Here is a 54,854-nt window from a genome sequence, read left to right as displayed (position 1 = left end):
GGAGTCGGCCTGAACTGGCGATGAAGGCGCCTCGGTCTAAAGCCCTGCAATCAACTCCCGATAATCCCCCACCGCCGCAAACTCCGCCGTGTCCTTCGGCCCTTTGCGACTGTCCGGCTCACTCACCGCCANCAGNTGCCCCACGCCAAAATCCCGGGCACTGCGCAGGATCGGCAAGGTGTCATCGATAAACAGGCTGCGGGCCGGGTCAAAGTGGATNTCGGCCTGCAACGCCTCCCAGAACTGCGGATTCTCCTTGGGAAAACCGTAGTCATGNGAGCTGATCAACCGCTCGAAATACGGCGCCAGCTCAATGCGTTCCAGTTTCAATGACAGCGAGTCACGATGCGCATTGGTGATCAGGATGACGCGTTTGCCGGCCCGTTTGACCGCTGCCAGAAACGTATCCGCATCCGCGCGCAGGGCGATCAGGTGGGCGGTTTCGAGCTTGAGCTCGCGCACCGGGATCTTCAGCTCCGTGCTCCAGAAATCCAGGCAATACCATTGCAACTGTCCGGCGTTACGCTCGAACAGTGGCTGCAACTCCATCTCGGCCATGGCCCGGGTCACGCCGTGCAGCTCGGCATAGCGCTGGGGCAGGTGCTCCATCCAGAAATGGTTGTCGTAGTGCAGGTCCAGCAGCGTGCCGTCCATATCCAGCAGAACGGTGTCGATGTCGCGCCAGGGCAGCAGGGACATAAAAAACTTCTCCAACGGTAAAAAAGATATCCGAGGTCAACAATCAGGATAGGCCGGGTATAGTAACCCGCTTACGCCAAGGAGCCTTTTATGCGCCAGAAACCCACCGTACTCGCCCGCGAAATAGTCGCCAGTAGCCGTTTGTTCCGCGTGGAGGAAGTGCAACTGCGCTTTTCCAATGGCGTTGAACGAACCTACGAGCGCCTGGTCGGCAAAGGTGCCGGGTANGGCGCGGTGATGATCGTGGCGATGATCGACGNGGATCATGCCGTGCTGGTCGAAGAGTATTGCGGCGGCACCGATGCCTATGAACTTTCGTTGCCCAAAGGCTTGATCGAGCCGGGCGAGGACGTGCTGGCGGCGGCCGAGCGCGAGCTCAAGGAAGAGGCCGGGTATGGCGCGCGGCAGCTGGAGCATCTGACCGAGTTGTCGTTGTCGCCCGGTTACATGAGCCAGAAGATCCAGGTGGTGCTGGCCACTGAACTGTACGAAGAGCGCCTGGAAGGCGATGAGCCTGAGCCGATGCGNGTCGACAAGATCAACCTGCGCGAGCTGTCGGCCCTGGCGCAGAACCCGCGATTCACGGAGGGCCGTGCCTTGGCGGCGCTGTATCTGGCCCGTGATCTGTTGACTCAGCGTGGGGTGTTTGTGCCATGAATTTCCCGCATCCGTTGATGGCGCCGGTGGTGGAACTGGCGTTGAAGGCTGGCGAAGCGATTTTGCCGTTCTGGCGCACGGGGACTGCGGTGACGGCGAAGGCTGACGACTCGCCGGTCACCGCCGCTGACCTGGCGGCTCATCACCTGATTCTGGCGGGCCTTACCGCGCTCGACCCGAGCATTCCGGTGCTGTCCGAAGAAGATGCTGATATCGATCAGAGCGTGCGTGCCGGCTGGCAGCGCTGGTGGTTGGTGGACCCGTTGGATGGCACCAAGGAATTTATTTCCGGCAGCGAAGAGTTCACCGTCAATATTGCGTTGATCGAGCAAGGCCGAGTGGTATTCGGTGTGGTGTCGATGCCGACCAACGGGCGGTTTTATGTCGGCGGTGCCTGTCTGGGCGCGTGGCGCGGTGATAAAGGTGCCGAGGCGTTGCCGATTCAGGTTCGCGAGGTTCCTGCTGCGGGTGAGGCGTTTACCGTCGTCGCCAGCCGCCGGCATTCAAGCCCCGAGCAAGAGCGTTTGCTGGCCGGGTTGAGCGCCAGTCTGGGTGAGTTGCAACTGGCGAACATCGGCAGTTCGTTGAAGTTTTGCCTGCTGGCGGAAGGTGCGGCGGATTGTTATCCACGGTTGGCGCCGACTTCGCAGTGGGACACGGCGGCAGCGCAAGGTGTACTGGAAGGCGCTGGCGGTGAAGTGCTGGATTTGAGCGGTGCGCCGTTTTGTTATCCGGCGCGGGAATCGCTGTTGAATGAGTTTTTCCTGGCGTTGCCGGCGAAGGCCGCGTGGCGAGAGAAGTTACTGGAACTGGCCCGATCCTGAGTTCACCCAAACCTGTGGCGAGGGAGCTTGCTTCGGCTGGGTTGCGAAGCGGCCCCAAAACCTGCAACTCAATTACACCAGGCAAACAGTGGTGACAGGAATGGGAGTGCTGCGCACTCCAACGGGAGCAAGCTCCCTCGCCACAGGTTTTGTGTCTTTACCGGTGGAGGACGTACTGCCCGGTAAACCTCACCGCATCGTCATCGCTATCGGCATTGACGATCCTTGAATGCAACGTCAACCGCGCCCGCCCGTATCGCTCATACGTCGCCAGAAACTTCTTCCACACCACCGCACTCGGTGCCTGGCAAATCGCGATCGCGTCCATGGTCACCGGCAGTGGATAAGTGATGTGCCCTTCGTGAATCACGATGTGCCCGCCTTCAATCCCTTCTTCATGCAAGCGCAAATGCAGCCAGCCCCAGCCTGCCAGCACCGCGCCGCAGTACAGGCTGCCGCCGAACATGGTGCTTTTGTGATTGACGTTGGCCTCTAGCGGCATATGCAGGCGCAGTTGCTGGTCGTGCCAGTCGAGCACTTTGAGGCCCATGTCCCGGGTCAACGGAATATCGCGGTGGAGGACTGATTCCAGGTGACGACTGTCGCGGCTCATTCACGGGTCTCTTTTTTAAAGATGATGATGGGACGGTAGCTCAATCGAGTTCGTCGGTGTGGCTGCTGGCGCCACCGTCGGCGAAGTTCAGGCCGTGCTTGCGCAGTTTGTCGTGCAGAGTCTTGCGCGGAATGCCGAGGGCTTCGGCAAGGCTCCGCACCGAGCTGTGAGGGCGCGCCAGTTCGGCGGCAATCAACGATTTCTCGAAGTTTTCCACTTGCTCGCTCAGGCCGCCGCTGACCACTTCGACCGTCATGCCGGCAGCGCCCTCCGGTGCGTTGTTGTCCAGGGCCAGTTCCAGACCCAGGGCGAAACGTTCGGCTGCGTTTTGCAGTTCCCGCACGTTGCCCGGCCAGGTGTGGCGCAGCAGCAGGGCGCGTTGCCCCGGTTGCAGTTCATGGNGCGGCAGGCCGTGGCGGCTGCTGGCTTCGTCGGCAAAGTGCTGGAACAACATCAGTGCATCTTCACCGCGCTCGCGCAGCGGCGGAATGCGCAGCGGCGCGACGTTGAGGCGGTAATACAAGTCGGCCCGGAAGCGGCCCTGGTCGGCGGCCTGNCGCAGGTCTTCCTTGGTCGCGGCGATGATGCGGATGTCCAGCGGGATCAGTTGATTACCGCCCAAACGCTCGACCACGCGCTCCTGAAGCAAGCGCAGCAATTTGACCTGTACATCCAGGCTCATGCTTTCGATTTCATCGAGGAACAGTGTGCCGCCGTTGGCGAATTCGAACTTGCCGATACGGCGTTTCTGCGCGCCCGTAAAAGCGCCGGGCTCATGGCCGAACAGCTCGCTTTCGACCACTGACTCGGCCAGGGCCCCGGCGTTGATCGCCACAAACGGTCCGCTACGCCGGCTCGACAGGTCGTGCAGCGCGCGGGCCACTACTTCTTTGCCGGCACCGGTTTCGCCAAGAATCAGCACGTCAGCCTTGGTCGCCGCCAATGCACCAATCTGCTCACGCAAGCGCAGCATCGGCGCCGATTGCCCGACCAGTCGGGTGCTCAGTTCATTGCGATCGCTCAGGGCCAGACGCAGGCTGCGGTTATCCAGCACCAGTCGGCGCAGAGCCAATGCGCGGCGCACGCTGTCGAGCAGCGCGTCGCTGGCGAAGGGTTTTTCGAGGAAGTCATATGCCCCGGCGCGCATCGCTTGCACGGCCAGCGGCACATCGCCGTGGCCGGTGATCAGCAATACGGGCAACTCCGGGTCCTGGGCATGCAGTTCGGTCAGCAGTTCAAGGCCGTCCATGCCCGGCATGCGGATATCGCTGACCACCACGCCCGGCCAGTCGCGGGACAGGCGCGCGGNNAGGCCTTTGGCTTCGGCCAGGGGCAGGANCTTCAGGCCCGCCAGGTCCAGNGTCTGGCACAGGGCCTGACGCAGGTGGGGATCGTCGTCGATCAGCACCACCTGAATCTGGTTATCGATACTCATACACTGCGGTCCTCGGACGGTTGCAGACTGACGCCCGGCGAGCCGGCACGCAATTTCAAGGTTAACAGTGCGCCGCCTTCCTTGTGGTTGGCGAACAGCAGTTCACCGCCAAAGGCACGCATCAAGGTGTCACAGATCGCCAGGCCCAACCCCAGGCCCTGGGTGCGGGTCTTGGTGGTGTAGAACGGTTCACTGGCCCGGCCCAGGGCTTCCATGCAAAAGCCCGGGCCATTGTCGCGAATGTACAGGTTGACGCCCTGTTCGGTGGTTTGGGCACTCAACCAGAGTTTGCGCGGCGGGCCTTTTTCGGTCAGGGCGTCAAGGGCGTTGGCCANCAGGTTGCCGAGCACCTGGCGCAGACGGGTTTCCCCGGCCTCGACCCACAACGTGGCCGCCGGCAAATCGCGGATCAGTTCGACTTCCATGCTGCGCCGACGCTTGGCCAGCAACGCCAGGGCGTCATCCAGCGCTGGTTGCAGAGCGACACTTTCCGGCGCATGGCGATCGCGCCGGGCGAAGGCACGCAAATGAGCAATGATCGACGCCATGCGTCCGGTCAGTTCGCTGATCAGTTTGAGGTTGCCCCGTGCGTCGTTGGTGCGTTCATGGTCGAGCAGGATCTCGGCGTTTTCCGCGTAGCTGCGAATCGCCGCGAGGGGCTGATTGANTTCGTGGCTGATGCTCGCCGACATCGTCCCCAGTGCCGACAACTTGCCGGCCTGCACCAGGTCGTCCTGGGCGCGCACCAGTTCCTGCTGGGCATGTTCGCGTTCCAGCACTTCCTGTTTTAGTCGACGGTTGAGGCCTTCGAGGTCGCTGGTCCGTTCGGCGACCCGGCCTTCCAGTTCGCGCCGCGCCTTGGCTTCGAAGGCGATGCGTTCCAGGTAATGCCGACGGCGCTGCATCATCAAGCCCAGCAACAGCATTAGCACCAGTAACGTCGCGCCGCCAATGGCGACGACGGTTCGCACCGGGCGGTCGATCAGGGTGCGTGGGGCGAGGATGCTGACGTTCCAGCCGGTTTCGGCGATCTGCTGGGTTTGGGTCAGCCAGGCGTTGGGGTTGAGCTCCAACGGTTTTGGATCGCGGGTCGGGTACGGCTGGATCGCGGTGATCGCTTTGCTTTCTTCTTCGTTCAACGGCCGGGTTGAGCGGAATCGCCACTCAGGCCGCGACGTGAGGATGACCACGCCGTTATGGTCGGTCANCAGCAGTTGTTCTGGCGTGTTGCCCCACAGGCTTTCGGTGTGGTCCAGGTCAACCTTGACCACCAGCACGCCGATGATTTTNTCGCCGTCGTGNACGGCGGCAGCGAAGAAGTAGCCGCGCTTGGCCGAGGTGGTGCCCAGGCCGAAAAACCGCCCCAGGTGCCCGGCCATGGCTTCGCTGAAATAGGGACGAAACGAGAAGTTGCGGCCGACAAAGCTGTCCTGTTTATCCCAGTTNGAGGCGGCCAGGGTNTTGCCCGTGGTGTCCATCAGGTACATGACTTCGGCGCCGGTCTGGGCGCTGATGTTTTTCAACAGGCGATTGGCATTGCCTTGGGTGACGCTGTCGTCAGGCGCACCGAGCACTGCGCGCAGGGCCGGCAGGTCGCCGAGGATCTGCGGCAACACTTCATAACGGTGCAGCGTACCCAGCAGGTTGGCGACGTAAAGGTCGAGGGTCTGACGGTTCTGCCCGGCCAGCTCGCTACGGTAGTAACGCTCGGCCAGATGCTCCAGCGGCCACAGCAACGGCGCCAGGCACAACGCCAACAACGCGAGGCTGCGCCAGCGGGGTCTTCGNGGAAGGGTCGGAGTCATGAGCATCGGGCGCCTGTGGGTACAGGCGCATTATGCCTAGGCTTGCTCGGCAAGACACTCGCGCAGCGCGGTTTGCCAATCAGGCTGGCTGACGCCCCATTCGCGTTGCAGGCGGCTGCAATCCAGGCGCGAGTTCAGCGGCCGGGCGGCCGGCGTCGGATAGTCGCTGGAGGGGATCGGCAGCAGGTTTGCGCAAGGCTTGCCCTGATCCCGCAGCGCTTCGCCGATGGCTTGGGCGAAACCGAACCAGGAAGTCTCCCCCTGAGCGGTCAGGTGATAAGTGCCCCAGACACCGGCCTGTCCCGCTTGCCAATGTTCGATCAGCGCGAGGGTGCTGGCAGCGATAGTGCCGGCCCAGGTGGGTGCACCGATCTGGTCAGCGACAATGCGCATCTCCGGTTTTTCTTGCAGCAGGCGTTGCATGGTCAGCAGGAAATTACGACCGTGGCTCGAGTAGACCCAACTGGTCCGCAGGATCAGGTGCTGGCCTTGAACTGCGTTGATCGCTTGCTCACCGGCCAGTTTGCTCTTGCCGTAAACGCCGAGCGGGTTAGGCACGTCGGTTTCGTCGTAAGGCTCGGTTTTACTGCCATCGAACACGTAATCGGTGGAGTAGTGAATCAGCGGGATGCCCAGTGCCAATGCTTCTTCGGCCAAAACGCCCGGGCCGGTCGCGTTAATGGCAAACGCCAGTTCCGGCTCGTTTTCAGCTTGATCAACCGCTGTATGAGCGGCTGCGTTGATGATCAGGTCGGGACGAACTCGTTGCACTTGCTGACGAATCTGCAGCGGTTGAGCCAGATCGAGTTGATCACGCCCCAAAACCACCAACTCGCCGACAGCGCCCAAGCGGCGTTGCAATTCACGCGAAACCTGACCGTGCTGACCGCTGATTAGAATCCTCATGGAAACAGATCAGCCTCTTTCAACCTTTTGCCGTTCTGATCCTTGGCCGAAAGCTTGGGCGCTTCATCCAGTTGCCAGTCGATGGCCAGCGTCGGATCGTCCCAGCGAATGCAGCGCTCAGCGGACGGCGCGTAATAGTCCGTAGTCTTGTAGAGAAACTCGGCGAAATCGCTGAGCACCACAAACCCATGGGCAAAACCTTCCGGGACCCATAGTTGGCGACGGTTTTCTGCGGACAGGCGTAAGGCTTCCCACTGACCGAAATTCGGCGAACTGCGACGGATATCCACCGCCACGTCGAGCACTTCACCGACGGTCACCCGCACCAGTTTCCCCTGGGTATTTTCCAGCTGATAGTGCAGGCCGCGCAGCACCCCTTTCTGCGAGCGGGAGTGGTTGTCCTGAACGAATGGTGTGTTCAGGCCTGTCGCTTCTTCAAACAATTTGGCATTGAAGCTTTCGTAGAAAAAGCCGCGCTCGTCACCGAAGACCGTGGGCTCGATGATCAATACGCCGGGAAGAGAGGTTTCAATTACATTCATTGTTCTTCCCCGGCCAGTTTGAAGAGGTACTGGCCATAGCCGGTCTTGCCGAAATAGCTGGCGCGCTCCAACAGTTGTTCGCGGTTGATCCAGCCATTTTCGTAGGCGATTTCTTCGAGGCAGGCGACTTTCAGGCCCTGGCGGTGCTCGATGGTCTGCACGTATTGCGAGGCTTCGAGCAGGCTGTCGTGAGTGCCGGTGTCGAGCCAGGCGAAACCGCGACCGAAGCGCTCGACCTGCAGATCGCCGCGTTGCAGATAGGCATTGTTGACGTCAGTGATCTCCAGCTCGCCGCGTAGTGACGGCTTCACCGCTTTGGCGATCTCGATCACATCGTTGTCGTAGAAATACAGGCCGGTCACGGCATAGCTGGATTTCGGTTTTTTCGGCTTCTCTTCGATCGACAGGGCACGGCCTTCGCTGTCGAAATCAATCACGCCGAAGCGCTCCGGATCCTTGACCCAATAGCCAAACACGGTGGCGCCGGAAGGGCGTATGGCGGCGTTCTTCAACTGGTCACCAAAGTGCTGACCGTGGAAGATGTTATCGCCCAGGATGAGGCATACCGAATCGTCACCGATGAATTCTTCACCAATCAGAAAGGCCTGCGCCAAGCCATCTGGCGAAGGCTGTTCGGCGTAGTTGAAATTGACCCCGAACTGACTGCCGTCACCCAGCAGGTTGCGGTACTGCGGCAGATCCTGAGGCGTGGAGATCAGCAAAATATCTTTGATGCCGGCCAGCATCAGCACCGAGATCGGGTAGTAGATCATCGGTTTGTCGTACACCGGCAACAGCTGTTTGGAGACGCCGAGTGTGATCGGGTGCAGACGCGTTCCCGAGCCTCCGGCCAAAACGATGCCTTTCATCATGCGAGCAGCTCCTTGGTATTGAGGGCGCCCAGGCGTTCGCCCTGATAGCTGCCGTCCTGAACACGACGGCACCACTCCAGGTTATCGAGGTACCACTGAACGGTTTTGCGCAGTCCGGTTTCGAAGGTTTCTTCGGGCACCCAACCCAGTTCGCGCTCGATCTTGCTCGCGTCGATGGCGTAGCGCACGTCGTGGCCCGGACGGTCCTGGACAAAGGTAATGAGGTCGGCGAAGTGCGCCACGCCTTCAGGCTTGTTCGGCGCCAGCTCTTCGAGCAACGCGCAGATGCCACGCACCACGTCGATGTTCTTCTGCTCGTTGTGACCGCCGATGTTGTAGGTTTCGCCGACCACGCCTTCAGTGACCACTTTGAGCAGCGCCCGGGCGTGATCCTCGACAAACAGCCAGTCGCGCACTTGCAGGCCGTTACCGTAAACGGGCAGCGGCTTGCCTGCCAGGGCGTTGAGGATNACCAGCGGAATCAACTTCTCGGGGAAGTGGAACGGGCCGTAGTTGTTCGAGCAATTGGTCAGCAGCACCGGCAGGCCATAGGTNCGCTGCCAGGCGCGGACCAGGTGGTCGGAGGCCGCTTTGCTGGCCGAATACGGCGAGCTTGGCGCGTAAGGAGTGGTTTCGGTGAACAGATCATCGACGCCGTGCAGGTCGCCGTAGACCTCATCCGTGGAGATGTGATGGAAGCGCAAGGCGCTTTTTTCCGGCTCGGCCAGCGCCTGCCAATAGGCGCGCGTGGCTTCCAGCAGGCTGTAGGTGCCGACGATGTTGGTCTGGATAAAGTCCGACGGGCCGTCAATGGAACGGTCGACGTGCGACTCGGCTGCCAGGTGCATGATCGCCTGGGGCTCAAAGCGTGCCAGCACGGCGCTGACGGTGGCCTGGTCGATGATATCGGCTTGCACGAACTCATAGCGGCTGTTGGACGCGATGCTGGTCAGCGACTCCAGGTTGCCGGCATAGGTGAGTTTGTCCAGGTTGAGCACTTCGTGCTCGGTGTGTTGAATCAGGTGGCGAATCAGTGCAGAACCGATAAACCCGGCACCGCCGGTGATGAGAATACGCATGTTGGCCAGCCTTTTTCTGTAAGACGATAAAGCGAATGAGCACAGCTTGTCGGCAGGAGCAGGGCGGTGCAAGAGGGTTGTTGGTCGTATTTGGCATTTGCCGCGCCGTCGGGGGTTGATTATCGACCGATGCAGTGGCGATATAAGCGCCTAATAAAATTTCAGGGGTCGTTGTATGCCGCTCGCCACGTTGATTCACCGCGCCAGTTTGCCCAGCCCGCAAGTGTCTGCGGAGCAAGCGCTCGAGCTACTGGAGGGACATTACGGGCTGAGTGGAAGGTTGCACACCTTGGGCAGCCAGCAGGACCTCAACTTTCGGGTCGACAGCGATCAAGGGCGTTTCGTCCTGAAAATCTGCCGTGGCGATTATTCGGCGCTGGAGCTGCAAGCCCAACATGCCGGACTCAAGCAGTTGGGTGAACACTCCGGCGTGCATGTGCCGCGAGTGATCCCTGCCAAAAACGGAGCTGATCTGCTTACCCTGGAAGTTGGTGGTCAGGCCGTGCATGTGCGCCTGCTCGATTACATCGAAGGCCAGTCGCTGACGCACCTTAATCATTTGCCCGGCCCGGTGGTGGCCGGTTTCGGTCGGCTCTGCGGCGAAATGGACCTGGCACTGGCCGCTTTCGAGCATCCGGGCCTTGAGCGCACGCTGCAGTGGGACGCCCGCCACGCCAGCGCGCTGATCGGCCATTTGCTGCCGGTAATCAAGGATGACGCCCAACGCCGGTTGATCGCCGACGCGGCGGAACGGGCCGAGCATCATTTGCTGCCGCTGGTGGACAAGCTGCCGGTGCAGGCGATTCACATGGACATCACCGACGACAACGTGGTCTGGCAGCGGGACTCGCAACGCCAGTGGCAGTTGCAGGGCGTGATTGATTTCGGCGACCTGATCCGTACCTGGCGCATTACCGATCTGTCGGTCACCTGCGCGGCGTTGCTGCATCACGCCGGTGGCGATCCTTTCTACATTTTGCCGGCGGTCCGGGCGTATCACGCCGTCAATCCGCTCACTCATGAAGAACTGCTGGCGCTGTGGCCGCTGATCGTCGCGCGCGCGGCGGTGCTGGTGCTCAGTGGCGAACAGCAAGTCAGCATTGATCCGGGCAATGATTACAGCCGCGACAACCTGACCCACGAGTGGGAAATCTTCCGCGTGGCCACGTCGCTGCCGCTGGAATTAATGGAAGCGGCGATTCTGACGTCGGTCGGCCAGACGCTGCCAAACATTGGCAGCGAAGGTTTCGCACCGTTGCTGCCGAGCCTGGTGGGGCGTGAATTTGCCTTGATCGATCTGGGCGTGCTGAGCCCGCATTTTGAGGCGGGCAACTGGGAACAGGAGGGGATTGATCAGCGTTTGTTGACTGAAGCTGCTGCGACTCACGGATTGGCAGCCAGTCGCTATGGTCAATATCGTTTGTCCCGCACCCAACCGGACAGCGCCGCAGAGCCCGACACTTGCCCGTTGCACGTGGAGTTGCGCGTGCCGCACGGCACGGCGGTCGAATCGCCATTTGCCGGCGTGGTGCATCAACCGGCGGCGGGTGTGCTGCAACTGGACGGCCCGCAACTGAGCGTGCGGTTGTGGGGCGTGACGCCGTCGCTGCACACCGGTGCGGCGTTGGTCAAAGGTCAGGTGTTGGGCGCGGTCAGCGGGCCGTTGATTGTGCAGTTGTGCCGAGGCGCTTCGTTCGATGCGCCGTTGTTTTGCACGCCGTCCCGCGCACCGGCCTGGCAAGCGTTGTGCCCGTCACCGGCGGCGCTGCTGGGGCTGGCTTGCGATGCTGAAGCCGAGCTCGATTCGCAGACNTTGCTGGCTCGACGTGACGCCAGTTTCGCCCGCTCGCAGAAGCACTATTACGTTGACCCGCCGCGCATCGAACGTGGCTGGCGCAACCATCTGATCGACATGCAGGGCCGCTCTTACCTGGACATGCTCAACAACGTCGCGGTGTTGGGCCATGGCCACCCGCGCATGGCGGCGGAGGCGGCGCGGCAATGGTCATTGCTCAACACCAACTCGCGTTTCCACTATGCGGCGATTGCCGAGTTTTCCGAACGGTTGCTGGCGTTGGCGCCGGAGGGCATGGACCGGGTGTTTCTGGTCAACAGCGGCACCGAGGCCAATGACCTGGCGATACGCCTGGCCTGGGCCTACAGCGGCGGGCGCGACATGCTCAGCGTGCTGGAGGCCTACCACGGTTGGACCGTGGGCGCGGACGCGGTCTCGACGTCGATTGCCGACAACCCGAAAGCCTTGAGCAGCCGTCCCGATTGGGTGCATCCGGTGAGCGCGCCGAATACCTATCGCGGCGAATTCCGTGGTCCGGGCAGCGCGCCGGACTACGTGCGCAGCGTCGAACACAACCTGGCAAAAATCGCTGAGCAGAAACGCCCGTTGGCCGGTTTCATCTGCGAACCGGTGTACGGCAATGCCGGCGGGATCTCGCTGCCACCGGGTTATCTGAAACAGGTGTACGCGTTGGTGCGTGCCCAAGGCGGCGTGTGCATCGCCGATGAAGTGCAGGTGGGCTACGGCCGCATGGGGCATTTCTTCTGGGGCTTTGAAGAGCAAGGCGTGGTGCCGGATATCATCACCATGGCCAAGGGCATGGGGAACGGCCAGCCGCTGGGCGCGGTGATTACCCGGCGGGACATCGCCGAGGCGCTGGAGGCCGAGGGTTACTTCTTCTCGTCGGCCGGTGGCAGCCCAGTCAGTTGCCAGATCGGCATGGCGGTGCTGGATGTGATGGAGGAAGAAAAGCTCTGGGAAAACGCTCAGGTGGTGGGCGGGTATTTCAAGGAGCGACTTGAGGCGCTGATCGATATTCATCCGCTGGTAGGCGCGGTGCATGGTTCCGGCTTCTATCTGGGTGTCGAGCTGATCCGCAACCGCGAGACCCTGGAACCGGCGACCGAAGAAACCACGGCACTGTGTGACCGGTTGCGGGAGTTGGGGATTTTCATGCAGCCGACGGGGGATTATCTGAACGTGCTCAAGATCAAACCGCCGATGGTGACCTCGCGCCGGAGTGTGGATTTCTTTGTCGACATGCTTTCGAAGGTGTTGGATGAAGGGTTGTAAGGCTTGAGATCGCCTTCGCGGGCAAGCCACGCTCCCACAGGTCCGCGTCATACTCAGGGTTCGCGTACGACAAGAAACCTGTGGGAGCGGGCTTGCCCGCGAAGGCGGCATCAGAAATGCCGACAAAACATCGATTGTTATCGGGTTTAAGTGCGTAAAAATAGACGGATGGAAGACTGATTGCTTTTAAAGCCGATATTTATCGGCTATAAAGTCGTCACTGCCAACGTTAAGCACTTGCCCGGAGATGATTCANTATTTATCGGCTATAAAGTCGTCACTGCCAACGTTAAGCACTTGCCCGGAGATGATTCATGAGTCGTATCGTTACCGTCGCCGCCACCCAGATGGCCTGTTCCTGGGACCTTGAAGCCAACATCGAGACCGCTGAGAAACTGGTCCGTGAGGCTGCGGCCAAAGGCGCGCAGATCATCCTGATCCAGGAACTGTTCGAGGCGCCGTACTTCTGCCAGAAGCCGAACCCGGATTACCTGCAACTGGCCACGACGGTTGAAGATAACGTCGCCATCAAGCACTTCCAGAAAGTCGCCAAGGAACTGCAAGTGGTGCTGCCGATCAGCTTCTACGAACTGGCCGGCCGCGCCCGTTTCAACAGCATCGCGATCATCGATGCCGATGGCAGCAACCTCGGGATTTATCGTAAAAGCCACATCCCGGATGGCCCGGGTTACCACGAAAAGTATTACTTCAACCCGGGCGATACCGGCTTCAAAGTCTGGAACACCCGTTACGCGAAAATCGGTGTGGGCATCTGCTGGGATCAGTGGTTCCCGGAGTGCGCCCGCAGCATGGCGTTGCTGGGCGCGGAAATCCTGTTCTATCCGACCGCCATCGGCAGCGAGCCGCACGACAAGACCATTTCTTCCCGCGACCACTGGCAGCGCGTGCAACAAGGCCATGCCGGCGCCAACCTGATGCCGCTGATCGCCAGCAACCGCATCGGCAATGAAGAACAGGACGGCTACGACATCACGTTCTACGGCTCGTCGTTCATCGCCAACCAGTTTGGCGAGAAGGTCCAGGAGCTCGACAAGACCGAGGAAGGCGTGCTGGTTCACAGCTTCGATCTCGATGAACTCGAGCACATTCGCAGCGCATGGGGCTCGTTCCGCGATCGTCGCCCGAACCTATACAATGCGCTCAAAACCCTCGACGGTTCCCTGGAGTCCTGATCGCATGACCACTTTAAACAGCACCCCGCGCGCCGACGGCTTCTACATGCCCGCCGAGTGGGCGCCACAAACCCAAGCCTGGATGATTTGGCCGCAGCGTCCGGACAACTGGCGCCTGGGTGGCAAGCCCGCGCAGGCCGCTCACGTGGCCGTGGCCAAAGCCATCGCCCGTTTCGAACCGGTGACCGTGGCGGTCTCCGCCGGCCAATACGAAAACGCCCGGGCCCGCCTCGATGCGCCAAATGTTCGTGTGGTCGAGATGTCCAGCGACGACGCCTGGGTTCGCGACACCGGCCCGACGTTCGTCATCAATAACAGTGGCGAAGTCCGTGGCGTGAACTGGGACTTCAACTCGTGGGGCGGTTTCGATGGCGGGTTGTACTCGCCGTGGAATCGCGATGCGCAGGTGGGCGGCAAGATCCTCGAGATCGAGCGCGCGCCGCGTTACCGCACCGAAGGTTTCGTGCTGGAAGGTGGTTCGATCCATGTCGACGGTGAAGGCACGCTGATCACCACCGAAGAATGCCTGCTGAACCGCAATCGCAACCCACACCTGGATCGTGCGGCGATCGAAGCGGTGCTCAGCGACAACCTGGCTGTGGATAAGATCATCTGGTTGCCGGACGGCCTGTTCAACGACGAAACCGACGGCCATGTGGATAACTTCTGCTGCTACGTGCGCCCGGGCGAAGTGCTGCTGGCCTGGACCGATGACCCGCAAGACCCGAACTACGCGCGCTGCCACGCAGCGATGGACGTGCTGCAAAGCAGCACCGACGCCCAGGGCCGCGCGTTCACNGTGCATAAAATGCCGATNCCGGGGCCGNTGTATGCCACCGAGGAAGAGTGCGCGGGCGTGGATCCGGTGGACGGGACTCAGGANCGAAATCCGACCGTGCGGTTGGCAGGTTCCTACGTGAACTTCCTGATCGTCAACGGCGGCATCATCGCGCCGAGCTTCGACGACCCGCTGGACAGCCAGGCCAAGGACATTCTGCAAAACCTGTTCCCGCAGCACGAAGTGGTGATGGTGCCGGGCCGCGAACTGTTACTGGGCGGCGGAAATATTCATTGCCTTACTCAACAACAGCCTGCGCCGCACAAAGAGTGAGTGGGGTTGTAACAGCCTGAACCGGTCAAAAAACCACCAAGGCAAAGGTTTGGCCCCGCCGTTCATCAAGAAGCCCGCAGCCCGAAAGGACCGCGGGCTTCTTTGTATCCGCTTGTCGACACTTGAGAAATATTGGCACAGCTCTTGTATCTGTCATGGGGTGAAACAGGGAGGGGGAGGACTTCGATGTTCTGTCATAAACCTTGGATAAGTTAGCCGCTCACAAACCGGGAGAGAGCGCCGAAATGAACGCCGAAGTGAACGTAGTGAGCGAGCGGGCATTGCATCCCCTGGCAGTCAATAGCGAATCGCTCCAGGTCCTTGCGCACTGGTTGAAGTCCAATGGAACGCGTCAGATCAGAGAACCTGATCCGCGCCGGATGATGATCGAGCGTTACCCCGCTGGTTTGTTCAGCGAGGCGGAATTGGAAGCGTTGTGGGATGTGATGGAAGGATAAGAAGAAAAAACAAAGGATTGATAAAAGCGCTGCCGGGAAGGCGGCGCTTTTTTATGGGCGATGGATTTTTGAAATACAGCGCTTTGGTCACCCCCAGCCACTGTTGGAGCGAGCTTGCTCGCGATGGCGTTGGATCATTCAGCATCGATGTTTACTGAACTACCGCTCCGGCAGAAGGATTGGGACTTGCGCGCGGCGCTGAACAACATCAGCGACAAGACCTATTACTCGTCGGCCACCAGCGCCGCGCAGATTCAACCCGGCGAACCGCGCAGCCTGGTGGTGACGGGGACCTACAGCTTCTAAACACTGTTTAACCGGTGAGGACCACAACCTGTGGGAGCGAGCCTGCGCGCGATGGCGGCGGCACAGTCAACGCTTGCATTGACTGACCGTCCGCCATCGCGAGCAGGCTCGCTCCCACAGGGGATTGTTATTGGCTTGAAAACAGTGTTTAGAAGCTGTAGGTCCCCGTCACCACCAGGCTGCGCGGTTCGCCGGGTTGAATCTGCGCGGCGCTGGTGGCCGACGAGTAATAGGTCTTGTCGCTGATGTTGTTCAGCGCCGCGCGCAAGTCCCAATCCTTCTGCCGGAACCCGGCCAGTGCATCCCAACGGCCATAACCCGGCAGCACGACGGTGTTGAGGTTATCGGCGTAACGGTCGCCTACCAGGGTCAGACCGGTTTCTGCGTACCAGCCCATTTCCGGTTTCCAAGTGATAAACAGGCTGGCATTGCGCTTGGCCACATCGCTGATGCGCTTGCCTTCAAAGCCGTTGTTGTCTTTCTCGACCTTGGCGTCCTGCAAGCCGACGCCACCGCGCACGTACCAGTTGCCGGCGATTTTGCCGGCGGCGGTCAGCTCGATCCCGCGGGAACGTTGCAGGCCCGAGAGCAACGTGATGGTCGGGTTGAGCGGATCGCTGGTGCGGCGGTTGTAGAGTTCCAGTTCGTANAGGGCCAGAGTGGTGCTCAGGCGGTCGTCGAGCCAGTCGCTTTTTACGCCGATTTCCTTTTGCTTGGTCAGCTCGGGGCTCAGGTCGTTGACGCTGCCTGCGGCATTCGGGGTGATGCCGATCAAGCCGCCACCCACTGGCGAGAACGTCTTGGTCCAGGACGCATAGAAGGAATGGTTCTGCAGCGGCGTCCAGACCAGGCCGACACGCGGGCTGGTGCTATGGCTGTCACGGTCTTCGGAAATGTTGCGCAGCTTGTTGGTCGATTCGATGTCGAACGTGTCGTAGCGCAGACCGGCCAGCAGTTGCCATTGATCGTTNAGGCGCAGTTGATCCTGCACGTAGAGCGCGCGACTTTCGACTTCGGTGTGGTTGTCGCTGGACACCTGCATGCGCCCGGTATGACGCAGATCGCGATTCGGGTTGTACAGGTCCAGCGCGGGCACCGGTGAGCTGCCCCGCCCGGAAGTGGCCGCGTTGTACAAGGTCGGATCACGGCGCTGGCTGCCGGTCTCNANGCCGGTGAGCAGGCGATGTTCCAGGCCGAAGGTGTCGAAACCGCCTTCCAGCTCAAGGTTATTGAAAACGTTGCGGGTGGTCAGGTCCTGCTGCCAGCGCTGGCGCGTGACTTTGTTGGTCTTGGCGTCATAGCCGGTCTGGTAGGTGTTGTCGAAATCGCTGTCGAGCTTGAACACGCCGAGGGTATGGCGCAGCTGCCAGTTGTCGCTGAGTTCATAGCTGAGTTTGGAACGCAGGGATTGCGACTTGTCGTCGATGAAATCGTGCTCGCTGCCGTAGGTCGTATCGCGTCCTACGTCTGCCGGGCGCCCGTTGACCCCAGGAATACCGCGATCCGGCGTGCGGTTGTAACGGCTATATTCGTATTGCACCAACCAATTCAAGTCAGGCGTCAGTTGCCAGCTCATGGACGGCGCAAACAGCTGGCGGTTGCCACTCACGCCGTCGCGGAAGCTGTTGTTGTCCTGGTTGCCCATGTTCAGGCGCAGGCTGATGTCGTCGCTAGGGTCGGTGCTGAGGTCGGCGTACAGGCTGCGCAAATCATGGCTGCCGCCTTGAGCTTCGATGGTCGAACGGCGGCCGAACTCGGGCAGTTTGCTGACCCGGTTGACGATCCCGCCCTGGCTGCCACGGCCGTATAGAACGGCTGCCGGGCCTTTGAGCACTTCGATGCGCTCGATGTTATGCAGGTCGCGCACGTACTGGCTGTCGTCGCGTATGCCGTCCAGGTAGAAGTCATTGCTCGCGTCGAAACCGCGGATACGCAGGCTGTCGAACCGTGTGTCGGCACCGCTGCTGACGTTGGGGATGCCGCTCAACGCAGTGCCCAGATCATTGGTGCCGTAATCCGAGACGTTCGAGGTTTTAATCGAGTCGATGGCTTGGGGCACGTAGCGGACTGGTGTCGCGGTGCGGGTGGCGGTGCTGGTTTCCTTCACTCGCGGGTCATCGGCTTCTGCTTCGGCACTGATCGAGGTTTCGGGTAAAACGGTGGTCGCGGCGCAGGTGAAACCGGCAGACAGAAAAGCAGAAAGCCCAAGGGTGACGGGCGTAAGGCGGAAGGGGGCAGGCATCTGAAGCGCATCCGAAAGGGTGGAAGAATTCGAGGGCGCGAATGGTAATGCTTGTTATTTACTTTCGTTAATTATTCTTGAAAAGTTCCTTTGTTTGATTGTTTCGAATTGTGTCGAGATTCCTACAAAGCCTCGGCGAGGCCATTCGCCCGATTCATGAAACAGACTGAAAGCCATTCCAGCGTTTTTCCGCAACGGTCCGAGGATTAGTCTGCCGGCACTGAATTCCCCTGATTGGTTGCCGGAGTCTCGCCATGATCCTTCACTACATTTACGACCCTTTATGCGGCTGGTGCTACGGCGCCAAACCGCTAGTGCAAGCCGCCCAAGGCGTTTTACCGGTGATCGCCCACGGTGGCGGCATGATGAGCGGCGCCAACCGCCAAGCCGTTTCGCCACAATTGCGCAACTACGTCATGCCCCACGACCGCCGCATCGCCGAATACACCGGCCAGCCATTTGGCGAAGCGTATTTCGAAGGTCTGTTGCGCGATGAGACCGCTGTGTTCGATTCCACACCGCCAATTGCTGCGGTGCTGGCCGCCGAACACATCGCCGGCCGAGGGCTTGAGTTGCTGGGGCGGTTGCAAATCGCGCATTACGTGGAAGGTCTGCGCATCGCCGATGAAGCGGTGTTGTTGGCGCTTGCCGAAGACATCGATCTTGAACCTCAAGCCTTCCAGATGGCATTCAAAGCAGTCGGAACCGATCACCATATAAAAGACAGCCGCGCATTCTTGGCCAAGGTCGGCGGCCAGGGTTTTCCGACCTTCGTCCTTGAACAGGATGGACAATTTACCCTGGTCGATATGAACAATTCGTCGACAGCCATACGGTGCAACTAGCGATCGCTGGCAAGTGATTGCTTAGATTATTTTCGCCTTTTCATAGACGATTCATGAAATTGACACATCATTGAAGGCGCGGATAGCATTCGCCCAACGCCTGTGGCTAACCGCCATGACTCATAAAATAATAAAAAGGCCCGCCACGATATTCTCGTGGGCGGGCCTTTTTGTTTTGGGGTGAAAAAAGAGTGCGATAGCGCCGTTTCAGCCGTTCGACACAGCGCGTATCAACCGGTAATAAGGAAAAGAACAAAATGTTGAATAAGCGAATCAGCCTGATCGCTCTGGGGATGTTGAGCGCTACACAGGCCATGGCTAACGACCAGGCCGAATCCAAGGGATTTGTTGAAGACAGCAGCCTCAAAGTGCTGCTGCGCAACGCCTACATCAATCGTGACTACAAAGACGGCAACCCGGACAAAGCCGAGTGGGGCCAAGCGGCCATCGGTACCTTCTCGTCCGGCTTCACCCAAGGCACCGTCGGTGTGGGTGTGGATGCTTTCGGTATGTACGCCCTGCGTCTGGATGGCGGCAAGGGTCGCACCGGCGCACAAGGCATCGACTTCTTTAAAAAGGGCGACAGCGGCAACGCGGCTGACGACCTGTCCAAGGGCGGTGCAGCGGTCAAATTCCGTCTCTCCAGCACCACGCTGACCTACGGCGACCAGATGCCGGCCCTGCCGGTGCTGAGCTACGACAACGTGCGCCTGCTGCCAGAAAGCTATACCGGCACCTTGATCACCTCCAAGGAGATCAAAGGCCTGGAGCTGAACGCCGGTCGCTTCACCGCCGAGTCGCGCAAAAGCGCTGAAGGCCGTGACAGTGGTGGCCTGAAGTCGATCAACGTGTTGGGCGGTAGCTACCAGTTCACCGAACAATTCAAGGCTGCGCTGTACGCATCCGATGTCGAAGACGTGTTGAAGAAGCAATACGTGAACGCCAACTACGTGTTCCCGATCGACAAGGATCAGTCCCTGACCCTGGACTTCAACGGCTATCGCACCAAGCTGGATGATTCCTACGTCCGCGAAAGCGGTGCTACCGGCGACGACAACAAAATCTGGAGCCTGGCGGCGACCTTCGCCACCGGCCCGCACTCGTTCACCCTCGCTCACCAGCGCAGCACTGGCGACAGCAACCTGGGCTACGCCTACGGCGGTTACCAGAAGGGTCAAGGTCGTGTCGGCGACGGCGGCAACACCATCTACCTGGCGAACTCCTACTGGTCCGACTTCAACGCCGAAGACGAGCGCAGCTGGCAGTTGGGCTACGGCCTGGACTTCAGCGCCTTCGGTATTCCGGGGCTGAGCTACAACTTCGCCTACGTGCGCGGTGACAACATCACCACGTCTACCAGCGAAGGCGGCACCGAGCGTGAAATCTTCAACCAGTTCAAGTACGTCGTGCAAAGCGGCCCGGCGAAAGACCTGAGCGTGAAACTGCGCAGCTCGATCCTGCGTGTCTCGCAGAAATCCAGCGAATACAACGTGAGCGGCAACGAAGTACGTGTGTTCGTGGATTATCCGATCAACATCTTCTGATGATCGATTGAGTGTTCGACACTCGATAAAAAACCCCGACTGGTTCGGGGTTTTTTTTTCGCCTGAGAACCTTCGAAAAACGCATAAAACGGCCATTTTCGATCATGAAAAGTCGAATTGAAGCATCGTCATGCCCCGTTTCAAGCAGCGCTTGATATGCCTCAAATTCTTTCTCATGGACGTAAATCCTGTGCTCTCTAGATTAGGCAGCTAAATGCACGGAGATTTTTAAAATGATCGTTTTGAACAAAGAAGTGGGCGAATTTCTACGGCGTGACAAATATGCCAACGTTCGGGGTGCTGACTTCAATCTTTTCGGTCATTTCAACGATTTCGTCAGATTGACCAGAAGTTGGGAAAACATGGAGCCGGACAGTTACTACGGTCAGGCCGAGGCGGGTATGCGCTATCGTCGCTACAGCGATTTCGAGTACAACCCGGTCACGCGCGACCTGAAGCAACTGGAACACCGCGCGTATGTTCAGTCCAAGGCGAACAACAGTTACGTTGGCGGGATGGTTCGGCACTTCCAGGACTTCTCCGATGAAATCATCAGTTCGCCAGTGATGCGCAGCCTGATCGACACCGATTTCGAAGTGTACAAAAACGTGTTGCCACCTGAGTTGCACGACGAAATCTGGCAATGCCAGATTCATCAGATCCGCATCGAGATCAAGCCTGGCAAACAACTGGAAATCACCCCGGAAGGGATTCACTGCGACGGTTATCCGTTCAGCGGCGTGCACTTCTGGGGACGCAATAACGTTGAAGGGGCAGAGAGTCGTTTATACGACACTGAAAACCAGGAACACCTGGCCTCGACGACGTATCAGGAAATCCTCGACACCACCTACTTTCTCGATCGCGACATGCGTCACTACGTGACACCGGCACGCAATACCCATTCTCACGACATGGCGTACCGGCAAATTCTGGCGATCTCTTTCTCGCGGCCCGGGACCGCTTTCGACATTGTTCGCTGAACAGTACAACACCGTGACCAGCCTCGCCGAGTGCCCTGCACCGGTGATGCTGCGGCGCACCACGGCCAAGGATGCACAGCGCCTGGAACGCTTCTTTCGGCAGTTCGAAGAAGTGTCTTTCTGTGAGTGGCAGGATGCCAAATGCCTGCGCAGTGTGCTGGTGCAGAAGACCACCACCGCGTTTATCGCACTGGACGTCAGCGGCGAAATTGTCGGCGCGGTGTTGGGCGGAATGCTCGGCAGTCGCGGCACGATCAACCACCTCGCCGTGAGCCCGGATTACCGCAGCCAAGGCGTCGGTCAACGCCTGGTTGAAGCGGCGTCCTCAGACATGAAGCGCGTGGGCGTGCTGCGGATGTTCCTGTTTGTCGACGATGCTAACCTTGCCGGCCAGCGCTTCTGGAGTGCCCAGGGTTTTTGCGAACCGCGCGGTGAAAGAACATTTGAGAGGGACCTATGAATGAGACGTCCAGCCGCCAGCCGCTGATGGTCGAGCCCCACGCTTCGCGCACCTTCGCCGAAGCCAGCCCGGTGGTTGCGGGTTACTTCACGGTGTCGTTTGTGTTCGGTTTGATGGCGGTGAATGCCGGGTTGCCCGTATGGCTGCCGGTCGCCATGTGCCTGTTCGTTTACGCTGGCGCTTCGCAGTTCGCCGCCCTGGCGCTGATTTCCAGCGGTGCTTCGCTCACCACGATCATCCTCACCACGTTTCTGATCAACGCGCGGCACATGCTGATGTCGGTCTACATGGCCAAGGCGTTGCAAGCAATGGGCCTCAGTCGAATGGAGCGCTGGTGTTACGCGGGTGGGTTGACCGATGAGTCGTTCGCTTTTCACAGCGTCAAACTGGGCAAGGGTTCGCCGGTCAACGTGCGTTACTTGATCGGTTTCAATCTGTATTGCCACACCTCATGGGTGCTCGGCGGTTTGCTGGGGGCAATTTGCGCACAGTACGCAGCGCACTTGATCCAGTATCAACTCGATTACGCGCTGACCGCGATGATGCTCTACGTGCTGGTGTCGCTGTGCAACACACGTAACAAACTCATCGCCGCACTGGCCGCCGTCGCCTGTATGGGCGCGCTGAGCCTGGTCGGCAGCTCGCCCTTCAATGTATTTATCGCCACATTTGTGGGCTGCGGGGTGGGCGTATGCCTGACCAAACGTTCCTGATTTTGGTGGTCGCGCTGATGATGGCCGTGACCTTCCTGCCGCGTGCGTTGCCGCTGCAAGTGAACACTGACCACTGGCCGCCCTTCGTCGCCCGTGCGCTGGAATACCTGCCGGTGGCGATCGTCGCTGCAATCAGCCTTACGCCGTTGTTGATCAAGGATCAGCACGTGCAGCTCGATCGCCCGGAATTCTATGCCGCGATTCCGACGTTGTTATGTGCGTATTTCAGCAAAAACCTCTTTCTCTCCGTTGCGGTGGGAACGGCTGCGTACATTGCGCTCGGCTCGTTCATGTAGCGGGAGGTCGACCACATCGTGCAAGGCCTGCCCCGACAACTCCGGATTATTGATCGCCAGCCGCACTTCGAGGGCATCCTCGAAACCGGGAAAAATCGTCAGGCCATTCCGCTGGGCCGCATCCCGCGAGACCATGCCGAGGCCATCCATTTGCGTGATCAACGACAACGTCAGAGTTTCGCTGCAGGAATAGACCATCCGCTTGCCCGACTCGTAATTGCCCAGACCGGCGTCGAGAAAGCGCAAGAAGCTGTGGGAATACGGACAATCGTCTGCCGGGCGCACCTGAAACTTGTTGCCGAGCAGCACCAGCGGATCATGTTCCTGACCGCAATGCGCACCGACCACCTGCACCTGGACCTCGGGCAGGATGATGCTGGGCAATCCCGGCTTCTGCGGACCAATCAGCACCGCCAGGTCGAAGTCTTCGTTCTTCAGCTTGCTGAGATTTTCCATCGACTCGGCGTAGCTAAATTCCAGCTGATAGTCGGGAAACACCTCAATCAGGCGTCCGATCATCCGCCGATTGAAGTCAGCCGACAGCGTCGTGTTCAGCGCCACCTTGAGCGTGCGCTGCCCAGGCACCTTCAGCGCGGCGACTTTTTCTTCCAGTTGCCGCGTGGCAACCAACACCTTGTCCATGTAAGGCGTGAGTTCCGTGCCCTGCGTGGTCAGGGTCAACCCCTTGTTGGAGCGACGAAACAACCGAAAACCGAACAGTTCTTCGACCTTGTTCAACTGCGCGGCCAACGCCTGCACGGTTAAACAGGAATGCTCTGCCGCCGCCGACAAAGAGCCGGTCTGCACAATGCGCATCAGGTTGCGTAGGGTTCTGCTATCCATTGGGTAATGCCCTCTAAAGTGGGCTGGCTATTGTTGAGTACCTGGCCGCCGGTTGGGCGATACGTGCTGGCTATAATCCTGCACATGAACACGCTTGTCCCGAGTTTAGTAGCGAAATGATGCTGCGTCCGATGGCTGGAGGCTTACATAGAGTCGAGGTTTTTTGGGAAAGCTGGGTGATCAGGGTCAAAAAAATGCTCAGGCCGGGAGGTTTGGGCATTTTTTTTGGGGTTGTGAATGCTCGACCTTGCCGCTTTTCTGTATCTGAGGGCGGCTACTGCGGTGGCTGGCAAAGGTATTTGTGAAAAAACAGGTTTCCTCCATAAATGATCAAAACGATCATTTGAATGATTAGTTTGCGCAATTAAGAACGAAAGCCTAAGATTATTTTGACTGACTCAATCACTAAATGATCGAATCAGTCAGTTTCGAGGTGAAGTACGTCTTACCAAACAATTATAAAAGGAGACCCTCGTGGCCCAAATTCCTATCAAGCGCACCATTGAACGCATCCCTGGCGGCATGATGATTGTCCCGCTGCTGATTGGCTCACTGGTGGCTACATTCCTTCCTGACACACCGAAGTTTTTCGGCTCTTTCACCAATGCGCTGTTCACCGGGGCGTTACCCATCCTCGCGGTGTTCTACGTCTGCATGGGCGCGAGCATCAATATCAAGGCCACGCCTTATCTGCTGAAGAAGGGCGGCACGCTGCTCATCACGAAAGTCGGCATCGCCGTGCTTATCGGCATTGTGCTCGGGCATTTTCTCGGCGAGCAGCCGATCTCGTCTGGCCTCTTCGCCGGCATTTCAACGCTGGCGGTCGTCGCAGCGATGAACGACACCAATGGCGGCTTGTACATGGCGCTGATGGGGCAATACGGTCGCTCCGAAGACGTCGGCGCCTATTCGGTCATGTCTCTGGAGTCCGGGCCTTTCTTGACGATGGTCACCTTGGGCATCGCCGGATTGTCGGCTTTCCCTTGGCCGACGCTGGTGGGCAGCATCCTGCCACTGGCCCTCGGCATGCTGTTGGGCAACCTAGACCGTGACATGCGCGATTTCCTGGCCAAAGCCGTTCCGGTGATGATCCCGTTTTTTGCCCTTGCACTCGGTGCCAGCCTGGACTTGCATAACGTCTGGCAGGCCGGTTTGCTGGGTCTCGGCATGGGCGTTGCGGTGGTTGTGCTGACCGGCATTCCGCTGTTCTTCGCCGATCGTTTGACCGGTGGCACAGGCGTCGCGGGTGTTGCCGCAGCCACCACCGCCGGGAATGCCGCCGCCGTCCCTGCATTGATTGCGGCAGCCAACCCGGTGTACGCCGAAGCGGCCAAGAGCGCGACCATACTGGTAGCCGCCTGCGTCGTGGTCACCGCTATTCTTGCGCCGTTACTCACCGCCGCCGTCGCCAAACGCGTGCAGCAGCGCAATCCTGTCGTCATCCCTGAACCCGGGATCGAACCTCAAAAGCAGGAGGCGTTGCGATGAGGATTCTGATCATCGCTGACGATCTGTCCGGCGCGGCGGATTGCGCCATCGGCTTCGCGAGTGTGGGGATGCAAACGGTCGTCACGCTCGACCCTTTGAATGACAAGGCTGACGCACAAGTGATTGCCGCCGATACGGACACTCGGCGCCTCTCACCAGCGCGGGCTGCCGAGCGCACGGTCGCGGCGTTCAAGGCGCTGCACGAACCTGGACAGCGGTTGTACAAAAAAATCGATTCGACGCTGCGCGGCAACTGGGCGGCTGAGGTTGCCGCCCTGCAACCGTTGGCCGGCCTGGCCATCGTCGCCCCGGCGTTCCCGGCTACCGGGCGCACGTTGCGCGGCGGTCGTGTGTTCGTTAACGGCCAGCCGCTGGAAACCACCGACACCTGGAAACTGGAAAACGCCGACCGTCCGGCCGATGTCGAAGCGATGCTGATTGCCGCAGGCCTGAGCACTGCGAAGCTCGACCTCGACACCTTGCGCGGCAACGAAAAAGCGCTCGAACGGCACATTGCTGAAATTGCCGGCAATGGCACGCAGGCGCTGATCGTCGATGCGCAGACCGAAGACGACCTGCTGACCCTTGCTCGCTTGACCGCGTCGATGGATCAGCCGCTGTTCTGGATCGGTTCGGGTGGCCTGGCGCGAGAAATCGCCAGTCTTTCCGACTTCTCTGAAGCACGTTTCACAGCCATCGAGCCTGATGCCCTCCAAAAAAGTCAGGCGCCGATTCTGATACTCGTCGGCAGCCTCTCCGGCGTCTGCGAACGGCAGTGTGCTTTGCTCAAGGAGCGCGGCGGCGTCAGCGAATTGGTCGTCCCGCCTGAAGTCCTTCGCCAGGGCACGACGCATGCCGACTGGGCACTCTGGCAAGCGCGCATTGGCGAGCAGCTGGACGGCTGGAGTGACCTGCTGCTGCGCATCGGCCGCGATGAAGCGTTCGATCCCCAAGAGGGCGCGCAACTCTCGGCCATGCTCGCCGTGCTGGTCGAACCGCACTTCGCCAAGGTCGGCGGCCTGATCGCCACGGGCGGCGAGACGGCGCGGGCCATATTGACCACCGTCGGCATCGACAGCCTGCAACTGCTGACCGAAATCGAAGCCGGCGTCGCCTTCGCCCGCCCGACCGTTTCCCGCCAGGGCCATCGTCCCGGCATCGTTACCAAGGCCGGCGCGTTCGGTACCGACAACGCCTTATATGCGGCATGGCAACACCTGAGCGACAGCGCCGATCGCTCCCCGCCCCAACGCACACGAATCCAAGGACTCGAATGAACACTATGAGCAATTACCTCCCCATCATCGGCATCACCATGGGCGACGCCACGGGTGTCGGCCCGGAAATCATCGTCAAGAGCCTGACTCACGACATCGTCTACCAACAATGCCGGCCGCTGGTGATCGGCGATGCCCGCCGCCTTGAACAAGCCAACGTCATCGTCGGCGGCAGCGCCAAAGTGCGCCGCATCGAAGACGCCTCCCAAGCCTTGTACGAGGCCGGTACCATTGACTGCATCGACCTCGACCTGATCCCCGACGACCTGCCGTTCGGCGAGTTGTCGCCCATCGCCGGTGACGCTGCTTATCAATACATCGCCCGCGCCGTGCAACTCGCCGAGGCCAGCCAGATCGACGCGATCTGCACCGCACCGCTCAACAAGGAAGCGCTGCACGCCGGCGGCCACAAATACCCCGGCCACACAGAAATGCTCGCGCACCTGACCAACGTCGACGAAGTGTCGATGATGCTGGTGGCACCGCAGTTGCGGGTGATTCACGTCACGACCCACATCGGCATCATCGACGCGATCCGCAAGATCGAACCGGGCCTGGTCCAGCGCACCATCGAGCGCGGCAACGCGACACTGATCAAGGCCGGCATCGCCAGACCGCGAATCGGCGTGTGCGGGATCAATCCCCATGCCGGTGAAAACGGCTTGTTCGGTTATGGCGAAGAGGAAGAAAAAATCATCCCTGCGGTGAAACTGCTGCAGGAACGCGGCCTCGACGTCACCGGCCCGCTGCCCGCCGACACGCTGTTCTTCCGCGCCGGACGCGGCGACTTCGACCTGGTGGTGGCGATGTATCACGACCAAGGCCACGGCCCGGTCAAAGTGCTGGGACTTGAAGCAGGCGTGAACGTGACCGTCGGCCTCGATGTAATCCGCACCTCGGTCGACCACGGCACGGCTTTCGACATCGCCGGCAAGGGCATCGCCGATGAACGCAGCCTGCTCGAAGCGCTGCGCCAGGGTGCGGAGCTCGCCACGCGACGGGGATGAGCCGCGCGGGCGCTGTCGTGTAAGATCGACCACCGTCCACACAACGAGACCCGCCATGAAAGCCTCCGAACGCCACCGCGCCATCCTCGATCTCGTACGCATTGGCGATGCCAACGTCGAGCAATTGAGCGCGGCGCTCGGTGTCTCGGAAGCCACGGTGCGACGCGACCTGACCATGCTCGCCAAACAGCGGCATCTGGTGCGGACCTATGGCGGCGCCACTTCGGTTGTCGGCGTTCATGAGCCGGAAGCTTCCCTTGAAGAACGCAAAACATCCCAGTGGGAGCAGAAAGACGCCATCGCCCAGGCTGCGGCGGCTCATGTTCAGGATGGCGATACTGTCCTGCTCGATGGTGGCACCACGTGTGCTGCGTTGGCCCATCATTTGTGTTCGCGGCAAGACGTGCATGTAGTGACCAACAACTTGCTCGCCGTCATGACTCTGGCCAATGCGCCGGGCGTGCGGTTGACGTTGATCGGCGGTGATCTGCGCGGTTCGAGCATGAGCACGTTGGGGCCGTTGGCGGAACTGACGTTGAGTCGGTTGAGTGTGGACAAGGCTTTTCTGGGTGCGGATGGTGTGGTTGCGGAGTTTGGGTTGTGTGAGGCGAGCGCGCAGCAGGCGTACCTCAAGGAATGCATTATCAAGCGGGCGGCTCAGATTGTTGTGCTCGCGGACACTGACAAGCTGGGACGCGCCCGACAGCAGCACTGGACGCCGATTGAGCGGGAGTGGCGGTTGATTACCGGGGCTTCGGCGGATGAGGCGGCGCTTGCGCCGTTTTATGCGCTGAAGCAGATCACTGTGGAGACAGTAGACGTCGCTTGATTGCTCACCTCTGTGGCGAGGGAGCTTGCTCCCGCTGGGCTGCGCAGTCCGCGGCGACACGTTCCAAAGACGTGTCGCAAAAAGTGAAAAATTGCGACACGTTAATCAGTGCGACTCAAAACGCCCCGATAGACTCGGGGCGTTTTTATGCGTGCCATTTTTATGGTGCGACGTTACTGGCTCGGTTGTTACATGGCGCGTCCAACACCTTCACCACATCATCAATGATCGCCTTGCTCATATCCTGTAAGTAATGCGATGCCCAGGCGTGCCGGTCGGTGTCGCGAACCATGGCCGCGTCTGACGCGAGCAGTTTGGCGACGTGGAGCAGATCGGAGGCGTGGGAGAGGGCTGCAATGACCGGGACACCGGCGTTGATGCGGAAGAGCGGTTCGTTGGCGTGGTAGGAGAAAGGGGTGAGGCCGATGGTTTTGAGGTCTTGGGGGTTGGTCATTGGGCACCTCCGGTTTTTGGGCGGTGGTGGGTGATGACAGGCGTAGCAAAGAGGGAAGTTTTGAACGGATCAATAGCGTGCATTTGCAATACTCCAAAATCAAAGTAGAGCTGCCGCGTTCGTTCTCAGGCGAATGGGTGGCAGCTGTGCGCAGGCTGAGAAACCGGTATGCACGACCCGGCAGACCCGAAGGTCTCCCACGCACAGCCGCCATTGCACGGAAATGCAGGCACAAAAAAACGCCGGCAATCGTGATTTAGGGCGCTGGTGCGCGCGCATATTACCCGGGTTCTCAGGCCCGGTCGCTGAATTGGCAGCGACGGGTTGAAGGTAGCTTGAGGGGGGCGGATGCGCAATCGTGGCTAGGTGGTGGCGTAGGGTGAGAGCTTCAGTGATTTACTGGTCCTGAGGCTTGGGAATGCGTGAATGACCCACGTCTAACCTGACGCCGGCTTCATTCTCTTCGACGCCAGGCTTTTGAGGGCAATCAAAAGTCAGCTATATTTATGGCTTGGATCGAGCCTTGAAAAAATGCGGGTGTATGTTGAAAAAAATAACAAAAAACAATTCAAAAAACAGATCGATTGAAGGTAGGGTTTTTTATTTTTCTGTAATGTTTTCCAATTTTTGGATGACGCTAATTTCTCCCGTTATCATTGGTGCGTTTATTAGTAAATATTTTGCGACTGGGGAATTATCTAAGTTTACGTTGGGTGAAACGGTACTTTTTTCATTAAGCGCTTTTCTGCATCTAGTGTTTACCAGTGTTTTATTGTCGTCGAGCACTCGTAAATCCGTGACTCAAGAAGTAGAGAAGCTTATTAAGCAGAATAAGATTTTCAGAAAGATAGTGATTCCGAAAGCTTCCCAAATGTATCAAAACCTAAAGTTCCAACAAACTGTGTCGTATATTTCCACGTTGGAGTTGGAGAATTTAATCGATGAAATCAATGATTCTAATAATACTGACTGCACAAGCGCTCGGGTATCTGCTGATTTAGGAAAGATACTTTCGCCTCTAGTCAAATATAGAGCGGAGCTTTTTGGTTATAGCTCGACGGCTTTATATAACTTTGCATTATACCTTTATAATGAGAGCACAGCTCAGCTTGAGCTTAAATGGAGAAGCCATGATGACAGGCTCGTTACCACGGGGAGGAGCTGGAAACCGGGATTCGGCCATGTAGGATTAACATACATTTTGGATGAGATAAAAATTTGCCATGATATTACTAGGAGTACGGAGCTTTCGGTAAGCTCAAGTACTATCGGTGATGAGCATAAATATAAGTCATTTCTTTCTATGCCAATAAAAGACTCTGCAAAACTCAGCTCTGGCAGCAAACCGTTGGGTGTGCTAGTATTCACTAGTAATGAATCTAATCAATTTTCCTTGGAGAGAGATAAGATGTTAGGCCTGACAATAGCTAAACTCTTATCGATTTATCTGGATAAACGATTTGGAGCAAGACCATGAGAATATTTAATTTTCTTTCAAAGAAAAACAGCGAAATTGATAAAAATAGAGTTGCTGGTGGAAATGATATATATCATTCGTCGATATCTATGTTTTTTGAAGACGAGCTTTTAAAGGGCTCCGAAGAGAAAAATTCGTTTGTAGCGAGCTGGGTTGATTCTGAAATAAAAAATAGCGAAGATTATTTTAATAATGAGCTGAGGTCATCAGCTTCAAAAGAGTAGAGTCTTGTATTTGTTAATGACTAAGTAAGAGTTTTTTGAGTTTATATACTTACTTCGGTCCAATGTAGCATCACTATAATGAACTTAGGTGTCGAGGGCTCTAATTAGAGGCCGTCCTGAGTGGAATTATGAAATTACGATTTGTTGACGAGAGCCCGACCTGTTCGGGCTTCGAATTGTCATGAACGGTGCTCCATTTTTTGGCGATATCTAAATGTTGCTGTAAATGTAAGTTGGCCGATCAATCATTTTTGATGCAAACAGTTTTAGTGGCTCCCAGCGAGGAAATCATTACACCAGGTAACTAATGATGTTCCCGCCCCCACCTTTATCCCCTCCAGCGAACTCCATACATTGAGCTCCAACGCCGACCCATTCATTCCGAAGGGAAGGTCACTTGGAGAGTCCTCATGCCTTTCGTAAGCGTACGCATCACCCGCGATGGCGTTACCTCTGAGCAGAAAGCTCAGGTGATCGCCGAAATCACTGAAACCCTGGAGCGCGTCCTGAAGAAGGATCCGCACCTGACCCACATCGTGATCGAGGAAGTCGACACCGATAACTGGGGCTACGCGGGCATCACCACCACTAAGTACCGCAAGGAACTGGCAGAGGCGGAGGGCAAGTCATGACCGCGTCCGTCTCCATCGATTTCATCTCCGACGTGGTGTGCCCGTGGTGTGCATTGGGTGCGACGGCGCTGGAGCAGGCGATCGAGAACGTGGCCGGTGAGATCTCGGTGGAGCTGACCTACAAGCCCTTCGAATTGAACCCGGACATGCCGGCAGTCGGCGAAAAAGCGGTCGAGCATTTGATGCGCAAATATGGACGGACCGCCGAGGACGTCGCCGCTGGCAAAGCGATGCAGATCGAACGTGGCGCAGCCCTTGGCTTCAAGTTCGATCTGGAGAAGCGCACCCACTTCTACAACACGTTTGATGCGCATCGACTGCTGTTGTGGGCGTTGCAGGAAGGGCGGCAGGTCGCTCTCAAGAAAATCCTGTTGCGCGCTTACTTCACCGACGGCCAGAACCCGAGCGATCGCGAGACGCTGGTTCGCCTGGCGGCTGAAGCGGGACTGGATGCAGCGGCGGCTCAAGAGGTGTTGGCGTCCGGCGCGTTTGCCAAAGAAGTGCGTGAGCTTGAAGCGTTTTACCGCCAGCACGGCATCAACTCGGTTCCGGCCATGGTGCTGAACGGTCGTCACCTGGTATCCGGTTCGCAGTCGGTCGAGTACTACGAACAGATGTTGAGACAAATGGCCAAGGCCCCCGCCGAAGCCTGATTACTTACTTTTTCAAACCATCATTTATTAGTAGAGGTTCATCATGAGCAATTCGAAGAAAGTCATCGTTATCACTGGCGCATCCCAAGGCCTCGGCGCCGGCATGGTCAAAGCTTTCCGTGATCTGGACTACAAAGTGGTCGCCACTTCGCGTTCGATCAAACCGTCCACCGACCCGGACATCCTCACCGTGGCCGGCGACATCGGCGACCCGGCAGTCGCGCAGCAAGTGATCCGTGAAGCCATCGCCCGTTTTGGCCGCATCGACACCCTGGTCAACAACGCAGGGATCTTCGTCGCCAAGCCGTTCACTGCTTACACCCCTGAAGACTACGCTGCAGTGCTGTCGGTCAACCTGAATGGCTTCTTCTACATCACCCAACTCGCGATCACCGAGATGGAAAAACAAGGCAAAGGCCACGTCGTCAACATCACCACCAGCCTGACAGACCACGCAATTGACGGTGTGCCGTCGGTATTGGCCTCGCTGACTAAGGGTGGTTTGAACTCTGCGACCAAGTCCCTGGCGATTGAATACGCCAAGCGCGGGATTCGGGTGAACGCGGTTTCCCCTGGCATCATCAAGACCCCGATGCACGGCGAAGAAACCCATGCAGCGCTGGGCAGTCTGCACCCGGTCGGCCACATGGGCGAAATCAGCGACATCGCTCAGGCAGTTGTGTATCTGGACAACGCCAACTTCGTCACCGGCGAAATCCTGCACGTCGATGGCGGTCAGAGCGCTGGTCACTAAGACCTCGTTGACTTGTCCACAGCGCCGTCGATCACTATCGACGGCGTTTTTATTGGAGAACGCAGCATGAACAACCACGCTCACAAGGTCTTCCTGATCACCGGCGTCAGTTCAGGTTTCGGCCTGGCCTTTTCGCAAGCAGCGCTGGCGGCGGGACACACGGTGGTTGGCACGGTGCGGCGCGAATCCGAGCGCGCCGCGTTCGAAGCGCTGGACGCCCATCGCGCTAAAGCGTTCGTGCTCGACGTCACCGATTTCCCAGCCATCGAACCGCTGGTGGCTGACATCCTGTGCGAGGTGGGGCAGATCGACGTACTGGTGAACAACGCCGGCTATGGGCACGAAGGCATTCTCGAGGAGTCGCCACTGACTGAAATGCAGCGCCAGTTCGACGTCAACGTGTTTGGCGCGGTGGCAATGATCAAAGCAGTCCTGCCCGGCATGCGTGAACGGCGCAGCGGGCATATCGTCAACATCACCTCCATGGCCGGCTTCATCACCTTACCGGGCATCGCTTACTACAGCGGCAGCAAATTCGCCCTTGAAGGCGTCAGCGAAGCGCTGGCCAAAGAAGTCGAAAGCCTGGGCATCCACGTTACCGCCATGGCACCTGGCTCATTTCGGACCGAATGGGCGGGGCGCTCGATGATCCGATCCGGTCGCACCGTTAGTGACTACGACGCGGTGTTCGATCCAGTGCGCAAGGCGCGGGAAGAGAAGAGTGGTCAGCAGGCCGGTGATCCGCACAAAGCTGCCCAGGCGTTACTGACACTGGTCGCTGCTGAAAAGCCGCCGGTTCATCTGTTGCTGGGTAAGGATGCGGTGAGGTTGGTGCGTGAAAAGATTGCGCAGCTTCAGGCAGAAATTGATGCGTGGGAGCATCTTGCGGTTTCGACGGAGTTTGAGTGACTTGCTGGCCGGTGGATAAAAATCCAGAACCCAGAAACAACAAAGCCCTCCTACTTCTACGAGGGCTTTATTGTTTGGTGTTGGCACCAGATCTGAAAAATAGATCTGAGAATCATCTGGGCACCCCCCACCTCTCGTAGATGTCGAGGGATCCCATTCGCTACAGACAGAAAAGCTCCACATCTTCGTCGTCGGGGACTTCGTCCGTAACAATCACTCGTGCGTGTGCGCTGTGTTCGTCCTCCATGCGCAACCCGAAGTAGCGGGTATCGTTGGCGTCCCAAAATGCCTCTATCTGCGCCATGGGTGCATGTTCAAGCAGCACCTCGGCGCTGTGCTCCAAGATGATCGAGTAACGTCGTTCGGTGTTCATTACAAAGGGGCTCGCAACGGCGGAGAGAAGTGGCAGGTTGTGCATCAGCACTGCTGTCATTATGCCGCCTCACTGATTTTCGACCGTAACCGCTCATCGTTTCGGTGATGTATGTAGACAGCCGGTGCCAGAATTGGATGCGTCGATTCGGAGCGNNAGAATTGGATGCGTCGATTCGGAGCGAGAGGGGCGGAAGAGGAGCGAACACGAAACGGGGAGCGAGCAGGGGAAACTCAGGAGCGTAAAATCCATAAACGAAAAAGGCCCACCTTTCGGTGAGCCTTTTTCGGTATTGCGTATGGTGCCGGCACCAGGAGTCGAACCCGGGACCTACTGATTACAAGTCAGTTGCTCTACCAACTGAGCTATACCGGCGTGTTAGGGCGACGATTATAGCGATTGGGTTGGTTCTGTAAACCCCTGAATTCAGACTATTTTTACGCAGCCTTCAAGTCAGGCTCGAAGGAGTGTTTTCTTGAGTTTCTGAAGGGCTTTCCAGGTTCGACTGTTTTGCATCGCTCGCAGCTGTGCTTCGGCCTGTTCAGCGCGTTGCAGGGCGGCGGCGAGCTGGTGTTCGGCGTCGCTGACGGGGTGGCTGAAGTTGTGGCCTTTGCAGAACTGGAACTCGTCCAGGTTGCACGGCGGGATGTCGAAGGCAGGTTTTAGGTTCAGGTGTTCGTTGGCCAGGTAATAGGTGTTGATGCCGTCGAACAGGATGGACTGATAGCCGGCGTCGGTGACGAGGGTTTCCCAGGTCTGGTCGCGGTCCCATGGGGTTTCGATGAGGATGACCCACGGCCGCCATTGGCTGAAGTCCATGCCGCGCAGGACGGTTTCTTCGTGGCCTTCGACGTCGATTTTCAGGAAGTGGATCTCGCGGCCCTGGGCGTGTTCTTCGCAGATGGAGGTCAGGGTGCGGGATTGGACGGTTTGGCTGCGCACGTCCATGCCGGCGTCTTTGTGCATTTGCGCCATGGCCGGGTCGAGGGTGGAGAGGCCGGTGCCGGCGATGCCGTAGAAGGTCAGGTCGTTGGCGCTTTCACCGGCCACGCATTGCAGGTTGGTGTCGTTGGGGCGTTCCTGGCACAGAGCGTCGTAGTAATTTGGCATCGGTTCGACGTTGATGCCGGTCCAGCCACGGTCATAAAAAGCTTTAGTCACGGAGTCGTGGGTGGGATGGTTGGCACCGACGTCGATGTAGAAGCCGTTTTCGACAGTTTTGAGGGCGCGCCACAGGCGTATGTCTTCGAAATTCTGTGCGTAAGAAATGAACGTCACTGTGGCTTCCTGTCTGTCAGAGATTTCTTGTTCGTGAGCGCACTGTTGGCGCTCTTGTCTGCCTGTATAACAAGGGTGGTCGCGGCACGCAATTTTCCGCCGAACGCGACCGGGTTTCGGCGGTTATGTCCTTTTCGTCGGATGCTTATGCACAACGGGCGCACTCGGAAGTATCGCTCATGACATTTTTGCGGACCCATTCTCATTTGTACGCAAATGCCTGTTTTTCTCGGTTTTTTATCATGTGTACGAAAATTGAACAGTAGCGTTTCACCCCTGAAACAGGCGCTTATATTGGATCCACGATAATTTCATCAACAGAGTTATCCACAGGCTGTGGCTTTTTATGGACGTTCCGCCAGGAACAGGAAATTGCGCGGCGTGAGCGGGGTTTCGCAGAAGGTGCCGAGGCGAACGGTGTAGCCCTGATCGGCCAGGAAAAGTGCCCGATCGAGTACCAGCCAAAGCTCTAGCGGGCGTCGGAAAAGGCCGCGCAGCAACTCCAGATTGCGCACTTCGGCAAGTCGCTGCCAGCCAGCGGCTTCGAGTGCTGACCAATCTTGCGGGCCGATTGTGGATAACTCTTTCAGTGCGGCCAAATGATGGCAGTAGTCGGCGAAGGTTTTATCCAGCCAGGCACTCGGTAGGGAGGGAGTTGGCAGGTACTCGTCAACGCCACGCAGTTGTCTTTGCAGCAGGTCGAAGCCGAGGCGCCGGGCCATGGAAGTGTCGCGCTGACGTCTGACACGAGCCCCGGCGGTGACGGTTTCGCTCATCGGCAACGAGAGATCGTCGAGGGAGAGTTGTAGGTCGGATCGCAAACCGGCCGAGGAAAGCGGTTGGTACGCAGGACGACTAATCCGGTTATAGCAGCAGGGCGCGATGGCCAATTGTTTACAGCCTGACGCACTGGCGAGCTGAATGAGCCGCACGTGCAAATCTCCGCAGGCGTGCAGCGCTACTGGCGTGTGGTCGGGACTCAAGAAAGACGCAGCGTCAGCCGCGAGCACATCCTGTTCAACATGCAGCGCATGCAGGTGATGGCGTTGACTGAGGGCCTGGCCGCTGGACACCAGCGCCGGGTCGTATTCCAGACACGTCAGTTGTTGGCCGTGTTGCAGCAACCGCCGACCCAAGTGGCCCTTGCCTGAACACCAATCCAGCCAATGCCTGGGCGGCGAGGTAAACGACAAGCGACTGGCGAACGCTTCAATCTGCTGCCACTTGCGTCCGGGCACATCGACATTCAATCGATGCCCGGCCGCTTCCAGTGCATGCGCCGGCAATTCGCCCACCGAACTCAACTCAAGGGACAACGCCGCCAACGCAGTAAACGGCTGCGGCGCGTCCAGCAAACCGGGTTGGTTATGGCTACTTTCCGCGTCCTCCAGCGACCGGCTGCGTAGCCACAATGCCAGTTCCGGGTAGGACGCTTCCCAAGGAAGCTGCAGATGAGTAAACGGACGAGGCTTCCACAACGCCTGATGCTCAATCAGAAAAGCATCCAGCGCCGTGAAACGGGCGAGTAGGGCCTCGCCCGTCAGCACGTGGGAATCAACGCCCTTGGCAGGCATCGACGCGCAACCAGCGCTCCAGCAGCTTGAAGCCGCGCACCAGCACGTAAGCCATCAGCAGGTAGAACATGCCCGCGGCGAAGAAGATCTCCACCGGCAGGTAGGTCCGGGCAATGATGGTGCGCGCCATGCCGGTCAGTTCCAGCAGGGTCACGGTGCTGGCCAGTGCGCTGGCCTTAAGCATCAAAATGACTTCGTTGCTATAGGCCGGCAGGCCGATGCGGGTCGCGCGAGGCAAGATGATGTAGAACAGTGTCTTCGGCTTGGACATGCCCAGCGCCCGCGCGGCTTCGATCTCNCCTGGTGGTATAGCCTGGATGGCGCCGCGCAGGATTTCGGCAATATAGGCGGCCGTGTGCAACGTCATGGTCGCCGTGGCACACCAGAAAGGGTCGCGCAAGTACGTCCACATGAAGCTCTTACGGATCGCATCGAATTGCGCCAGGCCGTAGTAGACGAGGAACAGCTGAACCAGCAACGGCGTACCACGGAAAAAGAAGATGTAGGCGTAGGGAAATGCCCGCACGTACCAAAGCCGCGACGAGCGCGCGATGCCCAGCGGAATGGCCAGCAGCAAACCCGCGATGACGGCGATGGCCACCAGTTCGAGGGTCAATGTTGCGCCCTGAGCCAGTTTCGGCAGCCACTTGATGATGACTTCCCAGTTCATTGGGTGCTCCTCGCGAAGCCGCGAGCGGCACGTTTTTCCATGAAGTACATGCCCGTCATGGCCAGAATGGTCAGACCCAGGTACATGAACGCGGCCACCATATAGAAGGTGAACGGTTGCTTGGNCNCAGTCACGCCGATCTGCGCATGGCGCATGATTTCTTCCAGCCCGATCACCGACACCAGTGCGGTATCTTTCATCAAAATCATAAACAGGTTGCCCAACCCCGGCAGGGCGATGCGCCACATCTGCGGCATGATCAACCGGGTGAAAATCCGAAACTTCGACAGCCCCAACGCCACACCGGCTTCGCGGTGGCCTTTGGGGATGGCGAGGATCGCGCCACGAAACACTTCGGTGGCGTAGGCGCCAAAGCACAGCCCCAGGGCGATAACCCCGGCAGCAAAGGCACTGAGCGAAAGGTCGGGGTTACCGAAAAACTCGCCGAGGGCACGCATCAGGTTGACCGTGCCGAAGTAAATCAGCAGCACCCACAGCAGCTCGGGAATGCCACGAACGATGGTCGAGTAAGCACCGCCAAGCCATTGCAACGGCTTGTAGGGGGACGTCTTGGCCAAGGCGCCGGCAAGGCCCAGCACCAGCCCCAGGCACAAGGCCGTGAGCGCCAGTTTGACGGTCATCAGCGCGCCGGCGGCGAGGGCCGGGCCGAATCCGTAGAGATCGATAGTCATGGATTTCTTTTCAATGTGCAGCAGGCAATGCCAAGGACTGGCGCCGTCAGAGAACGGCACCGGCCAGGCAAGTCAGAATCAATAGATGCTGAACGGGAAGTACTTGTCGTTGATCTTCTTGTAAGTGCCGTCCTCGACGATTTCTTTCAAGGCTTTGTTCAGGCGCTCGCGCAGTGGGTCGCCTTTACGTACGGCGATACCGATCTTGTCGCTTTCTNCCACCGGGTCGCCCTTGAACTCATACGAACGACCGGCGTCGCTTTTCAGCCATTCGTAGTTGACGTACTTGTCCGCCAGGATGCCGTCCAGACGACCGGAAGTCAGGTCCAGGTAAGCGTTTTCCTGGGTGTCGTAGAGTTTGACTTCAACGCCGGGCATGTTGTCTTCCATCCAGGTGCCGGCGAGGGTCGCACGTTGTGCGCCGATCACTTTGCCCTGCAGGGAATCCTTGTCGGTTTTGAACTCTTTGTCTTTTGGCGCGATGAATTGCAGCTTGTTGGAGTAGTACGGGTCGGTGAAGTCGACAGCCTGCTTGCGTTCATCGGTGATGGACAGCGAGGACACCAGGAAGTCGAACTTCTTGGCGTTCAGGGCCGGGATGATGCCGTCCCAGTCAGACNNNACCACGNNGCACTCGACTTTCATCTTGGCGCACAGGGCGTCGCCGATGTCTTTGTCGAAGCCGACGACGTTGCCGCTGGCGTCTTTATTGTTGAACGGCGGGTAGGCCGCTTCGATGCCCATCTTCAAGGTTTCGGCCATGGCACCGGCGCTGAACGCCAGGGTGACGGCTGCGGCCAGAAGGAATTTTTTATAGTTCTGCATGCATGTTGCTCCGTTAGCGGTTGCTGGACATGAATTGTTTGCAGCGCGCCGAAAGCGGGTTTTCAAACACCTGCTGTGGCGATCCTTGCTCTTCGACCAGGCCCTGGTGCAGGAACACCACTTCACTGGAAACCTGACGGGCGAAGCCCATTTCATGGGTGACCAGCAGCATGGTGCGGCCTTCTTCGGCCAGCGCGCGGATNACATTAAGTACTTCCTGGACCATTTCCGGGTCAAGCGCCGATGTCGGCTCATCGAACAGGATGACCTTGGGCTGCATCGCCAGGGTGCGCGCAATGGCCGCCCGTTGCTGCTGGCCGCCGGACAGTTGCGCAGGGTAGGCGTGGCGTTTATCGCTGATGCCGACCTTGGCCAGCAGGGCTTCGGCCACTTCTATCGCTTCGGCCTTGCTCTGGCCAAGCACACGACGGGGCGCCTCGATGATGTTGTCGAGGATGCTCATGTGCGGCCACAGGTTAAAGTTTTGAAACACAAAACCGATTTCGCTACGCAGGCGGTTGATCTGCTTGCCGTCGGCGGCCATCAGCTCGCCGTTCTTTGCAGCCTTGAGCTTGAGCTCCTCACCGGCGACCAGGATCTGACCCTGGTGCGGGTTTTCCAGCAGGTTGATGCAGCGCAGGAATGTGGACTTGCCGGAACCGGAGGAACCCAGGATCGAGATCACGTCGCCGTCGCGAGCGGTCAGCGAGATACCTTTAAGTACCTCCAGCTCACCATAGCGTTTGTGCAAGTTGCGGATTTCAAGCGCGGGCGCGGCCTGGGCCATGTGCGGTCCTCATTGTGTTNCGTTCTTGCTGTTGGGCCGCCTTCCTGGCGAGGCGCCAAGCTAGCATAGCGTTCGGATGGCAGCCAACAGCGCTACGGACTGTTAACGGGTGGTGTGCGGCAGGGTGTCGCATCGGTACAGCAGACTGTCGCGCTGCTATCAACCGAACAGCCGTTTGAACCAGCTGCCCTGCGGGTGTCGCGTAAAAAAGGGCGCGATGGTGCCAGCTTTGACGGGGTGTTGGAAGCACTAACCGGCCAAACGTTCCTGATCTGCACTTTTATTGTGCGTCGACTCATTTTCGGGTGTGTTTCCGGTGCGCTGGTTCGTTCTTAAAGTGGGTCGCAGGGTAACGCTCTGGCAAATTGCCATTAATCTCAAGGACTTGCGATGACTGTCCGGTCACGCCACAAGCCCCGTGCTTGAGGAGTTTGAAACATTTTGGCGCAATTATTGCGTGCGGAATACGGAACGCCCTGTTGGTTTCTTTTTACGAGAAGGAACGCCAGACAGGATGGATGCACATCGCTTTCCCTTACAAAGGTAGTTTCAATGAGCAGTACCCCAAGCTCCAATGGCCTCGAACAGGGGCTCAAACCGCGTCACGTCACCATGCTGTCGATTGCCGGCGTTATTGGNGCCGGCCTGTTCGTCGGCTCCGGCCACGCCATCGCCGCCGCAGGCCCGGCCGTGCTGTTGGCCTACGCCGCCGCCGGTGCCCTGGTGGTGCTGGTCATGCGCATGCTCGGCGAGATGGCCGTCGCGTCGCCCGATACCGGCTCCTTTTCGACCTACGCTGACCGCGCGATCGGTCACTGGGCCGGCTTCACCATCGGCTGGTTGTACTGGTGGTTCTGGGTGCTGGTGATTCCGTTGGAAGCCAACGCGGCGGCGACCATCCTCCATGCCTGGTTCCCGAATGTGGCGATCTGGGCCTTCACTTTGGTCATCACTTTGCTGCTGACAGTGACCAACCTGTTCAGCGTGAAGAACTACGGTGAGTTCGAATTCTGGTTCGCCCTGGTCAAAGTCATCGCGATCATCGGTTTCATCGGCCTCGGCATCATGGCGATCTTCGGCTTCCTGCCGAACAGCCAGGTCAGCGGCGTTTCGCACCTGTTTGACACCCAGGGCTTCATGCCGAACGGCATGGGCGCGGTGCTGGCGGCAATCCTGACCACCATGTTCTCCTTCATGGGCACCGAGATCGTCACCATCGCAGCAGCGGAATCGAAGAACCCGGGCCAGCAAATCACCAAGGCCACCAACTCGGTGATCTGGCGGATTGGTTTGTTCTACCTGCTGTCGATCTTCATCGTTGTGTCCCTGGTGCCATGGAATGATCCGACCCTGGCGGCCGTAGGTTCCTACCAGACCGTGCTGGAACGCATGGGCATTCCGAACGCCAAGTTGATCGTCGACATCGTGGTGTTGGTTGCTGTGACCAGCTGCCTGAACTCGGCGCTCTACACCGCGTCGCGCATGTTGTTCTCCCTGGGTCGTCGCGGTGATGCACCGGCTGTGGCCAAGCGCACCAACAAGAGCGGCACGCCTTACTGGGCGGTGATGTTGTCGACTGGCGCGGCGTTCCTGGCGGTATTCGCCAACTACGTGGCCCCGGCGGCGGTGTTCGAATTCCTGTTGGCCAGTTCCGGCGCTATNGCGCTGCTGGTGTACCTGGTGATCGCGATTTCGCAACTGCGTATGCGCAAACAGCGTATGGCTCGCGGTGAAAAAATCGCCTTCAGCATGTGGCTGTTCCCGGTCCTGACCTACGCGGTGATCATCTTCATCGTCGCTACGCTGACTATCATGCTGTTCCAGGAAGCACACCGGGTNGAGATCCTCGCGACCGGTCTGCTGAGCTTGTTGGTTGTGGCTGCTGGCTTGTTTGTGGCGCGCCGTCGTCGCAACGAAAAGCTGATCGCAGCAGTAGCGCGCTGAGTGTCCTGATTCAAGACAAGCGCTGTTGAAGCATAGAAACGACCGCCATCAGAAATGATCGCGGTCGTTTTTGCTTTCATTCAGGTGAGTTACGAGTGGCTATCTGATGGACAGGATGATGGCCAGATAGTAGCCTTCTCGCCGAATGTGTATCTCGCTGTTGCGGGATACGATGGAGTTTCAGGACACGGATTGTTCGACGCCCCCAGCCTTCCTGGCTAAAGCCCCGGACCCTTTCTTGCCTGCTCCCTCATCTGACGCGAGTCACAGATGCATTTGCGTGTGCTTGCGTTTAAACGAACTGCATGGAGATAGCCCGGCCATTCAGCCAACCCATTGGGGCATCAAGGAGTCAGGCATGGCGTTTACATCGGTTGTGTTCAAAAACCCTAACACCGGAGCCATGAAAGAAGCGCCAATCGGCTTCTCGTGGACTGTGTTTTTCTTTGGCTTTTTCCCGGCCTTGTTCCGTGGTGATTTCAAGTGGGCAGCGATCATGTTCGTCGTGGCCTGCTTCACGTTCAGCCTCAGCAACCTGGTGTTCATGTTCATCTACAACAAGCTGTACGTGCAGGACCTGATCGGCGCCGGTTACAAGGCTCAATCCATCGCCAAAGGCGATCTGAACTATGCCAGCGCCAAGATCGGTATTGAAATTCCGCGTCTGGAAGGTGTTGCTGCCTGATTGTTGTTTTGAAGGTTGTAAAAAAACGGCCGCTGTCAGTGATGACAAGCGGCCGTTTTAGTTTTCCCAGGCGAGTATTTATTCGCTCTTGATGAACCCAATCCTCTACACGTAATCCTGGCACCCGTTCGAACTCACGCAGATTGTTGGTGACGACAATTAACCCTCGTGAGCGCGCATGTCCGGCAATCATTTGGTCATAGGGACCAATGGGCGTTCCGGCCTTCGCTAGCTCGGACCGTATCATTCCGGTATGCGCGGCTGCTTCATTGTCGAAAGGGAAAACTTCAAGGCGGGCTGTGAAGCCTTCAATTACCGCGAGGTTCTTTTCGGGGGTCGCTGATTTTTCGGCACCGTAGATCAACTCCATCAGCGTAATCGCGCTGATGCATAACTGTCCGTCATGCAAGTTGAAAGCTTCTCTGACTATTTGCGGTTTGTTCTTGATGGTGAAAATACAGATATTGGTATCGAGCATGAACTTGATCATCAGAACGACTCACGCTCCTGAGCGGCGGGTTGTTGGCGATCAGTCATAAAATCTGTGCTGACGTTATCTCCATCGAACCAGCTATCCCATGTCTCGTCTGCAGGCGTAATGATGCGAGCCCGACCGATGGCAAATACGTTGACCCGTTTGACGTCACTTGGCATCGCCACAGCTTTCGGCAGACGGACAGCCTGGCTTCGATTGCTCATGAAAAGGGTAGTCTGTTCCATTGTGGCCTCCTGCGTTTTTACTGGTGTCTGAGTCCAGAGAATAGATCTCTATTGGGATATGTCAATGGGATATACCTATCCGATGACGAGGCCTGATTGTTGTTTTGAAGGTTGTAAAAAAACGGCCGCTGTCAGTGATGACAAGCGGCCGTTTTAGTTTTCCCAGGCGAGTATTTATTCGCTCTTTTCTTCCTGCGCATCCAACGACTGACGATAGCTGTCCAGCGCATCGCCAAAATCAGTGATGAACTGCGGATCGGTCAGCCACGCCTGTGCGGCATCGCGGTCCATGCCATCGGTCCACATGCGGTAGTCGATCAGCATGTCGGCGGCCATGTGAGTGGCAGCCATGGCTTCATTGTCGGCGTTTTCCATGTCCAGCAGTTCTGGATGGTCGCTGATGATCCCTGCGAGGTCCGATAGCAGGATCTTCAGCATGTCGCCACGGCTGATGGCTTCCGCGTCGCGCATTTTGCTGAACATCGCCAGGGTGTATTCCGGGATCGGCTCGCCGATTTCGCCCAGATCATCGTCTAGCGCGGCGGGTTTGCGGCCGTGGATGTTGATTTGCTTGGCTTTGATCTTGGCGCGTTTGGCGCGTTTTTGCTGCTTGTTCAGGGATGCCATTAAATTCCGTTCGCTTTCTGTTGGGTTTGGGCCGCAATGATGTCGGACGCCGCGACGTAGTCAGCCTGGAAGGCCGGTGATTCGATCCACGCCAGGGCGCCGGCCTCATCGACTTCGGTGGACCATTGGCGATATTCGATCAGCGCCGCGAGGATGAAATCCATCGCGCCTTCTTCGCCTTCCTGCTCGTACACCAGTTCCAGCAGCGGGTCTTCGAGGAAGGCCACGCACGTCGCTTGCTGGCTGGTTTTTTCCGCGTCGATCATTTTCTTGAACAGTTCGGTCAGGTCCACCGACTCGAAGTCGATGCGATCGTCGTTCGGGTCCAGCTCGACCGGCGCGACGGCCCGTTGGGTGCGGTTCTGCTTGGCCTTGGCTTTGGCGCGGGAAGCGCGTTTGTTCTGCTTGTTGGCGGATGCCATGGGTGTCGTTCCGTCATTCGGTGAGAGGGGCGGGTCAATCAGTTGCGTGGCACTCGCCGCCCGGGTATATCGGGGGCCAGTTCGCCGGTCTGCAACCAGGACAATGCAATGGGCCATAGTGTGGCTTGGTATGCGCTGCGAAAAAAGGCGAAATGTCCGACTTCTTCTTCGCCGATGTCTTCGGGGGTGATTCGCAGGTGGGTGTTTGTACTGCCGGTGAAGTAGCCGAGCAGACGTTCAATGGCGGCAATCGTACCGTAAGGATCGTCGCTGATGCTGATCGCCAGCGTTTTTGCGGTAACGGATGCAAAGGGAAGCCGACCGGTCTTCGCGTGCATGACACGACCACTGGGCCGCGTTTCGTAGCGCGCAGTGGGCGTGCTCCAGTCGCGAACCACCGCGGCGGGCGTGTCCTCCAGCCAGCCCAGGCGTTTGCCGGGGAAGTACCCGCACAGCAGGGTCATCAGCGGCATCACCACATGCCACTTACCGAACATTCGCCAGCGATGAGCGGGCGCATAGTCGCGCCAGTAAGCGAATTGCGCGCCGACCGTCACCAAGTGCCGAATCAAATGCCCGGACGCTCCCAGGCCCGCTGCACAGCCTCCAAAGCTGTGGCCGACAACGTCGATGGGTTGGCCGGGGAATTCGCGCTGCGCGCGGTTGAGCATCGCCTCGAAATCCAGCGCGCCCCAATCGGACCATGACGCCTCCAACCCTTTCAACGACATTGGGCGCGACTCGCCGATGCCGCGGTAGTCATAGGTGATGACATCGAAATCGTTGGCGAACAGGTAGTCGGCGAAGCGCGAATAGTGCCGGCAACGAACCGAGGTGGCCGCGTTGATGATGACGACTGGGCGCGCGACGTCCTGAGAGGCGTGCCGCCATGTGAAGCCGCCGAGGATGAAGCCGTCTGCGGCGGGCTCCTTGAACGGTTCGCCAGCAGTGTCGGTGGTCAGCGGCAATTCGATCTGAGTCGGTGACAGTGAAGGCATGTCCTGCAAATTCATCGGCTTTGGACCTTTGCGGGTAGTTGCCAACGATAGTCCTCACACCGCTTGTGAACAATGCGCCCGTCGTTTTACAACGTTCGATTGTGTTGTCGGTCCTCAAGCACGGCGCGTTCCCGATCCAGCTCCGCACGAAATTCCTCTTCGCTCGGCAATACCAGCTTGTACTTACTGGCGAACAGTTGCTCGTTGCCCTCCAGGGCGCGGGATGACCAGTTTTGTATGGCAGATTCGTACATGTACCAGTGACGGGCGTGTTCATTATCGACACGCAGTAGCCTGCGGTAGTGGGTCCAGCTCAATTCGGAACGCACTGCGTCCCAAATTGGAAAGGTCTGATAAAAGTCCCGCATATAGCGCAGGTTGCGTTCATCAAAACCTTTTCCAAATTGCGTAGTAAGAGTTTTGGCCAGTGTTGGAAGCAAGCGCTTGCCGTAGGCCGCCCGCCGAGCCCCTTCCTGCTCGAACTCGACAATATGCCGTCCAATCTGCCAGCACGTTTGCACCTGAACGGTATCGACCGCTCGCAGCACCTTCTGGCGTGCCTGACGTATCAATTCCCCAAGGTCTCCCACCAGAGAGGCGAGTTGGGGGTCTTTAGTGATTTCGGTTTTGACGATGCTCATGAAGTCTTCCGCAGCTGGAGGAACAGGCGAAAGAGGATGGCAAGAAAGTGCAGGGCGGCGATGCCGGGCGAAGCCCGGAAATCCGCAGGAAATACCGGATTCGTTTTGCAGGAGCAATCCGACTGGAATGCGTGCTTGAGGAATACAGCGTGTAGTCCGATTCGCAGTGAGCTCAAGTCCCAATCAATCTAAAACTTGAGCAATCAGCGAGAAATCTAAAAGGAGTAAAGATTGGGTTCTGTGGAGCCCGGGAGTCACCATCATGAAGTCCATCCATTCCCTAATGTTGCCTATCGCCACCGTCGGTGTGCTGATGTTTGCCGTCATGTCAGGGGCCGCGAGCCTTGAGCCCATCGACAGTTCAGGCGTACAGATTCAGCGGCAGGAACAGAACGGGATTACCTATTTGTCCGGCGGTATTGGCGAGGATGAAGCGAAGGCCATCCAGCAATCGACTGGCTATAACCTGCACATGACCTTCTCCATTGGAGCGGAGGGCAAATATGTACCGGATGTTGAATTGGTTATCCAGGGTGCTCAAGGTCAATCAGTACTGACACTCAGTCAGGCAGGGCCTCTGGTTTACGTCCAGTTACCGGCTGGCAAGTACACCGTGGTCGCCACCCGTAATGGTGAGGCAAAGCGCGACACGACAGATGTCGGCAGCGCTGGCGTGCGTAATCTGGTGTTCAACTGGAAGGGTGATGAGTGACGGTGGCAGTCCGTGGAGACTGCCCCTCGCCAGTTGATCAGGCTTGCGTCGTTTGGCCGCGCAGGATCAGTTGTTTACGCTGCTCTTCAGGCAAGTCGTTGATGCAGTAATTCACGTAAAAAATGTTCAGGAAGAAGGTGTAGAACCCGTTCATGCGCAGGTCGATTTTGTGCTCGTTGAGGGCGTATTCCGACAGCGCGTTTTTTGCCTTGAAGGCCCACACGATGTACAGCGCGTTCAATGCGATCAGCAGAATGCCGGAAAGTGAGTCGAACAACACGTCGCCCAGGTTCGACAACGCGCCGCTCCAGCCAAGGCAGACGGCGACCCAGATAATGTAAGTGTCGTCTGCCACTTTGATTTTCGTGGTTTCGTTGATCTTCTGGTTGCTCTTGTACAACCACAACAGCAAGTAGATCCCGGCGGTCGCAATCGACAGCAGGACCATGTTCAAGGTTTTGGTGTTGATCTTGTCTTTCAGTTCGTTGATGTCGGACATAACTGTTCCATGTTCAGGACTTTCGAGAAGGGAGCGTGCCTGGAAGGCTGGCTTCGTGTCGTCGAACAGGGAAGGGCAGTGTTTTGCGGGGAGGGGTGAAAAGCACGCACTCCTTGCGCTGTCTCTATCCTGTATCGACTGATTCGGATGCGGGGGCATCGGGATCAGTTGGCTTTATTCCATGCACGCGGAAAATCATAGCATGGTGCCATCATCAAGCCAGCGTACTAAAGAGTGATTGTTTTTCTGGCGTCTGTGCTGCGCTGGACCGTCGTTATCAAATCTCAGGCATAAAAAAAACCCTGAATCTTGCGATTCAGGGTTTTCGGTATTAGTGGTGCCCAGAGACGGAATCGAACCGCCGACACGGGGATTTTCAATCCCCTGCTCTACCGACTGAGCTATCTGGGCAACGGGGCGCATTAAACTGGTTTTTCAGGGGGTCGTCAAGCAAGTTTTCAAAAAATATTTAATTATTACCGTCGCTTACGTGCCGACCCCCGATAAATCGGGATTATTCTGCCGGCGGAACGTAGCCGTCAGCCTTGGCGTATTCCTCGCCAGAGAAGTACTTGTCCATCTCGCCCTGAAGGTATTTGCGATCTTCGCCGTTCATCATGTTCAGGCGTTTTTCGTTGATCAGCAGAGTCTGGTGTTTCTGCCAGTCGCCCCAGGCTTTGGCGGAGACGTGGTCGAAAATGTCCTGACCTTTGGCGCCCGGGAATGGAGCGCGCTCCAGGCCTGGCAATTCTTCTTTGTACTTGCGGCACATGATGGTGCGGGTCATGACAGAACTCCTGCGTTCAATACTTCAGCCGCGCGCTTCAGCAGTTTTTTAACCGGGGCGGCAAGGCCCAGGCGCGGCGGGGTGGCGAGGTTATACCAGAGCCAGTCGGCCTCGGCCACGTGATGGGCGGATTCCTCGACCTGAACCAGCCAGGGTTCAATGGNCAACTGGAAGTGGCTGAAGGTGTGGACCAGGCTCGGCAGCGCTTGTTGGCTGCCCAGTTCCAGCGAGTGTTGCGTGGCCAGATGTTGCAGGTCGTCGAGGTCATCGAGTTCCGGCAGGCTCCACAAACCGCCCCATANGCCCGTGGACGGACGGCGGTAAAGCAGAATCGCACCCTCGGCATTGGCCAGCATCGGCATCAGCGTGCGCTTCTGCGGGATGGTTTTGCGCGGTTTGGGGATCGGGTAGCGCGTCTCCAGGCCGAGCATGTGGGCTTCACAGCCCTTTTCCAGTGGGCACAGCAGGCAGCTGGGCTTGCTGCGGGTGCAGAGCGTGGCGCCCATGTCCATCATCGCCTGGGTGTAGGCGTTGACGCGATCGTGTGGCGTGAAGCGCTCAGCGGTCGCCCAGAGCTGCTTGGCGACCTTGGGTTCGCCTGGGTAGCCCTCTTGCGCGGTAAAGCGCGCCAGCACGCGCTTGACGTTGCCGTCGAGGATCGGCGCACGCAGGCCCATGCTCAGGCTGGCGATCGCTCCGGCAGTGGACAGGCCGATGCCTGGCAGCTCGACAAGCTTTTCGACATCTCGGGGAAACTCGCCGCCGTACTCGGCCACGACAATCTTCGCGGTCTTCTGCAAATTGCGCGCGCGAGTGTAGTAACCCAGGCCGGTCCACAGGTGCAGCACTTCGTCTTCCGGCGCGGCAGCCAGCGCTTCGACCGTCGGCAACGAGGCCATGAAGCGGTCGAAGTAGTTGAGCACAGTGCTGACCTGAGTCTGTTGCAGCATGATCTCCGAGACCCACACCCGGTANGGCGTGATGCCTTGTTGCCAAGGCAAATCGTGACGGCCGTGGCGGTCGTACCAGTCCAGCACCGCCGTTGAAAACTGCTCGGCTTTCATCGCTTGAACAGCCCCTTCAACGCATTTTTCAGTTCAGGGCTGACCTTGTCGCCAAGCTTTTCGTCGATTTTTTCGCTGAGTTTGTCGCCCGCCAGTTTGCTCGCGACCTGGCCCATGCGTTCGTTATCGAGACGGCACGCCTTGGCGCCCAGTTCCAGCGGGCCACGGCAGCGCAGCGGCCACTCNATGCCGTGGAAGTTGCTGCCGACCTGGCAGGCCGGGTCTGGCATGTCGCTCTTGTCGCCTTCGACGACGATGCCCACGCGGTAATCCATGCCCAGCACCCGCAGGTCGACGTCGCCGTCACCCTTCACGGTCATGCCCGGGATGCGCACTTTGAGGTCAGGGTTACTGGCCACGCCGTTACGGAAGGTCAGGTTGCCGCGCAGTTCCTGGAACGGTGTGTCCTTGCCCCGTGGCTCGCCGCTCAGGGATTTGCGGTTCAGGGTGGCGATACCTTTGCACAGCTGTTGCTCAAGATTGGCATTGAGCAGCACGCCGTTATTGATGACGAAACTGGCGTTGCCGTTGAGGCTGTCGATCAGTGCTTGCTGGCTATTGCCGCTGCCGGTCAACGCGCTGTTGAGCGTCACCAGGCCTTTGACCGGCGGATTCTTCCCTTGGCTTTCGAGGATTTTTTCCACCGGCACTTTGGTGATACGCGTCTGCATGTTCAGCGCCGGCACTTCCTGGCGCACGTCCAGGGTGCCCTTGGCTTCGAAGTTGCCGCCGTACAGGTCGCCGCGCAGGTCCTCCAGGGTCAGCAGGCCGCCCTGGCCGGAAGCCTTGAGCGCTGCGTTCTGGATCGGCAGCTTATCGAGGGTCAACTGGCCGAAGGTCAGGTCGGCCTGCACGTCGAGCTTGCTCAAGCGTTCTACCGGCAACAGGCGTTCGGTGCTCCATGCGGTTTTGGTTGGTGCGTTCGGTAGCGGTGTGCTGCCGGCGCCTGCCATGGCATCGGCTTCGGTGCTGGCGACTTCGGCCTGACGCACTTGCGTCGCGCTACTGGCTTCGGCGGATTTCGGTGGCAGGTAACGGTCGACGTTGAAGGTGTCAGCCTTGAGGGCTGCGCGTAGCGATTGCTTGGCGAAGTCCTCGACAGCGATGCGGCCGCTGAAGGTGCTGTCGTCGACTTTCAGGTTGAGGTTGTCGAGCGACAGGCTGGAAGGCGTGCCCGCCAGGCGGCTGACCAGTTCGACTTTGCTCAGGCTGCCTTCGGCCATGGCCGGGAGTTTCTGGCCAATGCTGTCGACGAATTTCGCCAGGTCGAACTGGGCGATCGAAAGGCCGCCGCTGAGTTGCGGGGTTTTGTCCAGGTTGTTGACCTTCAGTTCGCCCAGGGCGCGCAGCTGGTTGGCAGAGATCTTGATGCCGGTCCATTCGGCGACGTTCGCGGCTTTATCCAGCAGCAACTGGCCTTGGGCAGCGAAGGTCATGGTCTTGCCTTGCAGCGGCTCGCCGGTGGCTTCGCCGGAGAGCTTCATGTCCTCGAATTTGTAGCGCTGCAAGGCGCGTTCGAAACGCAACTCGCCATTGAGCTCGGTGCGTACACGCAAGACCGGCTGATTGGTGCCGAGGAACGCGGTGAGTTTGACCGGAATGTTGGTCGAGTCGTGGACCGGGCCGGTACTCAGCTGAATGCTTTCGGCGCTGTACTGTTTGCCGGTCTGCTCATCGTTGTATTCAACGCGGGCGTTGTTGATGGTCAGGCTGTCGATNTCCAGGCGAATCGGCTGGGCCGGTTTTTCCGCCTGGGCGGTGGTGGCCGGCGCAGGTGCAGGTTCGCCAGCAGTGGCCGGTGGCGTGGCCGGGGTGGCTGGCGCCGGGGCCTTGCCGATGTCTTCCCAATTGCCGTGGCCGTCCTTGTCGCGGTTCAGGCGCAGGTTCAGGCCTTCGACACGCACATCGCTCATCTGCACTTCGCGGCGCAGCAGCGGCAGCACGCGCACGGACAGGCCAAGCATCTGCAAGTCGGCGAACGGTTGGGTGGGGTTGGTCAGGGTCGCCACGCTGGCTTCGTGCAGTTCCAGGCCTAGCCAGGGGAACAGGCTCCAGCCGATATCGCCATTGAGCGTCAGCTCGATGTGGGCCTTGTCGCGGGCAATCTGGCGAATCTCGTCTTTGTAATCGTTGGGATCGAAGAGGTGGGTCAGGGCAAAGCCCAGGGCCACAATGATCAGCAACAGCCCGAGAAGTACCAGACCCAGGATTTTGCCGAACGCTTTCATGGGCGAGTCCTTGTAGTTAGTCGAATTCGAAATTTAGCCGGGGAGTATAGCGCTCCGAAGCGGACGACCGGTCAGCGATCACGCCGGCAGCACATCCAGCGGCACTTTCAGCTTGGCGGCCAGTGCCTGAGCTTCGAGATGCCCGGCGGGCGCCAGCAGACGCAATGTCACGCCCGATTGCGACGCCATTTTCTGCGCTTCTTTCACCAAGCGCTCGGCAACGCCACGACGACGGGTAATTTTTCGCACGCATAGTTGGGACAAGTGCCAAACATCAGTTTGCCTCTGCAAACGAGCCGCTCCGAGCAACCGGTCATTGAAGCGTCCAGCGATCAGCGAACCATCGCCCAGGCAGCCTTCGATCAGCTGCAACTCCCCTGAAAACGGGGCGAACAGCCATTCCGGGGCGTCGCGGTAAATTTTTTGCAGGTCTTGCTGATCCTGATAAGTGGCTTCGTGCAGCAGCTCGACTATGATCGGCATGGCGGTTCCTTCAGTGGTACGAGAACAGATGACTTACATAAAGGTGATATCACTTTGGTTTTTCTGTCACGTACAGATGGTAACCTCTGCCAGTTCGTCCGTCCTTCTGCGACGTGATGTCGCGCCAAAATGGAGCTTCACCCTGAAAAAGACAGTCATGCGTGCGCATAAGGCTGGGGGCGAAGAGTGGCTGGCGAACCATACTAATAATTGGGGGATACACAATGACCACGAGCATCACGGCGGACGGCTTCAAAGCCGATCAGCCCGGGTTCCTGTCCAAGGAACGCATTATCGCCAAGCCGGGGTTCAACCGCTGGCTGGTTCCACCGGCCGCCCTGGCCATCCACCTGTGCATCGGCATGGCCTACGGCTTTTCGGTGTTCTGGTTGCCACTGTCCAAGGCTTTGGGCGTGACCAAGGCGGTAGCCTGCGCGCCGGACATGAGCTTCATCTCGCAAGTGTTCTCGTCGCAATGTGACTGGCCGATCTCCATGCTGGGCTGGATCTACACCCTGTTCTTCATCTTCCTGGGCTGCTCGGCAGCGATCTGGGGCGGTTGGCTTGAGCATGCCGGGCCACGCAAGGCCGGCGTTGTTTCGGCGCTGTGCTGGTGCGGCGGCCTGCTGATCTCGGCGTTGGGTGTCTACACCCACCAGATCTGGCTGATGTGGATCGGCTCCGGCGTGATTGGCGGTATCGGTCTGGGCCTGGGCTATATCTCGCCTGTATCGACCCTGATCAAGTGGTTCCCGGACAAGCGCGGCATGGCCACCGGCATGGCGATCATGGGCTTCGGCGGCGGAGCGATGGTGGGTGCCCCGTTGGCCGCAGCCCTGATGGGCCACTTCGCTTCGGCAGACAGCGTCGGCGTATGGCAGAGCTTCCTGGTGATGGCCGCCATCTACTTCGTGTTCATGATCGGTGGCGCACTGTCCTACCGCGTGCCGCCAACCGGCTGGAAACCTGAAGGCTGGACCGCTCCGGCGAAAAAGGCCAGCAATGCGATGATTACCCATCGTCACGTTCACGTGAGTGTGGCGTGGAAAACCCCGCAATTCCGTTTGGTATGGCTGGTGCTGTGCCTGAACGTGTCTGCCGGTATCGGTATTCTCGGCATGGCTTCGCCGCTGTTGCAGGAAGTGTTCGGCGGTAAATTGATCGGTGTTGACCTGCCATTCGGTCAGCTGGACGCCGGGCAACTGGCTTCTATCGCGGCGATTGCGGCCGGTTTTACCGGTTTGTTGAGCCTGTTCAACATTGGTGGCCGGTTCTTCTGGGCGTCGTTCTCCGACTACCTGGGCCGTAAAAATACCTACTTCGTGTTCTTCGCCCTGGGCTTTGCCCTGTACGCGCTGATTCCGAACCTCGGTCACCTGGGCAACGTAGCGCTATTCGTGGCAGCGTTCTGCATCATCCTGTCGATGTACGGCGGTGGTTTTGCGACCGTCCCGGCTTACCTGGCCGACCTGTTCGGCACCCAGATGGTCGGTGCGATCCACGGTCGTCTGCTGACCGCATGGGCTGCGGCGGGCGTGTTGGGCCCGGTGCTGGTGAACTACCTGCGTGAGTATCAGCTGAGCATCGGCGTTGAACGCGCTGCTGCCTACGACATCACCTTGTACATCCTCGCGGGCCTGTTGGTGCTGGGTTTCATCTGCAACCTGCTGGTGCGCCCGGTGGCCGACAAGTACTTCATGACTGACGCAGAGCTGGCGGCCGAACAGGCGCTGGGCCATGACAAAGGGGCTGACGCCAGCACTTCGCTGGAGTGGAAAGCGGCGCCGGGCACCAAGCCGTTGGCGATTGCTGCGTGGCTGGTGGTGGGTATTCCGTTGGCGTGGGGTGTTTGGGTGACCTTGCAGAAAACGGCAGTGTTGTTCCACTAAGGTGCAGGCATAGCTGATCTGAAGCCTTCAGATCAGCCAGTGACAACAACAGATGTTGTGTGTGCCGGCCTCTTCGCGGGCAAGCCCGCTCCCACATGGGCTCCACAAGACTTCAGATTTTCATTTTTCCGGCTTGTATGGACATGTCTATCCCCGACAACACTGGGTTCTGTCCGTCAGTCATATCACCTCCCGTGTTTCTGTTTCGCGCCCGCGCCCCTATAATGGCTGCCTTTTTCGCCCAATGATTTTGCGGAGCTGGTGATGGCCGAACGTAAGGCGTCCGTCGAGCGCGACACTCTGGAAACCCAGATCAAAGCCTCGATTAACCTGGATGGCACCGGAAAGGCCCGATTTGATATCGGTGTACCTTTTCTTGAGCACATGCTGGACCAGATCGCCCGTCATGGGCTGATCGACCTGGATATCGTCAGCAAGGGCGACCTGCATATCGACGACCACCACACGGTGGAAGACGTAGGCATCACCCTCGGCCAGGCGTTTGCCAAGGCCATCGGCGACAAAAAAGGCATCCGTCGCTACGGCCACGCCTATGTCCCGCTGGACGAAGCGCTGTCGCGTGTGGTCATCGACTTCTCCGGCCGCCCAGGCCTGCAGATGCACGTGCCCTACACCCGCGCCACCGTGGGCGGCTTCGACGTCGACCTGTTCCAGGAATTCTTCCAGGGCTTCGTCAACCACGCACTGGTCAGCCTGCACATCGACAACCTGCGCGGCACCAACACCCACCACCAGATCGAAACCGTGTTCAAGGCTTTCGGCCGCGCGCTGCGCATGGCTGTAGAGCTCGATGACCGCATGGCCGGTCAGATGCCCTCGACCAAAGGCGTTCTGTAATGCAGACGGTCGCGGTTATCGACTACGGCATGGGTAACCTGCACTCGGTGGCCAAGGCCCTCGAGCACGTAGGTGCCGGCAAGGTGCTGATCACCAGCGATGCCAGCGTGATTCGCGAAGCCGACCGGGTGGTGTTTCCGGGCGTCGGCGCGATTCGCGATTGCATGGCCGAGATCCGCCGCCTGGGCTTTGACAGCCTGGTGCGCGAAGTCAGCCAGGACCGCCCGTTCCTCGGCATCTGCGTGGGCATGCAAGCCCTGCTCGACAGCAGTGAAGAGAACGGCGGCGTTGACTGCATCGGCCTGTTTCCCGGCCAGGTGAAGTTCTTCGGCAAAGACCTGCATGAAGACGGCGAGCATTTGAAAGTCCCGCACATGGGCTGGAACGAAGTGCGCCGCACCGTGGACCACCCGCTGTGGCACGAAATCCCGGACATGGCGCGTTTTTACTTTGTGCACAGCTACTACATCGCCGCCGGTAACCCGCGNCAGGTGGTGGGTGGCGGGCACTACGGCGTCGACTTCGCCGCGGCGCTGGCCGAAGGTTCGCGCTTTGCCGTGCAGTTCCACCCGGAGAAGAGCCATACCCATGGCCTGCAATTGCTGCAGAACTTCGCCGCGTGGGATGGCCGCTGGTAAATGGCTGCCAAGAAAAAGCCGCCGATCCTGACCCTCACTCCCGAACAGGAGAACGAGGCCAATCACAAGATCAAACGCTTCATGGAAGATCGCTTCGAACTGGACCTGGGTTCGTTCGAAGCGGCTGAAATCCTTGAGCTGTTTACCCGCGAAATTGCGCCGCACTATTACAACAGGGCGATTTTCGACACGCAGACGCTCCTTAAAGAAAGGTTCGAAAGCATCGAAAGCGACCTGTGGGC

Annotated in this window: 57 protein-coding genes, 2 tRNA genes and 2 pseudogenes; 30 read left to right on the top strand and 31 right to left on the bottom strand. The window is 58.6% G+C overall.

All coding sequences use genetic code 11. The annotated features are described in order from the left end of the window. Positions 1–36: 36 nt before the first annotated feature. Positions 37–699, bottom strand: a complete 663-nt coding sequence (gene yrfG, locus B7L09_RS15935; protein ID WP_094469634.1) for a GMP/IMP nucleotidase — start codon at positions 697–699, stop codon at positions 37–39. Positions 700–789: 90 nt separating this feature from the next. Here yrfG and nudE point away from each other — a divergent pair, with 90 nt between their 5' ends. Both nudE and cysQ read left to right on the top strand, forming a co-directional pair. Then, a complete protein-coding gene (nudE, locus tag B7L09_RS15930; RefSeq protein ID WP_094469633.1) occupies positions 790–1,356 on the top strand; it encodes an ADP compounds hydrolase NudE in 567 nt (188 codons plus the stop codon). Next, a complete protein-coding gene (gene cysQ / locus B7L09_RS15925; protein WP_094469632.1) occupies positions 1,353–2,180 on the top strand; it encodes a 3'(2'),5'-bisphosphate nucleotidase CysQ in 828 nt (275 codons plus the stop codon). Before nudE ends, cysQ begins: the two co-directional genes overlap by 4 nt. A 157-nt stretch (positions 2,181–2,337) precedes the next feature. Here the strand turns inward: cysQ and B7L09_RS15920 are convergent, their stop codons facing one another. The 7 genes from B7L09_RS15920 to rfbB form a co-directional block, all read right to left on the bottom strand. After that, positions 2,338–2,793 (bottom strand): thioesterase domain-containing protein, encoded by a 456-nt coding sequence (locus tag B7L09_RS15920; RefSeq protein WP_094469631.1) that lies wholly within the window; start codon positions 2,791–2,793, stop codon positions 2,338–2,340. Between the two features lie 40 nt (positions 2,794–2,833). Beyond that, the gene (locus tag B7L09_RS15915; protein WP_094469630.1) at positions 2,834–4,228 is read right to left on the bottom strand and encodes a sigma-54-dependent transcriptional regulator; all 1,395 of its coding nucleotides are present in this window, start codon (positions 4,226–4,228) and stop codon (positions 2,834–2,836) included. Further along, positions 4,225–6,033, bottom strand: a complete 1,809-nt coding sequence (locus B7L09_RS15910; RefSeq protein ID WP_094469637.1) for a sensor histidine kinase — start codon at positions 6,031–6,033, stop codon at positions 4,225–4,227. The genes B7L09_RS15915 and B7L09_RS15910 overlap by 4 nt, the downstream gene beginning before the upstream one ends. Positions 6,034–6,069: 36 nt before the next feature. Next, positions 6,070–6,939, bottom strand: coding sequence for a dTDP-4-dehydrorhamnose reductase (rfbD, locus tag B7L09_RS15905; protein WP_094469629.1), 870 nt, complete (start codon positions 6,937–6,939; stop codon positions 6,070–6,072). Then, positions 6,936–7,481 (bottom strand): dTDP-4-dehydrorhamnose 3,5-epimerase, encoded by a 546-nt coding sequence (rfbC, locus tag B7L09_RS15900; RefSeq protein WP_094469628.1) that lies wholly within the window; start codon positions 7,479–7,481, stop codon positions 6,936–6,938. Before rfbC ends, rfbD begins: the two co-directional genes overlap by 4 nt. Further along, positions 7,478–8,353, bottom strand: coding sequence for a glucose-1-phosphate thymidylyltransferase RfbA (gene rfbA / locus B7L09_RS15895; protein WP_094469627.1), 876 nt, complete (start codon positions 8,351–8,353; stop codon positions 7,478–7,480). Before rfbA ends, rfbC begins: the two co-directional genes overlap by 4 nt. After that, a complete protein-coding gene (rfbB, locus tag B7L09_RS15890) occupies positions 8,350–9,432 on the bottom strand; it encodes a dTDP-glucose 4,6-dehydratase (protein WP_094469626.1) in 1,083 nt (360 codons plus the stop codon). Before rfbB ends, rfbA begins: the two co-directional genes overlap by 4 nt. Before the next feature lie 175 nt (positions 9,433–9,607). On the opposite strand from rfbB, the gene B7L09_RS15885 reads away from it, so the two are divergent. From B7L09_RS15885 to B7L09_RS15865, 5 genes are all read left to right on the top strand, one after another. Next, a complete protein-coding gene (locus B7L09_RS15885; RefSeq protein WP_094469625.1) occupies positions 9,608–12,520 on the top strand; it encodes an aminotransferase in 2,913 nt (970 codons plus the stop codon). Positions 12,521–12,834: 314 nt separating this feature from the next. Further along, a complete protein-coding gene (gene aguB / locus B7L09_RS15880) occupies positions 12,835–13,713 on the top strand; it encodes an N-carbamoylputrescine amidase (protein ID WP_054047721.1) in 879 nt (292 codons plus the stop codon). A gap of 4 nt (positions 13,714–13,717) precedes the next feature. Next, on the top strand, positions 13,718–14,824 hold the full coding sequence (gene aguA, locus B7L09_RS15875; RefSeq protein ID WP_094469624.1) for an agmatine deiminase: 1,107 nt from the start codon (positions 13,718–13,720) through the stop codon (positions 14,822–14,824). Between the two features lie 245 nt (positions 14,825–15,069). Next, on the top strand, positions 15,070–15,282 hold the full coding sequence (locus B7L09_RS15870) for a hypothetical protein (protein WP_094469623.1): 213 nt from the start codon (positions 15,070–15,072) through the stop codon (positions 15,280–15,282). A 147-nt stretch (positions 15,283–15,429) separates the two neighbouring features. Next, positions 15,430–15,588, top strand: a complete 159-nt coding sequence (locus tag B7L09_RS15865; protein ID WP_217902010.1) for a hypothetical protein — start codon at positions 15,430–15,432, stop codon at positions 15,586–15,588. A gap of 148 nt (positions 15,589–15,736) precedes the next feature. Here the strand turns inward: B7L09_RS15865 and B7L09_RS15860 are convergent, their stop codons facing one another. Next, entirely contained in the window at positions 15,737–17,830 is a 2,094-nt protein-coding gene (locus tag B7L09_RS15860; RefSeq protein WP_094469621.1) for a TonB-dependent receptor, read from the bottom strand. Positions 17,831–18,084: 254 nt separating this feature from the next. Between B7L09_RS15860 and B7L09_RS15855 the strand changes: the two genes are divergently transcribed. From B7L09_RS15855 to B7L09_RS15830, 6 genes are all read left to right on the top strand, one after another. Continuing rightward, positions 18,085–18,675: a DsbA family protein gene (locus tag B7L09_RS15855; protein WP_094469620.1), complete on the top strand. Its 591-nt coding sequence runs from the start codon at positions 18,085–18,087 to the stop codon at positions 18,673–18,675. A 257-nt stretch (positions 18,676–18,932) separates the two neighbouring features. Then, complete coding sequence (locus B7L09_RS15850) at positions 18,933–20,219, top strand: OprD family porin (protein WP_094469619.1); 1,287 nt, start codon at positions 18,933–18,935, stop codon at positions 20,217–20,219. 233 nt (positions 20,220–20,452) lie between these two features. After that, positions 20,453–21,202, top strand: a complete 750-nt coding sequence (locus B7L09_RS15845) for a 2OG-Fe dioxygenase family protein (protein ID WP_094469618.1) — start codon at positions 20,453–20,455, stop codon at positions 21,200–21,202. Between the two features lie 46 nt (positions 21,203–21,248). Next, entirely contained in the window at positions 21,249–21,662 is a 414-nt protein-coding gene (locus B7L09_RS15840) for a GNAT family N-acetyltransferase (protein ID WP_169857613.1), read from the top strand. Further along, positions 21,659–22,375: an AzlC family ABC transporter permease gene (locus B7L09_RS15835; protein WP_094469617.1), complete on the top strand. Its 717-nt coding sequence runs from the start codon at positions 21,659–21,661 to the stop codon at positions 22,373–22,375. Before B7L09_RS15840 ends, B7L09_RS15835 begins: the two co-directional genes overlap by 4 nt. Continuing rightward, positions 22,354–22,671, top strand: a complete 318-nt coding sequence (locus B7L09_RS15830; protein ID WP_094469616.1) for an AzlD domain-containing protein — start codon at positions 22,354–22,356, stop codon at positions 22,669–22,671. Before B7L09_RS15835 ends, B7L09_RS15830 begins: the two co-directional genes overlap by 22 nt. Here B7L09_RS15830 and B7L09_RS15825 read toward each other — a convergent pair. Further along, positions 22,588–23,514, bottom strand: coding sequence for a LysR family transcriptional regulator (locus B7L09_RS15825; RefSeq protein ID WP_094469615.1), 927 nt, complete (start codon positions 23,512–23,514; stop codon positions 22,588–22,590). The two genes, B7L09_RS15830 and B7L09_RS15825, sit on opposite strands and share 84 nt — an antisense overlap. Before the next feature lie 474 nt (positions 23,515–23,988). Between B7L09_RS15825 and B7L09_RS15820 the strand changes: the two genes are divergently transcribed. The 4 genes from B7L09_RS15820 to B7L09_RS15805 are packed head-to-tail and all read left to right on the top strand — an operon-like array spanning position 23,989 to position 28,115. After that, positions 23,989–25,002 (top strand): 2-keto-3-deoxygluconate permease, encoded by a 1,014-nt coding sequence (locus B7L09_RS15820; RefSeq protein ID WP_077747522.1) that lies wholly within the window; start codon positions 23,989–23,991, stop codon positions 25,000–25,002. Beyond that, positions 24,999–26,279 carry a four-carbon acid sugar kinase family protein gene (locus B7L09_RS15815; protein WP_094469614.1) on the top strand — a complete coding sequence of 427 codons (1,281 nt, stop codon included), beginning with the start codon at positions 24,999–25,001 and terminating at the stop codon, positions 26,277–26,279. The genes B7L09_RS15820 and B7L09_RS15815 overlap by 4 nt, the downstream gene beginning before the upstream one ends. A 5-nt stretch (positions 26,280–26,284) precedes the next feature. Next, positions 26,285–27,286 carry a 4-hydroxythreonine-4-phosphate dehydrogenase PdxA gene (pdxA, locus tag B7L09_RS15810; protein WP_094469613.1) on the top strand — a complete coding sequence of 334 codons (1,002 nt, stop codon included), beginning with the start codon at positions 26,285–26,287 and terminating at the stop codon, positions 27,284–27,286. Between the two features lie 55 nt (positions 27,287–27,341). Further along, positions 27,342–28,115, top strand: coding sequence for a DeoR/GlpR family DNA-binding transcription regulator (locus tag B7L09_RS15805; protein WP_094469612.1), 774 nt, complete (start codon positions 27,342–27,344; stop codon positions 28,113–28,115). Between the two features lie 160 nt (positions 28,116–28,275). Here B7L09_RS15805 and B7L09_RS15800 read toward each other — a convergent pair whose 3' ends face one another. Continuing rightward, on the bottom strand, positions 28,276–28,569 hold the full coding sequence (locus tag B7L09_RS15800) for a DUF3077 domain-containing protein (RefSeq protein ID WP_094469611.1): 294 nt from the start codon (positions 28,567–28,569) through the stop codon (positions 28,276–28,278). Between the two features lie 541 nt (positions 28,570–29,110). On the opposite strand from B7L09_RS15800, the gene B7L09_RS15795 reads away from it, so the two are divergent. The 6 genes from B7L09_RS15795 (at position 29,111) to B7L09_RS15775 (ending at position 33,218) form a co-directional block, all read left to right on the top strand. Then, complete coding sequence (locus B7L09_RS15795; RefSeq protein WP_094469610.1) at positions 29,111–30,046, top strand: GAF domain-containing protein; 936 nt, start codon at positions 29,111–29,113, stop codon at positions 30,044–30,046. After that, positions 30,043–30,270 (top strand): hypothetical protein, encoded by a 228-nt coding sequence (locus B7L09_RS31570; RefSeq protein ID WP_102593444.1) that lies wholly within the window; start codon positions 30,043–30,045, stop codon positions 30,268–30,270. The genes B7L09_RS15795 and B7L09_RS31570 overlap by 4 nt, the downstream gene beginning before the upstream one ends. 410 nt (positions 30,271–30,680) lie before the next feature. Beyond that, positions 30,681–30,902, top strand: a complete 222-nt coding sequence (locus tag B7L09_RS15790; RefSeq protein WP_094469609.1) for a tautomerase family protein — start codon at positions 30,681–30,683, stop codon at positions 30,900–30,902. Continuing rightward, positions 30,899–31,555 carry a DsbA family oxidoreductase gene (locus B7L09_RS15785; RefSeq protein ID WP_094469608.1) on the top strand — a complete coding sequence of 219 codons (657 nt, stop codon included), beginning with the start codon at positions 30,899–30,901 and terminating at the stop codon, positions 31,553–31,555. The genes B7L09_RS15790 and B7L09_RS15785 overlap by 4 nt, the downstream gene beginning before the upstream one ends. A 43-nt stretch (positions 31,556–31,598) precedes the next feature. Further along, positions 31,599–32,309 carry an SDR family NAD(P)-dependent oxidoreductase gene (locus B7L09_RS15780; protein WP_094469607.1) on the top strand — a complete coding sequence of 237 codons (711 nt, stop codon included), beginning with the start codon at positions 31,599–31,601 and terminating at the stop codon, positions 32,307–32,309. 66 nt (positions 32,310–32,375) lie between these two features. Continuing rightward, entirely contained in the window at positions 32,376–33,218 is an 843-nt protein-coding gene (locus B7L09_RS15775; RefSeq protein WP_094469606.1) for an oxidoreductase, read from the top strand. A 160-nt stretch (positions 33,219–33,378) separates the two neighbouring features. Here B7L09_RS15775 and B7L09_RS15770 read toward each other — a convergent pair whose 3' ends face one another. From B7L09_RS15770 to B7L09_RS15735, 8 genes are all read right to left on the bottom strand, one after another. Further along, on the bottom strand, positions 33,379–33,591 hold the full coding sequence (locus B7L09_RS15770) for a hypothetical protein (RefSeq protein WP_094469636.1): 213 nt from the start codon (positions 33,589–33,591) through the stop codon (positions 33,379–33,381). Positions 33,592–33,890: 299 nt separating this feature from the next. Then, a tRNA-Thr gene (locus B7L09_RS15765) sits at positions 33,891–33,966 on the bottom strand. A 78-nt stretch (positions 33,967–34,044) separates the two neighbouring features. Then, on the bottom strand, positions 34,045–34,869 hold the full coding sequence (locus B7L09_RS15760) for an FkbM family methyltransferase (protein ID WP_094469605.1): 825 nt from the start codon (positions 34,867–34,869) through the stop codon (positions 34,045–34,047). A 344-nt stretch (positions 34,870–35,213) separates the two neighbouring features. Continuing rightward, positions 35,214–36,443: a methyltransferase gene (locus B7L09_RS15755; RefSeq protein WP_094469604.1), complete on the bottom strand. Its 1,230-nt coding sequence runs from the start codon at positions 36,441–36,443 to the stop codon at positions 35,214–35,216. After that, positions 36,424–37,113: an ABC transporter permease gene (locus tag B7L09_RS15750; protein ID WP_094469603.1), complete on the bottom strand. Its 690-nt coding sequence runs from the start codon at positions 37,111–37,113 to the stop codon at positions 36,424–36,426. The genes B7L09_RS15755 and B7L09_RS15750 overlap by 20 nt, the downstream gene beginning before the upstream one ends. Then, entirely contained in the window at positions 37,110–37,805 is a 696-nt protein-coding gene (locus B7L09_RS15745; protein WP_094469602.1) for an ABC transporter permease, read from the bottom strand. The genes B7L09_RS15750 and B7L09_RS15745 overlap by 4 nt, the downstream gene beginning before the upstream one ends. A 78-nt stretch (positions 37,806–37,883) precedes the next feature. Next, positions 37,884–38,630: an ABC transporter substrate-binding protein gene (locus B7L09_RS15740; protein ID WP_094469601.1), complete on the bottom strand. Its 747-nt coding sequence runs from the start codon at positions 38,628–38,630 to the stop codon at positions 37,884–37,886. 13 nt (positions 38,631–38,643) lie between these two features. Beyond that, positions 38,644–39,417, bottom strand: coding sequence for an ABC transporter ATP-binding protein (locus tag B7L09_RS15735; RefSeq protein ID WP_053253869.1), 774 nt, complete (start codon positions 39,415–39,417; stop codon positions 38,644–38,646). 552 nt (positions 39,418–39,969) lie between these two features. Here B7L09_RS15735 and gabP point away from each other — a divergent pair. Together gabP and B7L09_RS15725 are read left to right on the top strand one after the other, a co-directional pair. Continuing rightward, entirely contained in the window at positions 39,970–41,361 is a 1,392-nt protein-coding gene (gabP, locus tag B7L09_RS15730) for a GABA permease (RefSeq protein ID WP_094469600.1), read from the top strand. Positions 41,362–41,719: 358 nt separating this feature from the next. Further along, a complete protein-coding gene (locus B7L09_RS15725; protein ID WP_094469599.1) occupies positions 41,720–42,046 on the top strand; it encodes a hypothetical protein in 327 nt (108 codons plus the stop codon). Positions 42,047–42,134: 88 nt separating this feature from the next. On the opposite strand, the pseudogene vapC reads toward B7L09_RS15725, so the two are convergent. The 6 genes and pseudogenes from vapC to B7L09_RS15695 form a co-directional block, all read right to left on the bottom strand. After that, positions 42,135–42,536: pseudogene (vapC, locus tag B7L09_RS15720) on the bottom strand (type II toxin-antitoxin system tRNA(fMet)-specific endonuclease VapC); the annotation flags it as partial. Next, positions 42,536–42,766 carry a type II toxin-antitoxin system VapB family antitoxin gene (gene vapB, locus B7L09_RS15715; protein ID WP_010464623.1) on the bottom strand — a complete coding sequence of 77 codons (231 nt, stop codon included), beginning with the start codon at positions 42,764–42,766 and terminating at the stop codon, positions 42,536–42,538. The pseudogene vapC and the gene vapB, both read right to left, overlap by 1 nt. A 174-nt stretch (positions 42,767–42,940) precedes the next feature. Next, on the bottom strand, positions 42,941–43,393 hold the full coding sequence (locus B7L09_RS15710) for a hypothetical protein (protein WP_094469598.1): 453 nt from the start codon (positions 43,391–43,393) through the stop codon (positions 42,941–42,943). Then, a complete protein-coding gene (locus B7L09_RS15705; protein WP_094469597.1) occupies positions 43,393–43,815 on the bottom strand; it encodes a hypothetical protein in 423 nt (140 codons plus the stop codon). The genes B7L09_RS15710 and B7L09_RS15705 overlap by 1 nt, the downstream gene beginning before the upstream one ends. A gap of 38 nt (positions 43,816–43,853) precedes the next feature. After that, positions 43,854–44,828, bottom strand: a complete 975-nt coding sequence (locus tag B7L09_RS15700; protein ID WP_094469596.1) for an alpha/beta hydrolase family protein — start codon at positions 44,826–44,828, stop codon at positions 43,854–43,856. 187 nt (positions 44,829–45,015) lie between these two features. Further along, positions 45,016–45,454, bottom strand: a pseudogene (locus B7L09_RS15695) (DUF1016 N-terminal domain-containing protein); the annotation flags it as partial. Positions 45,455–45,716: 262 nt separating this feature from the next. On the opposite strand from B7L09_RS15695, the gene B7L09_RS15690 reads away from it, so the two are divergent. After that, a complete protein-coding gene (locus tag B7L09_RS15690; protein WP_094469594.1) occupies positions 45,717–46,166 on the top strand; it encodes a hypothetical protein in 450 nt (149 codons plus the stop codon). 37 nt (positions 46,167–46,203) lie between these two features. Here B7L09_RS15690 and B7L09_RS15685 read toward each other — a convergent pair whose 3' ends face one another. From B7L09_RS15685 to B7L09_RS15660, 6 genes are all read right to left on the bottom strand, one after another. Beyond that, a complete protein-coding gene (locus tag B7L09_RS15685) occupies positions 46,204–46,665 on the bottom strand; it encodes a DUF4234 domain-containing protein (RefSeq protein ID WP_094469593.1) in 462 nt (153 codons plus the stop codon). 335 nt (positions 46,666–47,000) lie between these two features. Next, positions 47,001–47,076 (bottom strand) — tRNA-Phe (locus B7L09_RS15680). 103 nt (positions 47,077–47,179) lie between these two features. Continuing rightward, the gene (locus B7L09_RS15675; RefSeq protein WP_094469592.1) at positions 47,180–47,452 is read right to left on the bottom strand and encodes an oxidative damage protection protein; all 273 of its coding nucleotides are present in this window, start codon (positions 47,450–47,452) and stop codon (positions 47,180–47,182) included. Continuing rightward, complete coding sequence (gene mutY / locus B7L09_RS15670; RefSeq protein WP_094469591.1) at positions 47,449–48,516, bottom strand: A/G-specific adenine glycosylase; 1,068 nt, start codon at positions 48,514–48,516, stop codon at positions 47,449–47,451. Before mutY ends, B7L09_RS15675 begins: the two co-directional genes overlap by 4 nt. Then, entirely contained in the window at positions 48,513–50,744 is a 2,232-nt protein-coding gene (locus B7L09_RS15665; RefSeq protein WP_094469590.1) for an AsmA family protein, read from the bottom strand. Before B7L09_RS15665 ends, mutY begins: the two co-directional genes overlap by 4 nt. Before the next feature lie 78 nt (positions 50,745–50,822). Next, positions 50,823–51,227, bottom strand: coding sequence for an acetyl-CoA sensor PanZ family protein (locus B7L09_RS15660; RefSeq protein ID WP_094469589.1), 405 nt, complete (start codon positions 51,225–51,227; stop codon positions 50,823–50,825). 224 nt (positions 51,228–51,451) lie between these two features. Here B7L09_RS15660 and B7L09_RS15655 point away from each other — a divergent pair, with 224 nt between their 5' ends. The 4 genes from B7L09_RS15655 to B7L09_RS15640 form a co-directional block, all read left to right on the top strand. Next, entirely contained in the window at positions 51,452–53,116 is a 1,665-nt protein-coding gene (locus tag B7L09_RS15655) for an OFA family MFS transporter (protein WP_094469588.1), read from the top strand. A gap of 264 nt (positions 53,117–53,380) precedes the next feature. After that, positions 53,381–53,974: an imidazoleglycerol-phosphate dehydratase HisB gene (gene hisB, locus B7L09_RS15650; RefSeq protein ID WP_003218037.1), complete on the top strand. Its 594-nt coding sequence runs from the start codon at positions 53,381–53,383 to the stop codon at positions 53,972–53,974. Continuing rightward, positions 53,974–54,612, top strand: coding sequence for an imidazole glycerol phosphate synthase subunit HisH (gene hisH / locus B7L09_RS15645; RefSeq protein WP_064450244.1), 639 nt, complete (start codon positions 53,974–53,976; stop codon positions 54,610–54,612). Before hisB ends, hisH begins: the two co-directional genes overlap by 1 nt. Further along, a partial coding sequence (locus B7L09_RS15640; RefSeq protein ID WP_094469635.1) for a DUF2164 domain-containing protein occupies positions 54,613–54,854 on the top strand: 242 nt, incomplete at its 3' end.

Origin of the sequence: Pseudomonas mandelii, from assembly GCF_002251635.1 — a bacterium.
Taxonomy (GTDB): Bacteria; Pseudomonadota; Gammaproteobacteria; order Pseudomonadales; family Pseudomonadaceae; genus Aquipseudomonas; species Aquipseudomonas mandelii_B.
This window is presented reverse-complemented; position numbering and strand designations above follow the sequence as displayed.

Excerpts from the sequence above, each read along its gene's own strand:
- rfbC (WP_094469628.1), bottom strand. The coding sequence starts at position 7,481 with ATGAATGTAATTGAAACCTCTCTTCCCGGCGTATTGATCATCGAGCCC.
- B7L09_RS15850 (WP_094469619.1), top strand. The coding sequence starts at position 18,933 with ATGTTGAATAAGCGAATCAGCCTGATCGCTCTGGGGATGTTGAGCGCT.
- B7L09_RS15660 (WP_094469589.1), bottom strand. The coding sequence starts at position 51,227 with ATGCCGATCATAGTCGAGCTGCTGCACGAAGCCACTTATCAGGATCAG.
- B7L09_RS15655 (WP_094469588.1), top strand. The coding sequence starts at position 51,452 with ATGACCACGAGCATCACGGCGGACGGCTTCAAAGCCGATCAGCCCGGG.
- rfbD (WP_094469629.1), bottom strand. The coding sequence starts at position 6,939 with ATGAGGATTCTAATCAGCGGTCAGCACGGTCAGGTTTCGCGTGAATTG.
- B7L09_RS15920 (WP_094469631.1), bottom strand. The coding sequence starts at position 2,793 with ATGAGCCGCGACAGTCGTCACCTGGAATCAGTCCTCCACCGCGATATT.
- B7L09_RS15830 (WP_094469616.1), top strand. The coding sequence starts at position 22,354 with ATGCCTGACCAAACGTTCCTGATTTTGGTGGTCGCGCTGATGATGGCC.
- B7L09_RS15825 (WP_094469615.1), bottom strand. The coding sequence starts at position 23,514 with ATGGATAGCAGAACCCTACGCAACCTGATGCGCATTGTGCAGACCGGC.
- aguB (WP_054047721.1), top strand. The coding sequence starts at position 12,835 with ATGAGTCGTATCGTTACCGTCGCCGCCACCCAGATGGCCTGTTCCTGG.
- B7L09_RS15845 (WP_094469618.1), top strand. The coding sequence starts at position 20,453 with ATGATCGTTTTGAACAAAGAAGTGGGCGAATTTCTACGGCGTGACAAA.
- B7L09_RS15725 (WP_094469599.1), top strand. The coding sequence starts at position 41,720 with ATGGCGTTTACATCGGTTGTGTTCAAAAACCCTAACACCGGAGCCATG.
- pdxA (WP_094469613.1), top strand. The coding sequence starts at position 26,285 with ATGAGCAATTACCTCCCCATCATCGGCATCACCATGGGCGACGCCACG.
- B7L09_RS15795 (WP_094469610.1), top strand. The coding sequence starts at position 29,111 with ATGTTGAAAAAAATAACAAAAAACAATTCAAAAAACAGATCGATTGAA.
- B7L09_RS15675 (WP_094469592.1), bottom strand. The coding sequence starts at position 47,452 with ATGACCCGCACCATCATGTGCCGCAAGTACAAAGAAGAATTGCCAGGC.
- vapB (WP_010464623.1), bottom strand. The coding sequence starts at position 42,766 with ATGGAACAGACTACCCTTTTCATGAGCAATCGAAGCCAGGCTGTCCGT.
- B7L09_RS31570 (WP_102593444.1), top strand. The coding sequence starts at position 30,043 with ATGAGAATATTTAATTTTCTTTCAAAGAAAAACAGCGAAATTGATAAA.
- B7L09_RS15775 (WP_094469606.1), top strand. The coding sequence starts at position 32,376 with ATGAACAACCACGCTCACAAGGTCTTCCTGATCACCGGCGTCAGTTCA.
- cysQ (WP_094469632.1), top strand. The coding sequence starts at position 1,353 with ATGAATTTCCCGCATCCGTTGATGGCGCCGGTGGTGGAACTGGCGTTG.
- hisB (WP_003218037.1), top strand. The coding sequence starts at position 53,381 with ATGGCCGAACGTAAGGCGTCCGTCGAGCGCGACACTCTGGAAACCCAG.
- B7L09_RS15870 (WP_094469623.1), top strand. The coding sequence starts at position 15,070 with ATGAACGCCGAAGTGAACGTAGTGAGCGAGCGGGCATTGCATCCCCTG.
- B7L09_RS15770 (WP_094469636.1), bottom strand. The coding sequence starts at position 33,591 with ATGAACACCGAACGACGTTACTCGATCATCTTGGAGCACAGCGCCGAG.
- B7L09_RS15705 (WP_094469597.1), bottom strand. The coding sequence starts at position 43,815 with ATGGCATCCGCCAACAAGCAGAACAAACGCGCTTCCCGCGCCAAAGCC.
- B7L09_RS15710 (WP_094469598.1), bottom strand. The coding sequence starts at position 43,393 with ATGGCATCCCTGAACAAGCAGCAAAAACGCGCCAAACGCGCCAAGATC.
- B7L09_RS15685 (WP_094469593.1), bottom strand. The coding sequence starts at position 46,665 with ATGTCCGACATCAACGAACTGAAAGACAAGATCAACACCAAAACCTTG.
- B7L09_RS15785 (WP_094469608.1), top strand. The coding sequence starts at position 30,899 with ATGACCGCGTCCGTCTCCATCGATTTCATCTCCGACGTGGTGTGCCCG.
- B7L09_RS15865 (WP_217902010.1), top strand. The coding sequence starts at position 15,430 with ATGTTTACTGAACTACCGCTCCGGCAGAAGGATTGGGACTTGCGCGCG.
- B7L09_RS15835 (WP_094469617.1), top strand. The coding sequence starts at position 21,659 with ATGAATGAGACGTCCAGCCGCCAGCCGCTGATGGTCGAGCCCCACGCT.
- B7L09_RS15700 (WP_094469596.1), bottom strand. The coding sequence starts at position 44,828 with ATGAATTTGCAGGACATGCCTTCACTGTCACCGACTCAGATCGAATTG.
- rfbA (WP_094469627.1), bottom strand. The coding sequence starts at position 8,353 with ATGATGAAAGGCATCGTTTTGGCCGGAGGCTCGGGAACGCGTCTGCAC.
- B7L09_RS15840 (WP_169857613.1), top strand. The coding sequence starts at position 21,249 with ATGCTGCGGCGCACCACGGCCAAGGATGCACAGCGCCTGGAACGCTTC.
- B7L09_RS15780 (WP_094469607.1), top strand. The coding sequence starts at position 31,599 with ATGAGCAATTCGAAGAAAGTCATCGTTATCACTGGCGCATCCCAAGGC.
- B7L09_RS15790 (WP_094469609.1), top strand. The coding sequence starts at position 30,681 with ATGCCTTTCGTAAGCGTACGCATCACCCGCGATGGCGTTACCTCTGAG.
- B7L09_RS15755 (WP_094469604.1), bottom strand. The coding sequence starts at position 36,443 with ATGCCTGCCAAGGGCGTTGATTCCCACGTGCTGACGGGCGAGGCCCTA.
- B7L09_RS15815 (WP_094469614.1), top strand. The coding sequence starts at position 24,999 with ATGAGGATTCTGATCATCGCTGACGATCTGTCCGGCGCGGCGGATTGC.
- B7L09_RS15690 (WP_094469594.1), top strand. The coding sequence starts at position 45,717 with ATGAAGTCCATCCATTCCCTAATGTTGCCTATCGCCACCGTCGGTGTG.
- B7L09_RS15805 (WP_094469612.1), top strand. The coding sequence starts at position 27,342 with ATGAAAGCCTCCGAACGCCACCGCGCCATCCTCGATCTCGTACGCATT.
- B7L09_RS15800 (WP_094469611.1), bottom strand. The coding sequence starts at position 28,569 with ATGACCAACCCCCAAGACCTCAAAACCATCGGCCTCACCCCTTTCTCC.
- B7L09_RS15855 (WP_094469620.1), top strand. The coding sequence starts at position 18,085 with ATGATCCTTCACTACATTTACGACCCTTTATGCGGCTGGTGCTACGGC.